48 protein-coding genes, 1 tRNA gene and 1 pseudogene (1 of these 50 running past the window's edge) are annotated in these 56,234 nt (G+C 67.9%); 30 read left to right on the top strand and 20 right to left on the bottom strand.

What is annotated here, in order from left to right; genetic code table 11:
• A protein-coding gene (locus ACE3TL_RS03635) for a pentapeptide repeat-containing protein (RefSeq protein ID WP_374577362.1) crosses the window boundary here: on the top strand, positions 1-594 show its end. Its footprint begins 627 nt before the window's first position; 594 of the gene's 1,221 nt are visible here — the last part of the coding sequence; its start codon lies beyond the left edge, outside the window; it ends in the stop codon at positions 592-594.
• Here ACE3TL_RS03635 and ACE3TL_RS03630 read toward each other — a convergent pair.
• Positions 585-1,217 carry a COQ9 family protein gene (locus tag ACE3TL_RS03630; protein WP_374577361.1) on the bottom strand — a complete coding sequence of 211 codons (633 nt, stop codon included), beginning with the start codon at positions 1,215-1,217 and terminating at the stop codon, positions 585-587. The two genes, ACE3TL_RS03635 and ACE3TL_RS03630, sit on opposite strands and share 10 nt — an antisense overlap.
• Before the next feature lie 178 nt (positions 1,218-1,395).
• Here ACE3TL_RS03630 and rpsU point away from each other — a divergent pair, with 178 nt between their 5' ends.
• From rpsU to folP, 3 genes are all read left to right on the top strand, one after another.
• Positions 1,396-1,635: a 30S ribosomal protein S21 gene (rpsU, locus tag ACE3TL_RS03625; protein WP_374532822.1), complete on the top strand. Its 240-nt coding sequence runs from the start codon at positions 1,396-1,398 to the stop codon at positions 1,633-1,635.
• Between the two features lie 182 nt (positions 1,636-1,817).
• Positions 1,818-3,695 (top strand): ATP-dependent zinc metalloprotease FtsH, encoded by a 1,878-nt coding sequence (gene ftsH, locus ACE3TL_RS03620; RefSeq protein ID WP_374532812.1) that lies wholly within the window; start codon positions 1,818-1,820, stop codon positions 3,693-3,695.
• Between the two features lie 78 nt (positions 3,696-3,773).
• The gene (gene folP / locus ACE3TL_RS03615; RefSeq protein ID WP_374577360.1) at positions 3,774-4,577 is read left to right on the top strand and encodes a dihydropteroate synthase; all 804 of its coding nucleotides are present in this window, start codon (positions 3,774-3,776) and stop codon (positions 4,575-4,577) included.
• Here folP and ACE3TL_RS03610 read toward each other — a convergent pair.
• A complete protein-coding gene (locus ACE3TL_RS03610; protein ID WP_374577359.1) occupies positions 4,574-5,314 on the bottom strand; it encodes an SDR family oxidoreductase in 741 nt (246 codons plus the stop codon). The two genes, folP and ACE3TL_RS03610, sit on opposite strands and share 4 nt — an antisense overlap.
• An 88-nt stretch (positions 5,315-5,402) precedes the next feature.
• Here ACE3TL_RS03610 and thiD point away from each other — a divergent pair, with 88 nt between their 5' ends.
• Positions 5,403-6,206 (top strand): bifunctional hydroxymethylpyrimidine kinase/phosphomethylpyrimidine kinase, encoded by an 804-nt coding sequence (gene thiD, locus ACE3TL_RS03605; RefSeq protein WP_374577358.1) that lies wholly within the window; start codon positions 5,403-5,405, stop codon positions 6,204-6,206.
• Positions 6,203-6,778: a nucleotidyltransferase family protein gene (locus ACE3TL_RS03600; RefSeq protein ID WP_374577357.1), complete on the top strand. Its 576-nt coding sequence runs from the start codon at positions 6,203-6,205 to the stop codon at positions 6,776-6,778. Before thiD ends, ACE3TL_RS03600 begins: the two co-directional genes overlap by 4 nt.
• A 37-nt stretch (positions 6,779-6,815) precedes the next feature.
• Here the strand turns inward: ACE3TL_RS03600 and ACE3TL_RS03595 are convergent, their stop codons facing one another.
• Together ACE3TL_RS03595 and ACE3TL_RS03590 are read right to left on the bottom strand one after the other, a co-directional pair.
• The gene (locus tag ACE3TL_RS03595; RefSeq protein ID WP_374577356.1) at positions 6,816-7,178 is read right to left on the bottom strand and encodes a hypothetical protein; all 363 of its coding nucleotides are present in this window, start codon (positions 7,176-7,178) and stop codon (positions 6,816-6,818) included.
• 118 nt (positions 7,179-7,296) lie between these two features.
• Complete coding sequence (locus ACE3TL_RS03590) at positions 7,297-9,171, bottom strand: ATP-binding protein (protein ID WP_374577355.1); 1,875 nt, start codon at positions 9,169-9,171, stop codon at positions 7,297-7,299.
• A 216-nt stretch (positions 9,172-9,387) separates the two neighbouring features.
• Between ACE3TL_RS03590 and ACE3TL_RS03585 the strand changes: the two genes are divergently transcribed.
• The 10 genes from ACE3TL_RS03585 to ACE3TL_RS03540 all read left to right on the top strand — a co-directional run bounded on the left by ACE3TL_RS03585 (position 9,388) and on the right by ACE3TL_RS03540 (position 21,796).
• Positions 9,388-9,720: a hypothetical protein gene (locus ACE3TL_RS03585; protein WP_374577354.1), complete on the top strand. Its 333-nt coding sequence runs from the start codon at positions 9,388-9,390 to the stop codon at positions 9,718-9,720.
• Positions 9,721-9,786: 66 nt separating this feature from the next.
• Complete coding sequence (locus ACE3TL_RS03580) at positions 9,787-10,227, top strand: hypothetical protein (protein WP_374577353.1); 441 nt, start codon at positions 9,787-9,789, stop codon at positions 10,225-10,227.
• 131 nt (positions 10,228-10,358) lie between these two features.
• Complete coding sequence (locus tag ACE3TL_RS03575; protein WP_374577352.1) at positions 10,359-11,528, top strand: phosphoserine transaminase; 1,170 nt, start codon at positions 10,359-10,361, stop codon at positions 11,526-11,528.
• Between the two features lie 76 nt (positions 11,529-11,604).
• Positions 11,605-13,185: a phosphoglycerate dehydrogenase gene (serA, locus tag ACE3TL_RS03570; protein WP_374577369.1), complete on the top strand. Its 1,581-nt coding sequence runs from the start codon at positions 11,605-11,607 to the stop codon at positions 13,183-13,185.
• A 95-nt stretch (positions 13,186-13,280) separates the two neighbouring features.
• On the top strand, positions 13,281-13,664 hold the full coding sequence (locus ACE3TL_RS03565) for a hypothetical protein (protein WP_374577351.1): 384 nt from the start codon (positions 13,281-13,283) through the stop codon (positions 13,662-13,664).
• 105 nt (positions 13,665-13,769) lie between these two features.
• Positions 13,770-14,549, top strand: coding sequence for an ImuA family protein (locus tag ACE3TL_RS03560; protein ID WP_374577350.1), 780 nt, complete (start codon positions 13,770-13,772; stop codon positions 14,547-14,549).
• Positions 14,473-16,122 (top strand): DNA polymerase Y family protein, encoded by a 1,650-nt coding sequence (locus ACE3TL_RS03555; protein ID WP_374577349.1) that lies wholly within the window; start codon positions 14,473-14,475, stop codon positions 16,120-16,122. Before ACE3TL_RS03560 ends, ACE3TL_RS03555 begins: the two co-directional genes overlap by 77 nt.
• On the top strand, positions 16,119-19,328 hold the full coding sequence (locus tag ACE3TL_RS03550; RefSeq protein ID WP_374577348.1) for an error-prone DNA polymerase: 3,210 nt from the start codon (positions 16,119-16,121) through the stop codon (positions 19,326-19,328). The genes ACE3TL_RS03555 and ACE3TL_RS03550 overlap by 4 nt, the downstream gene beginning before the upstream one ends.
• Before the next feature lie 59 nt (positions 19,329-19,387).
• A complete protein-coding gene (locus tag ACE3TL_RS03545; RefSeq protein WP_374577347.1) occupies positions 19,388-20,887 on the top strand; it encodes a carboxylesterase/lipase family protein in 1,500 nt (499 codons plus the stop codon).
• A 51-nt stretch (positions 20,888-20,938) separates the two neighbouring features.
• On the top strand, positions 20,939-21,796 hold the full coding sequence (locus tag ACE3TL_RS03540; protein ID WP_374577346.1) for a Ku protein: 858 nt from the start codon (positions 20,939-20,941) through the stop codon (positions 21,794-21,796).
• A 6-nt stretch (positions 21,797-21,802) separates the two neighbouring features.
• On the opposite strand, the gene ACE3TL_RS03535 is transcribed toward ACE3TL_RS03540, so the two are convergent.
• From ACE3TL_RS03535 to otsB, 4 genes and pseudogenes are all read right to left on the bottom strand, one after another.
• Positions 21,803-22,210, bottom strand: a complete 408-nt coding sequence (locus tag ACE3TL_RS03535) for an RcnB family protein (RefSeq protein ID WP_374577345.1) — start codon at positions 22,208-22,210, stop codon at positions 21,803-21,805.
• A gap of 113 nt (positions 22,211-22,323) precedes the next feature.
• Positions 22,324-24,897: a DNA ligase D gene (gene ligD / locus ACE3TL_RS03530; protein ID WP_374577344.1), complete on the bottom strand. Its 2,574-nt coding sequence runs from the start codon at positions 24,895-24,897 to the stop codon at positions 22,324-22,326.
• 58 nt (positions 24,898-24,955) lie between these two features.
• Positions 24,956-26,308: pseudogene (locus ACE3TL_RS03525) on the bottom strand (trehalose-6-phosphate synthase); the annotation flags it as partial.
• Positions 26,305-27,057, bottom strand: coding sequence for a trehalose-phosphatase (gene otsB / locus ACE3TL_RS03520; RefSeq protein WP_374577343.1), 753 nt, complete (start codon positions 27,055-27,057; stop codon positions 26,305-26,307). The pseudogene ACE3TL_RS03525 and the gene otsB, both read right to left, overlap by 4 nt.
• A 145-nt stretch (positions 27,058-27,202) precedes the next feature.
• Here otsB and zwf point away from each other — a divergent pair, with 145 nt between their 5' ends.
• The gene (gene zwf / locus ACE3TL_RS03515; protein WP_374577342.1) at positions 27,203-28,672 is read left to right on the top strand and encodes a glucose-6-phosphate dehydrogenase; all 1,470 of its coding nucleotides are present in this window, start codon (positions 27,203-27,205) and stop codon (positions 28,670-28,672) included.
• 3 nt (positions 28,673-28,675) lie between these two features.
• Here the strand turns inward: zwf and ACE3TL_RS03510 are convergent, their stop codons facing one another.
• Positions 28,676-28,867: a DUF5961 family protein gene (locus tag ACE3TL_RS03510; RefSeq protein WP_374577341.1), complete on the bottom strand. Its 192-nt coding sequence runs from the start codon at positions 28,865-28,867 to the stop codon at positions 28,676-28,678.
• Between the two features lie 80 nt (positions 28,868-28,947).
• Complete coding sequence (locus ACE3TL_RS03505; protein WP_374577340.1) at positions 28,948-30,744, bottom strand: glycoside hydrolase family 15 protein; 1,797 nt, start codon at positions 30,742-30,744, stop codon at positions 28,948-28,950.
• Between the two features lie 148 nt (positions 30,745-30,892).
• Here ACE3TL_RS03505 and pyk point away from each other — a divergent pair, with 148 nt between their 5' ends.
• Positions 30,893-32,311 carry a pyruvate kinase gene (pyk, locus tag ACE3TL_RS03500; RefSeq protein ID WP_374577339.1) on the top strand — a complete coding sequence of 473 codons (1,419 nt, stop codon included), beginning with the start codon at positions 30,893-30,895 and terminating at the stop codon, positions 32,309-32,311.
• Positions 32,312-32,317: 6 nt separating this feature from the next.
• Here pyk and ACE3TL_RS03495 read toward each other — a convergent pair whose 3' ends face one another.
• Positions 32,318-34,465: a glycogen debranching N-terminal domain-containing protein gene (locus ACE3TL_RS03495; RefSeq protein ID WP_374577338.1), complete on the bottom strand. Its 2,148-nt coding sequence runs from the start codon at positions 34,463-34,465 to the stop codon at positions 32,318-32,320.
• A gap of 10 nt (positions 34,466-34,475) precedes the next feature.
• A complete protein-coding gene (locus ACE3TL_RS03490; protein WP_374577336.1) occupies positions 34,476-35,543 on the bottom strand; it encodes a glycosyltransferase family 4 protein in 1,068 nt (355 codons plus the stop codon).
• Between the two features lie 171 nt (positions 35,544-35,714).
• On the opposite strand from ACE3TL_RS03490, the gene pgl reads away from it, so the two are divergent.
• The 4 genes from pgl to eda are packed head-to-tail and all read left to right on the top strand — an operon-like array spanning position 35,715 to position 39,812.
• Entirely contained in the window at positions 35,715-36,392 is a 678-nt protein-coding gene (pgl, locus tag ACE3TL_RS03485; protein WP_374577335.1) for a 6-phosphogluconolactonase, read from the top strand.
• Positions 36,393-36,412: 20 nt separating this feature from the next.
• The gene (gene edd, locus ACE3TL_RS03480) at positions 36,413-38,227 is read left to right on the top strand and encodes a phosphogluconate dehydratase (RefSeq protein WP_374577368.1); all 1,815 of its coding nucleotides are present in this window, start codon (positions 36,413-36,415) and stop codon (positions 38,225-38,227) included.
• Positions 38,224-39,201 (top strand): glucokinase, encoded by a 978-nt coding sequence (gene glk, locus ACE3TL_RS03475; protein ID WP_374577334.1) that lies wholly within the window; start codon positions 38,224-38,226, stop codon positions 39,199-39,201. Before edd ends, glk begins: the two co-directional genes overlap by 4 nt.
• Positions 39,198-39,812 (top strand): bifunctional 4-hydroxy-2-oxoglutarate aldolase/2-dehydro-3-deoxy-phosphogluconate aldolase, encoded by a 615-nt coding sequence (eda, locus tag ACE3TL_RS03470; RefSeq protein WP_374577333.1) that lies wholly within the window; start codon positions 39,198-39,200, stop codon positions 39,810-39,812. Before glk ends, eda begins: the two co-directional genes overlap by 4 nt.
• 51 nt (positions 39,813-39,863) lie before the next feature.
• Here eda and ACE3TL_RS03465 read toward each other — a convergent pair whose 3' ends face one another.
• On the bottom strand, positions 39,864-40,646 hold the full coding sequence (locus ACE3TL_RS03465; RefSeq protein WP_374577331.1) for an enoyl-CoA hydratase/isomerase family protein: 783 nt from the start codon (positions 40,644-40,646) through the stop codon (positions 39,864-39,866).
• Positions 40,643-41,809: an acyl-CoA dehydrogenase family protein gene (locus ACE3TL_RS03460; RefSeq protein WP_374577330.1), complete on the bottom strand. Its 1,167-nt coding sequence runs from the start codon at positions 41,807-41,809 to the stop codon at positions 40,643-40,645. Before ACE3TL_RS03460 ends, ACE3TL_RS03465 begins: the two co-directional genes overlap by 4 nt.
• Before the next feature lie 58 nt (positions 41,810-41,867).
• Here ACE3TL_RS03460 and ACE3TL_RS03455 point away from each other — a divergent pair, with 58 nt between their 5' ends.
• Complete coding sequence (locus ACE3TL_RS03455) at positions 41,868-43,085, top strand: CaiB/BaiF CoA transferase family protein (RefSeq protein ID WP_374577329.1); 1,218 nt, start codon at positions 41,868-41,870, stop codon at positions 43,083-43,085.
• Positions 43,085-43,627 (top strand): hypothetical protein, encoded by a 543-nt coding sequence (locus ACE3TL_RS03450; protein ID WP_374577328.1) that lies wholly within the window; start codon positions 43,085-43,087, stop codon positions 43,625-43,627. The genes ACE3TL_RS03455 and ACE3TL_RS03450 overlap by 1 nt, the downstream gene beginning before the upstream one ends.
• 22 nt (positions 43,628-43,649) lie before the next feature.
• On the opposite strand, the gene ACE3TL_RS03445 is transcribed toward ACE3TL_RS03450, so the two are convergent.
• From ACE3TL_RS03445 to ACE3TL_RS03435, 3 genes are all read right to left on the bottom strand, one after another.
• Positions 43,650-44,060, bottom strand: coding sequence for a Zn-ribbon domain-containing OB-fold protein (locus tag ACE3TL_RS03445; RefSeq protein WP_374577326.1), 411 nt, complete (start codon positions 44,058-44,060; stop codon positions 43,650-43,652).
• A 3-nt stretch (positions 44,061-44,063) separates the two neighbouring features.
• The gene (locus ACE3TL_RS03440) at positions 44,064-45,248 is read right to left on the bottom strand and encodes a thiolase domain-containing protein (protein WP_374535167.1); all 1,185 of its coding nucleotides are present in this window, start codon (positions 45,246-45,248) and stop codon (positions 44,064-44,066) included.
• Between the two features lie 207 nt (positions 45,249-45,455).
• On the bottom strand, positions 45,456-46,931 hold the full coding sequence (locus ACE3TL_RS03435; protein ID WP_374577325.1) for an AMP-binding protein: 1,476 nt from the start codon (positions 46,929-46,931) through the stop codon (positions 45,456-45,458).
• A 184-nt stretch (positions 46,932-47,115) separates the two neighbouring features.
• Between ACE3TL_RS03435 and ACE3TL_RS03430 the strand changes: the two genes are divergently transcribed.
• The 5 genes from ACE3TL_RS03430 to ACE3TL_RS03410 all read left to right on the top strand — a co-directional run bounded on the left by ACE3TL_RS03430 (position 47,116) and on the right by ACE3TL_RS03410 (position 51,303).
• Entirely contained in the window at positions 47,116-48,663 is a 1,548-nt protein-coding gene (locus ACE3TL_RS03430) for a class I adenylate-forming enzyme family protein (protein ID WP_374577323.1), read from the top strand.
• Positions 48,660-49,142 (top strand): ribonuclease E activity regulator RraA, encoded by a 483-nt coding sequence (gene rraA, locus ACE3TL_RS03425; protein WP_374577322.1) that lies wholly within the window; start codon positions 48,660-48,662, stop codon positions 49,140-49,142. Before ACE3TL_RS03430 ends, rraA begins: the two co-directional genes overlap by 4 nt.
• 14 nt (positions 49,143-49,156) lie before the next feature.
• Positions 49,157-49,597, top strand: a complete 441-nt coding sequence (locus tag ACE3TL_RS03420) for a PaaI family thioesterase (RefSeq protein ID WP_374577320.1) — start codon at positions 49,157-49,159, stop codon at positions 49,595-49,597.
• Between the two features lie 100 nt (positions 49,598-49,697).
• Positions 49,698-49,787, top strand: a tRNA-Ser gene (locus ACE3TL_RS03415).
• A 91-nt stretch (positions 49,788-49,878) separates the two neighbouring features.
• On the top strand, positions 49,879-51,303 hold the full coding sequence (locus ACE3TL_RS03410) for a DUF6538 domain-containing protein (RefSeq protein WP_374577319.1): 1,425 nt from the start codon (positions 49,879-49,881) through the stop codon (positions 51,301-51,303).
• Here ACE3TL_RS03410 and ACE3TL_RS03405 read toward each other — a convergent pair.
• The 3 genes from ACE3TL_RS03405 to ACE3TL_RS03395 form a co-directional block, all read right to left on the bottom strand.
• Positions 51,300-52,112 (bottom strand): hypothetical protein, encoded by an 813-nt coding sequence (locus tag ACE3TL_RS03405; protein WP_374577318.1) that lies wholly within the window; start codon positions 52,110-52,112, stop codon positions 51,300-51,302. The genes ACE3TL_RS03410 and ACE3TL_RS03405 overlap by 4 nt on opposite strands.
• Before the next feature lie 537 nt (positions 52,113-52,649).
• On the bottom strand, positions 52,650-53,174 hold the full coding sequence (locus ACE3TL_RS03400; RefSeq protein ID WP_374577316.1) for a hypothetical protein: 525 nt from the start codon (positions 53,172-53,174) through the stop codon (positions 52,650-52,652).
• Positions 53,175-54,514: 1,340 nt separating this feature from the next.
• Positions 54,515-55,093, bottom strand: coding sequence for a recombinase family protein (locus ACE3TL_RS03395; RefSeq protein ID WP_374577315.1), 579 nt, complete (start codon positions 55,091-55,093; stop codon positions 54,515-54,517).
• 305 nt (positions 55,094-55,398) lie between these two features.
• Between ACE3TL_RS03395 and ACE3TL_RS03390 the strand changes: the two genes are divergently transcribed.
• Positions 55,399-56,103, top strand: coding sequence for a DUF5343 domain-containing protein (locus ACE3TL_RS03390; RefSeq protein WP_374577312.1), 705 nt, complete (start codon positions 55,399-55,401; stop codon positions 56,101-56,103).
• The last annotated feature ends 131 nt before the right edge of the window (positions 56,104-56,234 follow it).

The following is a 56,234-nucleotide window of genomic DNA, read 5'->3' as shown; positions in this document are numbered from 1 at the left end:
CGGCGTGCGATCCTGATCTCCGTCGACCTGAGCTTCGCCACCGTCGAGGGCGCGGACATGGCCGACGTACTCGGCGCGCCGCCCGCGGTCGTCTATGTCGACGACCAGCCCCTGGCCGAGGTGTTGGCCGCCCACGAGGCGTTCTGCGACACCCATGGCCGCCGCGGGACGCCGGCGCGGCTGTCGGCTATCGATTTCCGCCCAATGGGGACGCTCAAGCGGCGGCGGCTCAGCGGGCTGGTCGCGCCGGGCTCGGTGTTCTTCGGCCTCAATCTCGAAGGCGTGGAGCTGCAGGGAGCCGACCTGTCGCGCTGCGATCTGCGGGGGGTCAATCTGCGCATGGCCGACCTGCGCGGGGCGCGCCTGGTCGAGGCCCAACTCGCCCGCGCCGATCTACGTGGCGCGCAACTGGGGCCGCTCGACATGGGCGAGGGGCGCATCGTCCGCGCCGACCTCTCGGGCGCCAACCTGCGCCGGGCCGACCTGCGCAAGGCCTACGCCCTGCGCGGGCGATTCGTGGGCGCCGATCTTTCGGATGCGCGGCTGGAGGCCTGCCTCCTCACCGACGCCGAGTTCGAGCCGCCTCAGCTGTAGCGGATGCGTCCGAGCGCGGCGGCCACGTCGGCCAGCAGTTGCGCGGGCTTCAGGCCCGCCTTCCACTTCTCGAAGGCCATGACGTTTTCGATACGCGCATCGACGAAGGCGGCGGCCGCGTCGCGCCCGGAGGACAGGCGGATGGCCAGGGCGCTGGCGAGGATTCCCGACAGGATCGCGCGCTTGGAATAGTGGTTCTCGTCGGTGGCCGTGTCCCCGGCCCAGCGCCACAGCTTGTCGGCGCTGTCCCACAAGAGGCGCAGCGCAAGCGGCAGGTGCATCGGCAGGGCGAGGAAACCTGCCCATCGCCGCACCGCCCCCTCGTCCTGGGCCGCCAGGTCGATCCGGGTCATCACCGCCAGGCGGATGCGCTCGCGGATCTTCAGGGGCGCCGGATCGGGCAGGGCGGCCAGGGTCTGGGCGTCGTGCCGCCTGGCCAGCAAGGCGGCGAGGTCGCGCGGGCCGTGCGGCAGCAACAGCTCGACATCGGCCTCGGGCAGCCCCGCCGCCGCGCCCGCGGCCTTCACCGTCGGCCAGGTCCAGCCGCGATCGGCGGCTATATGGAGGGCCGCGTCCAGAACCTGCCGCTCGGCGTCCTGCGCCCAATCGTCTGCATTCGACATGGGCGGCATCTTAGCGGACGTTTTTCCGCCTGTCCGCCGTGGACATCGCCGCCCTCATCTGCTAATCCGCCGCGCTCAAACCCGAAGGCTCCTCGCCAGCGGGTGCAAGGCTTTTGTCCGTTCGCCGCCGCCTGATGTCAGGAGGGCCGAGCGGGAACGGGTGATAGGAGAGAGACCTCTGGTTCAGATTTTCGTCCGCGACAACAACGTCGATCAGGCCCTCAAGGCGCTGAAGAAGAAGATGCAGCGCGAGGGCTCGTTCCGCGAAATGAAGCGGCACGTCCATTATGAGAAGCCGAGCGAGAAGCGTGCTCGCCAGAAGGCCGAAGCCGTGCGCCGCGCGCGCAAGCTGGCCCGCAAGCGCGCCCAGCGCGAAGGCCTGATCGCCGCGCCGAAGCCGAAGAAGCCCGGCCGTTAAGTATCAAGGCCTCGAGCCTTATGTCGGGGGGCCGCGCAGCCATGCTGCGCGGCCCTTTGCATGTGCGGCTCAGCTTGCTCACCGAACCGCGATATTCGGTCGCGCGGCACGAGGCTTGCTAGTTCTTAAGGGCGGTCCCACCTAAATGGGACTCTGAGACACACTTTTCACGAAGGCGCGTCATGAACCTGCGTAATCTCGCCATCTGGGGCGTCATCGTCGTCGTACTCATCGGGCTGTACAGCATGATGACCGGCGGCAGCCAGGCGGCGGGCGCCTCGGGCCAGATCTCCTACTCGCAACTGCTCGGCAAGGTGAACGCCGGCGAGGTGAAGTCGGCGACCTTCCGCGGCGCCGCCATCGAGGTGAAGGACACCAGCGGTAAGTCGTACACCGCCCTGACCCCGAACAATCAGGACGACCTGATCAAGCGCCTGGAATCGCAAGGCGCCGACATCAATGTGAAGTCGGCTGGCGGCGGGCTGCTGGGCCTGTTCCTGAACAGCCTGCCGATCCTGCTGCTGATCGGCGTCTGGATCTTCTTCATGCGTCAGATGCAGGGCGGCGCGCGCGGCGCCATGGGCTTTGGCAAGTCCAAAGCCAAGATGCTGACCGAGAACAAGAACCGCATCACCTTCGACGATGTCGCCGGCGTCGACGAGGCCAAGGAAGAGCTGTTCGAGATCGTCGACTTCCTGAAGGACCCGCAGAAGTTCCAGCGCCTGGGCGGCAAGATCCCGAAGGGCGCCCTGATGGTCGGCCCGCCCGGCACCGGTAAGACCCTGCTCGGCCGCGCGGTCGCGGGCGAGGCGGGCGTGCCGTTCTTCTACATCTCCGGTTCGGACTTCGTGGAAATGTTCGTCGGCGTCGGCGCCAGCCGCGTGCGCGACATGTTCGAGCAGGCCAAGAAGAACAGCCCCTGCATCATCTTCATCGACGAAATCGACGCCGTCGGCCGCCACCGCGGCGCCGGCCTGGGCGGCGGCAACGACGAGCGCGAGCAGACCCTCAACCAGCTTCTGGTCGAGATGGACGGCTTCGACCCGTCCGAAGCGATCATCGTCATCGCCTCGACCAACCGCCCGGACGTGCTGGACCCGGCCCTGCTGCGCCCCGGTCGTTTCGACCGCCAGGTCGTGGTGCCCAATCCGGACATCACCGGCCGCGAGCGCATCCTGCGCGTCCACATGAAGAACGTGCCCCTGGCCGCCGACGTCGACGTGAAGACCATCGCCCGCGGCACCCCCGGCTTCTCGGGCGCGGACCTGGCCAACCTGGTCAACGAAGCGGCCCTGATGGCGGCGCGCAAGAACCGCCGCATGGTCACCCAGCGCGACTTCGAGGACGCCAAGGACAAGGTCATGATGGGCGCCGAGCGCAAGTCCATGGCCATGACCGAGGATGAAAAGCGCCTGACCGCCTATCACGAGGGCGGCCACGCCCTGGTGGCGCTGAACGTCCCGGCGACCGACCCGGTGCACAAGGCGACCATCATCCCGCGCGGCCGCGCCCTGGGGATGGTCATGCAATTGCCGGAACGCGACCAGCTCAGCATGTCCTACGAGCAGATGACCTCGCGCCTGGCCATCCTGATGGGCGGCCGGATGGCCGAGGAGATCATCTTCGGCAAGGACAAGATCACCTCGGGCGCCTCGTCGGACATCGACCAGGCGACCAAGCTGGCCCGCGCCATGGTCACCAAGTGGGGCTTCTCCGACAAGCTCGGCGTGGTGTCCTATGGCGAGAACCAGGACGAGGTGTTCCTGGGCCATTCGGTGTCGCGTACCCAGAGCGTCTCGGAAGAGACCGCCAAGATGATCGACGAGGAGGTCAAGCGCCTGGTCCAGGGCGGCTTCGACGAGGCCCGCCGCATCCTGACCGAGAAGCTCGACGACCTGCACACCCTGGCCAAGGCCCTGCTCGAATACGAGACCCTGACCGGCGAGGAGATCATGGGCGCGCTGAAAGGCGTGCCGCCGGTGCGCGACGACGCCGACGCCCGCAGGCCCTCGGGCCCCTCGGTCGCCGTACCGATCTCGCCGCGTCCCGAACCGGCCTGAGGCTTCGGCCCCTACCGAACTTGACGCCCTCCCGGCCCCGCGCCAGGAGGGCGTCTTGCTCCAAGGGAAAGGCGTGCCATGGTGAAGGTCATGGGGATCGTCAATGTGACGCCCGACAGCTTCTCCGACGGCGGCCGCTATCTCGATCCGGAGGCGGGGCTGGCTCACGCCCGCCGGCTGATCGCCGCAGGGGCCGACATCCTCGACATCGGGGCGGAGTCCACGCGGCCCGGCGCCGAGCCGGTCGGCGAGGATGAGGAGATCGCCCGCGCGGTTCCGCTGATCGCCGCGATCCGCGCCGAGAGCGATGTCGCCATCTCCATCGACACCATGAAGCCGCAGGTGGCCAGGGCGGCGGTGGCGGCCGGGGCGAACCTCTGGAACGACGTCGCGGCCCTGCGTTTTTCGCCCGACGCGCCGGCGGTCGCCGCCGAACTCGGCTGCGAGGTGGTGCTGATGCACATGCAGGGCGAGCCGCGCACCATGCAGGTCGATCCGCAGTACGGCGACGTCGTGGCCGAGGTTCGCGCCTTCCTGGCCGAGCGGGCCCAGGCGGTGATGGCGGACGGGGTGGCGCGCGACAAGATCTGGCTGGACCCCGGGATCGGCTTCGGCAAGCGGCTGGAGCACAACCTCGCCCTGCTGGCGCACCTTGAGGAGATCGCGGGTCTCGGCTTTCCGGTGCTGCTGGGCGTCAGCCGCAAGCGGTTCATCGCCGCGCTCGATCCGGCGGCGGGGGAGGCGCCTGACGCGCGGCTGGCCGGATCGCTGGCGGCGGCGCTGGCCGGCGTCCAGGCGGGCGCCGCGGCGTTGCGGGTCCATGACGTGGCCGAGACCGTGCAGGCGCTGAAGGTGTGGAGCGCGATCGCCGCGGTGCGCTAACCCCGGCCGATGAACGGCATCTTGGTCGCCATGACGGTCATGAACTGGACATTGGCGTCCAGCGGCAGGCCGGCCATGAAGAGGACGGCGTCGGCGACCGCCTTCAAGTCCATCAGCGGCTCGGGCGCGAACGAGCCGTCCGCCTGAGGCACGCCGCGGGCCATGGCGGCGGTCATCTCGGTGGCGGCGTTGCCGATGTCGATCTGGCCGCAGGCGATGTCGTAGGCGCGGCCCTCGAGCGAGGTCGAGCGGGTCAGGCCGGTGATCGCGTGCTTGGTGGCGGTGTAGGCGACCGAGAACGGGCGCGGCGCGTGGGCCGAGATCGAGCCGTTGTTGATGATCCGCCCGCCCCGCGGCGCCTGGGCCTTCATCAGCCGGAACGCACCGCGAGTGCAGAGGAAGGCGCCGGCGAGGTTCACGTCGACCACCCGCCGCCAGGCGTCGAGGCTGAGGTCTTCCAGCCGTCCGCCGGCGCCGGTTCCGGCGTTGTTGAACAACAGGTCGAGGCGGCCGAATTCGCTTTCGATCCTGGCGAACAGCGCCTCCACCTGGGCCTCGTCGGCGATGTCGGTCGGGACGGCCAGGGCCGCGTTCGGCGCGTGGGCGGCCGTGGCCTCCAGTTCGGCGGCGCGGCGGCCCGCCAGGACGACGGTCCAGCCGGCGTCCATGAGTGCGGTGGCGCAGGCGCGGCCGATGCCGGAGCCCGCCCCGGTGACGAGGGCGATCTTGCGGGTCATGGCGCGAGCTTAGCAGGAAGCGCGCGCGATGGTGGATAGGCCGGCGATTTGCGATGCATTCGAAGCCGCGCCGCGCTACCTCGAAGTCATGAGCGAGACCAAGGGACGGGTGCTGATCATCGCCGGCTCGGATTCCGGGGGCGGGGCGGGAATCCAGGCCGACATCAAGACCGTGACCATGCTGGGCGGCTATGCGGCGACCGCGATCACCGCAGTGACGGTGCAGAACACCCTGGGCGTTTCCGGGGTGCATCCGATCCCGCTGGAGGTGATCGAAGCCCAGGCCCGCGCCGTGCTGGACGACATCGGCGCCGATGCGATCAAGACCGGCATGCTGGGCGATACCGGTACGGTGGAGACCGTGGCCCGCATCCTCGATTCGACCTCGGCCCCGGCGGTGGTCGATCCGGTGATGGTGGCCAAGGGCGGGGCGAACCTGCTGGCCGCGCAAGCGGTGGAGGCGGTCCGCAGCCTCATGATCCCTCGCGCAGGTCTGCTGACGCCCAATGCGCCGGAGGCCCAGGCCTTGACCGGCCTTCCGGTGGAGACTCTGGACGATCAGCGGCGAGCAGGCGAGGCGCTGCTGAAGCTCGGCGCCCGGGCCGTGCTGATGAAGGGCGGCCATGTACCAGGCGATACGGTGGTCGACGTGCTGATGACCGCGGACGGCGAGACGACGTTCGAAGGCGAGCGGCTGGACACCCGCCACACCCACGGCACCGGCTGCACTCTGGCCTCGGCCTGCGCGGCGGGGCTGGCCCAAGGGGCGCCGCTGGCCGAGGCGGTCGCCCAGGCCTGGGCCTATGTTCACGAGGCGATGCGGCAGGCGCCGGGATTAGGCGCCGGTCACGGGCCGCTGGCGCACAACTGGCCGCTGGTAGGGCGGCGATGAGCGGCGATCTGGAAAGACGGCTGGAGGCGATCGTCCGGGCGACGCCGAACCTGATGCACGTGCTGACGACGGTGCGGGCGCTCGATCCGCCCGACTGGCTGATCTTCTCGGGCGCGGTCTACCAGCCGGTGCTGAACCACCTGACCGGCCGTCCGGCGGACTATGGGATCAAGGACTACGACCTCGGCTATTTCGACGCCTCCGATACCTCCTACGAGGCCGAGGATATGGTGATCCGCCAGGTCGCCGCCGCCTTCGAGCCGCCGTTCCGGGAGATGGTGGAGGTGCGCAACCAGGCTCGCGTGCACCTGTGGTTCGAGCAGCGGTTCGGCGAACCCTATGCGCCGCTGAAATCGAGCGCGGAAGCCCTGAGCCGCTTCACCTCGACGGTCTTCGCCGTGGGGGTGCGGCTGGAGCCCGACGACCGCCTGACCATCTGCGCGCCGTTCGGCCTGGAAGACCTCTTCTCCATGCGGCTGCGGCCCACCCCGGGGCGCGGGGGCGGCGGCTTCCAGCGGACCGCCGAGGCGGCGCAGCGGCGCTGGCCCGAACTGGTCATCGAGGGACCCTAGAAAAAAGGGGCGGCTTTCGCCGCCCCTTCGTCAGAACCTAGCGCCGCGGGCCGTAGCCCCAGCTATAGCGGTCGTTGTCGTGGCGATCCCAGCGGATGCGCGCCGAGAGGGTGTCGAACCGGCGGTCGAGGTCGGCGCGTTCCCAGCGGGTCAGGCCGTTGGCGCTGTAGCGGCGCTCGAGGTTCACCAGCGAGCGAAACTCGCCGCGCAAGCGGACGGCTTCGTTACGGGTGATCTGGCCGGTCCGAACGCCCTGGTCGATACGACGGTCGAGATTGTTTAGGCGGTGATCGATGCTGGTCCAGCGATCGTTGCGGGCACCATAGGGCTGGGCCATGGCGGGCGCGGCGGTGGCGGCGAGGGCGGCCGCTGCGGTGATGGCGAGAACGATCTTGTTCATAACGGTCTCCTTGAACCTGGCCGTCGCTGTCGAGCGACGATGACCCAAGAAAACCACGGCCGATCTGAAACGGACCTGAGGCCGTTGTTGTGCAGTGTTCAGCTTTGGAAAGAGGCCGTCAGGCCGCCGCGGAGGCCGAGCCGACGGTCGCCGCCTCGGTGAGGGCGCGGCTGATCGCATCGTAGAGCTTGGCGATCTCGATCGGCTTGGCGACGTGGCCGTCCATGCCGGCGGCCAGATACTCTTCGACCTGGTGCGAGAGGGCGTTGGCGGTCAAGGCCACGATCGGGGTGCGCGGGCGGCCCGCTTCCCGTTCGGCCGCGCGGATGGCGCGGGCCGAGGCGATGCCGTCCCAGACCGGCATCTGGATATCCATCAGGATCAGGTCGTAGGCGCCGTCGCGCCAGGCCTCGAAGGCCAGCTTGCCGTTGGCGACGATGTCGATCTCGATGCCCAGAGAGCCCATGACCGCGGCGAGCACCTGCTGGTTGGTCGGGTTGTCCTCGGCGGCGAGCAGGCGCAGGGTGCCTTCTTCGCCTTCGTCGGCGACAGGGGCGGGGGCCGAGGCCCGGACGGCGATCTCGCCGCGCTCGAGGGGGAGTTCGATCGTGAAGACCGATCCTTCGCCTTCGCGGCTTTCGACGCTGATCACCCCGCCCATCATCTGGGTCAGCTCGCGGCAGATGGCCAGGCCAAGGCCGGTGCCGCCGAACCGGCGGGTGGCCGAGTTGTCGGCCTGGGTGAACTTCTCGAACAGGCCCGCCTGCTTCTCGACGGCGATGCCGACGCCGGTGTCGCGGACGACCAGCCGCAGGGCGCCGCTCTCGGGGACCACGTCGAAGCGGGCCGAGACCTCGCCCTGCAGGGTGAACTTGACGGCGTTGGACAGCAGGTTGCCGACGATCTGGCGGATGCGGTCGGCGTCGCCGCGCCAGGCGCCGCGGGCGCTGTCGGCCACCTCGACGCCGAAGCCGAGCCCCTTGGCCTGAGCGATGACCTGGAAGGAGTCACGGGTGGAGGCGATGGCTGCCTCCAGGTCGAAGTCGTCGACCAGCAGGGTCAGCTTGCCGGCCTCGATCTTCGAGAGGTCGAGGACGTCGTTGAGGACGGCCAGCAGCAGGCCGCCCGATTGCCGGATCACGTCGAGCCGCTGGCGCTGGACCTCGGTCAGGTCGCCCATGGACATGACCTCGGCCATGGCCAGGACCCCGTTCAGCGGGGTGCGGATCTCGTGGCTCATATTGGCGAGGAACTGGGACTTCAGCACGTTGGCGGCGTTGGCGGCGTCGCGCGCCTCCACCAGCTCGCGCAGGGTGCGCTGAAGGTCCTGCTCGCGCTCGTCCAATTTCGCCAATAGGTGGTTGAAACTGTCGGTCAGGCTGCGGAACAGGGCGTCGTCGGCTTCAACCTCGACGGGCGCGAAACTGCCGCTGGCGGCCACGTCATGCATGGCTTCGGACAGTTTGAGCACCGGCGCGATCACCCGAGAGGCGAGTCCGCGCGCCAGGAACAGCGCCACCCCGACGCCGCCGAAGAACAGGGCGCCGGTGAGGGCGATGAATTGCGGCAGCAGGGCGGTGAGGGCCGGCGTCTCGAAGGTCATCACCAACTCGCCGGTGGCGACCGGCGTGCGGATCGTGTCCAGTTCGGTGGTCGCGGCCTTCGGCCGGACATAGGCGGCCAGCGGTTTGCCGTCGGCGCCGCTCAGCACCGCCCGGGTCACGCTGGTGTCGTTCGCCAGGGTGGCGATGGCGCTCTTCGCCTGGGCCGGGTCCTGGTCCGCCAAGGCGTTGGCGGCCGCGGCGGCGGTGATTTCCGACAGCGCGCGATGGGCGTGGAGATTCTGCTCGCGGGCCACGGCCCACTGCTGGAGCATGAAGGTCAGGCAGGCGGCGACCAGGACGACGACCGTGGTGATCAGAGCCACGCCCGCCACGCGCGCGTGGAAGGTGATCTGTGGCCGCGGTCCGGTCGTGCGAGGCAGGTCTGTCATCGGGCTCGAACTTCTGTCGAGGGGCCGGTCTAGGCCAATTCCCCTAACGGTTCGCTTCCGACAGCTTCGCTTGAGGGGCGAACTGTGGCCGATTCGACACGATTTCAACCATCGAGCGACAAAAACGTGGTTAACGGGATATGAATCCTCTAGGTAGAATTTAACCTCCGGTTTATCTTAACGCCGTTAGGGTTAATTTCCTCGGAGGGGTTCCCCATGGAAAAGGTGTTTGTGGCGCAACGCGTTGCGACCAAGTTGTTTTCGACGGAAGCGGCTGTCGACCAGGCCATGGTCGAAGCTACCGAACTGCTCGCGGACCTGCTGAAGGCCCGCGCGGAGGTTAACGCCTCGCTCGTCTTCGCCGACGACGTTCAGGTGAAGATGGTCGAAGCCATCAAGGCGCTGGGAGAAGCCCGCTCCGCGATGGTCGGCGTGCACAACGAGCTGGCGGAAGCCCAGCTTCGTCTCGGCATCCGCACCAAGCTGGCCTACCACGACAAGCCCGTCATGGTGCGCAAGCAAGCTGCTGAGATGCGCCAGGTCGGCTGAACGCCGCTCGGGTTGCAATAGTTTAACTGGTTCTGCGTCCCTATTCAGCGATAGGGGCGCAGGATCATGCCGACTTCACCGATCGCCATTGCATTGACGGTCCTCACATTGGGGATTTGTCTGTTCGCCCTGTGGAAGGGCGGGCAAGCCGAACGGTTGGGCGGTGGTCTGATCCTGGCCAACGCCCTGCTGGGCAATCTTGGCGACTTCTTCTTCCCCCATGCGGACCTCGCGGTCGTCTGGCTGGTCGGCGACGGCGTGACGGCGGTCGGCCTGCTGGTGGTGGCTGTGGTCTATGCCAGCTTCTGGCTGGGCGGGGTGATGATCCTCTATGCGATCCTCTTCACCCTGCATTCGTTCTATTTCGTCACTCAGCGCGAGGTGGACCTGTTCCATGCGCGGGTGAACAATCTCGACTTCCTGGCGATCAGCGTCTGTCTGGCGATCGGCACGGTGATCGCCTGGCGCAAGCGTGCGAAGGCGCGGCGCGCGGCCAAGCCGGGCTGAGCGATCCGCCGATCCCCTGACGGAATTTCCGAAACTTTCGCTTGCGCTGCGGCGCGAGCCGGTGTTTCTCCGCCGCGGGCCACGCCCCCCCAACGGGGCGCAGCTCATCTGTAAGGATGGGAGACATCGCCATGACGACCCTCGCCAAGCCGGCCATGCGCCCGGCTCGCCCCGAGTTTTCTTCCGGCCCGTGCGCCAAGCGCCCCGGCTGGACCCCCGAAAATCTCCAGAACGCCGTCCTCGGCCGCTCGCACCGCTCCAAGCTGGGCAAGGCGCGCCTGCAGGAAGCGATCGACCGCACCCGCCAGGTGCTGGAGGTTCCGGACGACTACCTCATCGGCATCGTGCCTGGATCGGACACCGGCGCCGTGGAAATGGCGATGTGGTCGATGCTGGGGCCGCGGCCCGTGCAGCTTCTGGCCTTCGAGAGCTTCGGCAAGGACTGGGTCACCGACGTGACCAAGCAGCTCAAGCTGCCGGCCGAGGTGCTGGACGCGCCCTATGGCCAGCTTCCCGACCTGACCAAGGTGCGCAAGGATGCCGACCTGGTCTTCACCTGGAACGGCACCACCTCGGGCGTCCGCGTTCCGAACGCCGACTTCATCGCCGCCGACCGTGAGGGGATCACGATCTGCGATGCGACCAGCGCGGCCTTCGCCCAGGACCTCGACTGGGCCAAGCTCGATGTCGTCACCTTCTCCTGGCAGAAGGCGCTGGGCGGCGAGGGCGCGCACGGCGTCCTGATCCTGTCGCCGCGCGCGGTCGAACGGCTGGAGAGCTACACGCCGGCCTGGCCGATGCCCAAGCTGTTCCGCATGACCAAGGCCGGCAAGCTGGCCAAGGACATCTTCGAAGGCGCGACCATCAACACCCCGTCCATGCTCTGCGTGGAGGACGCCATCGACGCCCTGAAGTGGGGCGCGCAGATCGGCGGCCTGGCCGAGATGCAGCGCCGCGCCGACGCCAACCTGGCGGCCCTGGCCGCCTGGGTGGAGAAGACCGCCTGGGTCGACTTCCTGGCGGCCGATCCGGCGGCTCGTTCGAACACCTCGGTCTGCCTGAAGGTGGTCGATCCGCGCGTCGCCGCCCTGGCCGACGACGCCCAGGCCGACTTCGCCAAGAAGCTGGCCGGCGTGCTCGAAAAGGAAGGCGCCGCCCTCGACATCGGCGGCTATCGCGATGCTCCGGCAGGCTTGCGCATCTGGTGCGGGGCCACGGTCGAGACCTCGGACATCGAGGCCCTGACCCCCTGGCTCGACTGGGCGTTCGCCACGACCCTCGAGCAACTGCAAGCCGCCTGAAGCTTCTCAAGCGTCCCCACGACACCACGCCCGCCGTGCGCGTGGCTGGGGACGCCTATCCCTTATCCGCAAGGAAATACCCATGCCCCGCGTACTCATCGCCGACAAGCTGAGCCCCGCCGCCATCGACATCTTCAAGCAACGCGGCGTCGAAGCCGACGTGAAGACGGGCCTCTCCAAGGAAGAGCTGCTGAAGATCATCGGCGACTATGACGGCCTGGCCGTCCGCTCGGCCACCAAGGCCGACAAGGACGTGCTCGCCGCCGGCGTCAACCTGAAGGTCATCGGCCGCGCCGGCATCGGCGTGGACAATGTCGACATCCCCGCCGCCACGGCCAAGGGGATCGTGGTCATGAACACCCCGTTCGGCAACTCGATCACCACCGCCGAGCACGCCATCGCCATGATGTTCGCCCTGGCCCGCCAACTGCCGGCCGCCGACGTCTCCACCCAGGCCGGCAAGTGGGAGAAGAACCGCTTCATGGGGGTCGAGCTCTACGCCAAGACCCTCGGCCTGATCGGCGCCGGCAATATCGGCGGCATCGTCGCCGACCGCGCCAACGGCCTGAAGATGAAGGTCGTGGCCTACGATCCCTTCCTGACCGCCGAGCGCGCCGTCGAGATCGGCGTCGAGAAGGTCGAGCTGGAGGAGTTGCTGGCCCGCGCCGACGTCATCACCCTGCATACGCCGCTGACCGACAAGACCCGCAACATCCTGTCGGCCGAGAACCTGGCCAAGACCAGGAAGGGCGTGCTGATCGTCAACTGCGCCCGCGGCGGGCTGGTCGACGAGGCGGCCCTGCGCAAGGGGCTGGACGACGGCCACATCGGCGGCGCGGCCTTCGACGTGTTCGTCGAGGAGCCGGCCAAGGAGAACGTGCTGTTCGGGGCCAAAAACTTCATCGCCACCCCGCATCTGGGCGCCTCGACCCTGGAAGCCCAGGAGAACGTCGCCCTGCAGGTCGCAGAGCAGATGAGCGACTACCTGCTGACCGGCGCGGTCACCAACGCCCTCAACAGCCCCTCGGTCACCGCCGAGGAAGCCCCGAAGCTGAAGCCGTTCGTGGCCCTGGCCGAGAAGCTGGGCGCTTTCGCCGGCCAGATGGTCGATGTCGAGGTCAAGGCCATCGACATCGCCTACGAAGGCGAGGTCGCCCTGCTGAACACCCGCCCGCTGACCGCCGCGGCCCTGGCCGGCGCCATGCGCCCGATGCTGGCCGAGGTGAACATGGTCTCGGCCCCGGCCGTGGCCAAGGACCGCGGCATCACGGTTTCGGAAAGCAAGCAGGACGACAGCCCGGTCTATGACAGCCTGGTGCGGATCACCGTCACCACCGCGCTCGGCAAACGCTCGTTCGCCGGCGCCGTGATGGCTGGCGCGCCGCGCGTGGTCGAGGTCAAGGGCATGGACCTCGACGCCCCGTTCGCGCCGGTCATGTTGTACGTCAACAACCTCGACAAGCCGGGCTTCATCGGCGCGCTGGGCGCGATCCTGGCCGAGGCCCAGATCAACATCGCGACCTTCAACCTGGGCCGCGTCTCGGCCGGCGAAGACGCCATCGCCCTGGTCGGGGTCGACCAGGACGGGGGCGAAGCCCTGATCGAGAAGATCCGCGCCCTGCCGCACGTCAAGGAAGCGCGCACCCTGCGCTTCTGATCCTTCGCGCTCCCTCGCCGGCTGGGCCGGCGAGGGAGACGCCCTTGCTCGCGGCCGCGCCCGCGCGCACCCTCGCCTCCGTCAGGAGGCGCGCCATGACACCTCATCAGCAGGCCGAACTCGAACTGACGGCTTATGGCCTGACGCTGCCCGGCGCCGAGGCGTCCCGCGGCTGGGACCCGACCCGCGCGCTCGACGTCAACAGGAAGACCTTCGTCATCTTCGGCGCCAAGGCCGAGCCGCTCGACGAGCTGACCATCACGGTGAAACTGCCGATCTCGGCGGAGATGGTCTCAGGCCTCTATTACGTCCGCGAAAGCCGTGGCTGGTACAAGCAACACGACTGGGTGATCTCCCATTTCGGCCCCGACGACGACGTGCTGGCCGAACTCGAGCCCCTGAAGGCTTGGCTGCGGCAGAGCTATGTCGCCATTGCGCCGAAACGCCTCAGCAAGCTGCTTGACGTTTCAACCGGCTGACAGCCTCCCGAAGGTCGCCGCGCCTGTATGACGCCGTCGACCGGCGCTTGACTCCTGCACCGTCAAAACTAGAACAAAAGAAGAACTTTTGGAGCGGGAGAAACCATGTCCGGTTTTCGCGACGGGCGTCTTGCGGCCCTGAAGGCGAGGATCGCGGCGATCGAGATCGGCGGGCGGTCGGGGTTTGGCTCGCTGCCGTTCGGCGCGCCCGACATCGACGCCTGTCTGCCGGGCGGCGGCCTGCCGCTCGGCCAGTGGCACGAATTCGCCGGCGTTGGAATGGAGGTGGAGACGGGCGCCTGCACGGCCGCCTTCGCCGCCCTGGCCGCCACCCCCCTGGCCCGTCGGGGAGAGGCGGTGTGGGTCTTGCGCCGCGACGATCTGTTCGCGCCGGGCCTCGTGGGGCTGGGCTTTCCGTCCGAGCGGCTGATCCAGGTCTGCGCCCGCGACGAGGCCGAGGCCCTGGCGGCAGCCGAGGACGCCCTGGCGACGCCGGGGGTCAGCGCCGTGTTCGCCGAGGTCGAGGCGGTAGACCTGACCGCGGGGCGGCGACTGCAACTGGCCTGCGAAAAGCAGGGTGCGACCGGCTTCGTGATCCACCGCCGTCCCTATGGCGGGACGGGCGGCGGCCAGACCGGCTCGGCCGCCGCCACCCGTTGGAAGATCGCCCCTGCGCCCAGCCAGCCGGGGGTGGAGGAATTCGGCCTCGGCCCGCCGCGTTGGCGGGTGGAGTTGGAGCGCTGCCGCGGCGGGCGGACGGGCGCCTGGCTGCTGGAGGCCGTGGACGCATATACCTGGGAGGCCGAGAATGGCTCGCATCCTTTGCGCCTGGTCGCCGAACTGGGCGATCGCCAACTGGCGCCGCCGCAACGCCTCGCAAGCTGAAGCGCTGCTTTCTGATCCTCCCCCTCTGGGGGAGGCGGCCCGAAGGGCCGGAGGAGGTCTGCCGACTCGGCAATCCCCCTCGGTCAGCTTTGCTGACAGTCCCCCCAGCGGGGGAGCATCCATCGCCGGGGCAGGCCCCCTCGTCCTCATCGAAACCGTCAAGGGCGCGCGGCGGCTGGCGGCGGTGGACAAGGCGGGGCAAGCGCTGGGCCTGTTCGCGGGGCAAAAGGCGACGGACGCCCTGGCCCTGGTCCCGAACCTGCGCATGGCCGACGCCGAGCCGGAAGCCGATGCTGCGGCGCTGACCGCCCTGGTCGACTGGTCGGTGCGATTTTCGCCTGCCGTGGCCGCCGATCCGCCGGACGGGCTTTTCCTCGACATCAGCGGGGTCGCGCATCTGTGGGGCGGGGAGGCCGAACTGATCGCCGACTATCGGGCGCGCCTGGCTCGGAGCGGAATCTTCGTGCGCTGCGCCGTCGCCGATACGCCTGGCGCAGCCTGGGCCCTGGCCCATTACGGCAAGGCGGCGGAGATCATCGCCCCGCCGAACGGCCAGGCGGCCTTGCTCGCGGCGCTGCCGCCGGCCGCCCTGCGGCTGGAGCCGGAGGCTGCCGCCCAGATGGAGCGGCTGGGCCTGCGCCTGCTCTCCCAGGTTCTCGGCCTGCCGCGCGCGCCGCTGGCCCGCCGCTTCGGTCAGCAGACCCTGACGCGGATCGACCAGGCCATGGGCCGGGCCGAGGAGGCCCTGGCCTTTCGCCGGCCGCCGCATCCCTGGTTCGCGCGCCTGGCCTTCTTCGAGCCGATCAGCGTGCTGGAGGACTTGCAGCGGGTGACCTTCGACGTGGCGGCCAGGCTGTGCGAGCGTCTGGAGCGTGAAGGCCAGGGCGCGCGGCGGTTCCGCATCGCCTTCCATCGCCTGGATGGCCGCGCCCTGCCGTTGGAGGTGGGGTTGGCGCTCGCCGCTCGCGATCCGGCCCGGATCGCCGCCCTGTTCAAGCCCAAGCTGGAAACCATCGACCCGGGCTTCGGGATCGAGGTGGTCACGCTGGAGGCCGAGGAAGTCGAGCGCGTCTGCGACCGCCAGGTCCGACTGGACGCCGAGGCCGAGGCGGCCGAGGGGCTGGCGCCGTTGGTCGACCGCCTGACCAACCGGCTGGGCGAAGGGCGGGTGTGGAAGGCCGAGCCGGTCGAAAGCCATGTGCCCGAGCTGTCGGTCAGGCCGGCCGCGCCCTTGGCGGCGGGCGCAGCCCGAGCCTGGAACCCCGAGGCGCCGCGGCCCCTGCGCCTGTTCCGCAAGCCCGAGCCGCTGGACCTGGTCACGGCCCAGACCCCCGACGATCCGCCGCGCCAGTTCCAGTGGCGCCGGCGCCTGCACCGGATCGCCCGCGCCGAAGGCCCCGAACGCATCGCCGAGGAATGGTGGCGCGGCGAGATCGACGCGACCAGTCCCGCCCATATCCGCGACTATTACCGGGTCGAGGACCAGGACGGCGCCCGCTTCTGGGTGTTTCGCGAGGGGCTTTATCAGGAGGGCGGCGAGGTCCGCTGGTGGCTGCATGGGGTGTTCGGATGACCCGCTATGCCGAGCTGCAGGCGACCACCAATTTCTCGTTCCTGCGCGGCGCCTCGCACCCGGACGAACTGGTCAGCGCCGCCGCCGTGCTGGGGATGGAGGCGATCGGCGTCTGCGACCGCAACTCCCTGGCCGGGGTGGTGCGGGCCTGGTCGCAGATGAAGAAGATGCGGAAGGCAGGCTTTGCGATCCGCGTCCTGACCGGCTGCCGGCTCGACTTCGCCGACGGAACGCCGTCGCTGCTCTGCTATCCGACCGACCGGGAGGCCTATGGCCGCCTGACCCGCCTGCTGACGGTCGGCCAGCTTCGCTCGGAGAAGGGCAAGTGCGAACTGCACTGGGCCGACTTCGCCGACCATAGCGAGGGCCAGTTGCTGCTGGTCGCGCCGCCTCCGCGTCTCGACGCCGATTTCGAGCGCAGGCTGACCCGGATCGCCGGCGACCTGCGCGGGAACGTCTGGCTGGCGGCCTCGCGCGCCTATGGGCCGCGCGACCTGCACCGGCTCTCGAAGCTGGCGGGCTTGGCGCAGGGCGCCGGCGCGCCCTTGGTCGCGACCAACGACGTTCTCTACCACGTTCCCGAGCGACGGAACCTGCAGGACGTGCTGACCTGCATCCGCGAGACCTGCACCATCCAGGAGGCGGGCCTGCGGCTGGAGGCCAACGCCGAACGGCACATGAAAGCGCCGGCAGAGATGGCGCGGTTGTTCGCGCGTTTCCCCGGCGCGGTCGAGCGCAGCGTCGAGATCGCCGAGCGGATCGACTTCGATCTGTCGCAGCTCAAATACGAGTATCCCGACGAGCCGGTCCCGCGAGGCAAGACGGCGATCCAGCATCTGCGCGACTTGACCTGGGAAGGCGCGCAATCGCGCTTCCATCGAGGTATGGGCGAGACCGAGCGCAAGACCCTCGAGCATGAACTCGACCTGATCGAGGAACTCGGCTTCGCCAACTACTTCCTGACCGTCCACGACATCGTCCACTGGGCTCGGGGCCAGGGCATCCTCTGCCAGGGGCGCGGATCGGCGGCCAATTCCTGCGTCTGCTTCTGCTTGGGAGTGACGGCCGTCGATCCGACCAAGAAGGACCAGGAATTGCTGTTCTCGCGCTTCATCTCCAAGCAGCGCGGCGAGCCGCCCGACATCGACGTCGATTTCGAACACGCCCGCCGCGAGGAGGTGATGCAGTACGTCTACAGGCGCTATGGCCGCGACCGCGCGGCCATCGTGGCGACGGTGATCCACTATCGCCCGCGCATGGCGATCCGCCAGGTGGGCAAGGCCCTGGGCCTGACCGAGGACGTCACCGCCGCGCTCGCCAATACCATCTGGGGAAGCTGGGGCGAGGATGTGCCCGACAGCCACATCGTCCAGGCCGGGCTCGATCCGGCCAATCGGCAGGTTCGCCGGGCGGTCAACCTGGCCACACAGTTGCTGAAGTTCCCGCGCCACCTGTCGCAGCACGTCGGCGGCTATGTGCTGACCCAGCGGCGGCTGGACGAGACCGTGCCCATCGGCAATGCGGCCATGAAGGACCGCACCTTCATCGAGTGGGACAAGGACGACATCGACGAGATCGGCCTGATGAAGGTCGACGTGCTGGCGCTCGGCATGCTGACGGCGCTGAAAAAGAGCTTCGACATGATTCCGGAAGAGGCGATCGGCCGGAAGATCGCCGAGGTCGCCGACATCCCGCAGGAGGACGCGGCGGTCTACGAAATGCTGTCGGAGGCCGACTCCATCGGGGTCTTCCAGGTGGAAAGCCGGGCGCAGATGTCGATGCTGCCGCGGCTCCGGCCCAAGACGTTCTACGACCTGGTCGTGGAGGTGGCGATCGTGCGCCCGGGTCCGATCCAGGGCGACATGGTCCATCCCTATCTGAAGCGGCGCAACCGTCTTGAGCCGATCGACTATCCGCGGCCAGGGCCCGGTTATCCGCAGGACGAGCTCGAAAACATCCTGCGCAAGACCTATGGGGTGCCGCTGTTCCAGGAGCAGGCGATGCGTATCGCCATCGAGGCGGCCAAGTTCTCCGAAGACGACGCCGACGGCCTGCGCCGTTCCATGGCCACCTTCCGCCACCACGGCAATGTCGGGGAGTACGAGAAACAGTTCATCGAGGGGATGACGGCGCGCGGCTACGATCCCGAGTTCGTCCAGCGCTGCTTCAAGCAGATCGAGGGCTTCGGCTCCTACGGCTTTCCGGAAAGCCATGCGATCAGCTTCGCCCTGCTGGTCTACGCCTCGGCCTGGGTGAAATGTCACTGGCCGGACGCCTTCCTGGCCTCGCTGCTGAACAGCCAGCCGATGGGCTTCTACCAGCCGGCCCAACTGGTCCGCGACGCGCGCGAGCATGGGGTGGAGGTGCGCGGGCCCGACGTGTTGGCCAGCGACTGGGACTGCACCCTGGAGCCGGCGAGCAAGCCGGGAGATCTGCGCGCCGTTCGTCTGGGCCTGCGGCAGATCAAGGGCTTCAACAAGGATGAAGCCGGGCGGCTGATGGAGGCGCGTGGTGAAGGCGTGCGCAGCATCGAGGACTTTGCGGTAAGGGCGGAGCTGTCGCGCCGTTCGCTGGAACTGCTGGCCGAGGCCGACGCCTTCGCCTCGCTGGGATTGCCGCGCCGCCAGGCCCTGTGGGCGGTGAAAGGGCTGTCGGACGAGACCGGCAGTTTGAAGGACGCGCCGCTGCTGGCGGCCATGGGGGTGAAGGAACGGCCGGTCGACCTGCCCCTGATGACCACGCCGCATGAGGTTCAGGAGGATTATCGCACCACCAGCCTGTCGCTGCGGGCCCATCCAGTCAGCTTTTTCCGCAGCAGTCTCGACAGCCTGGGCGCGGTGAAGGCCAGGGAGCTGACGGATATGCGCGACCGGCGGCTGGTCACGGTGGGCGGGCTGGTGCTGGTGCGCCAGCGGCCGGGCACCGCCAAGGGCGTCACCTTCATGACCTTGGAGGACGAGACGGGCGTGGCCAATATCGTCATCTGGCAGGACGCCTTCACCGCCAATCGCCGCCTGGTGATGACTGCGTCCTTCCTGGTGGTGCATGGCCAGGTTCAGAGCGAGAGCAACGTCGTGCACGTGGTCGCCCGCCGTTTCACCGACCTTTCGCATCGCCTGGCCGAGATGAAGGCCGAGGAGGGCCAGGCCCCACGCATCCACAACCGCGTGACCGGCGGCCTGATCCGCAGCCGCGATTTCCACTGAGGCTTGACCGACTGGGGGATCGCGCCGAATCCTCGCTGCGCCAAAACGGGGGAAACGCCATGCTGCACTGGAGCGCCGTCGTCCTGGGAGTTCTGGCGCTGGCCGGCGCGGCGCAGGGCGCCGAGACGCCCAAGGCCAGGGTCGAGAGCGGCGTGCTGGCCGGAACCCAGACCGAACGCGCCCGCATCTTCCGCAACATTCCCTATGCCGCTCCCCCGGTCGGCGACCTGCGCTGGGCGCCGCCGAAGCGGCCGGCGGCCTGGAGCGGCGAGCGCGACGCCAACGCCAACGGACCATCCTGCCCGCAGAAGATGAACCCGGACGGTTCGCCCAACGAAGGCAGCGCCAACGGACCGACCAGCGAAGACTGCCTGCAGCTCAACATCTTCGCCCCGCTGGAGGCCAAGAAGGCGCCGGTGATGGTCTGGCTGCACGGCGGCGGGCACAAGACCGGGGCCGGCTGGATCTATGACGGCCAGAACTTCGCGCGCGACGGCGTGGTGCTGGTGGCGATCAACTACCGCCTGGGGCCGCTCGGCTATTTCGCCCATCCGGCGCTGGGTAAGGGCCAGGGCGGCAATTACGGCCTGATGGATCAGGTCGCCGCCCTGCAATGGGTCCGGCGCAATATCGCGGCCTTCGGCGGCGATCCCGCCAACGTCACGGTCTTCGGCGAGAGCGCGGGCGGGAGCAGCACGCTCGCCCTGCTGGCCACGCCGGCGGCGCGCGGCCTTTTCCAGAAGGCGGCCGTGCAGTCGGGCGGCGGCTGGAGCCCGCCTTCGGGCCTGGCCGACGAGGAAAAGACGGGCGCGGCCCTGGCCGCACGACTGGGCCTTTCCGCCCCCACGGCCGCCGACCTGCGCGCCCTGCCAGCCGACAAGCTCGCCGAGGTGGGAGCGGAGGCGGACTATGGCCCCTTCGTCGACGGGCGCCTGCTGAAGGAGACGCCGGCCCAGGCCTTCGCTGCCGGCCGGGCCACGGACGTCCCGCTGATCATCGGCGCCAATTCCGGCGAGGATTCGCTGCTGGGCCGCAGCCTGCCGAACGCCGCGGCGCTGGCCGCCAAGATCCCCGCGCAGGTGAAGGCGCTCTACGCCGAGGAGGCGGCCAAGAGCGACGAGGCCCTGGTGCGCAGTGCCTTCGGCGACCGCTACATGCTTGCGCCCGCGCGCTGGATCGCGGCCCAGGCGGCGGGCGGCCAGCCGGCCTATCTCTACCATTTCTCCTATGTCGGCTCGCGCTTCCGGCCGATGGGCGTGACCCGCGCCGCTCACGCCGCCGAGATCCAGTACGTCTTCGAATACTGGGGCCGGCGCACGCCGCTCAGCATCGTGGCCGAGGACGACAAGGCCATGGCGGGCTTGATGCACGGCTGCTGGGTCGCCTTCGCCAAGACCGGCGCGCCCCGGTGCGGGATCGCCTGGCCCGCCTATGATCCGAAGCGGGACGAGCTGGTCGAGTTCGGCGCGCAGAGCGGCCTGCGCGCGCAGTTCCGCGAGGGTCGCTTGAACGCCCAGGAGGCCCTGGCGATCCCGAGCCTTGGCCTGCCGCAGAACTGAATCGCCGCGCTTTGCGTTCCCTGACTCTGGTCATCGGGGAGTCGGAGCAAAATGGCCGCGCGTCCCACCTGGCAGGGCTATCTGCGCCTGTCGCTCGTGAGCTGTCCCGTCGCGCTCTACACCGCCACGTCGCGCAGCGCGGACGTGTCGTTCAACATGCTGCACAAGGCGACGCACAATCGCATCCGCATGATCCCGACAGACCCGGAGACCGGGCCGGTGGAGCGCGCCGACATCGTCAAGGGCTACGAGATCGAGAAGGGCCGCTATGTCGTCGTGACGGACGAGGAGATTCGCAATGTGCGGCTGGAGACCACCCGCACCATCGACATCGAGCGGTTCGTCGACGCCAGCGAGATCGACCGCCTCTACTGGAACGATCCCTATTTCCTGACCCCGGACGGCGAGATGGCGTTCGAGGCGTTCGGGGTGATCCGCGAGGCCATGGACGGCGCGGGGAAGATCGCGCTGGCGCGGCTGGTCATGCACCAGCGCGAGCGCCTGCTGGCGCTGGAGCCGCGAGAGCGCGGTCTGCTCGCCTACACCCTGCGCAACAATGACGAGGTGCGCGATCCGGCCGAATTCTTCGACCGCATTCCCCGCACGGAGGCCGATCCGAAGATGGTGGCGATCGCCGAGAAGATCATCGACCAGCTCGAAGGACCGTTCGATCCGGGTGAGTTCAACGACCGTTACGAGGACGCCCTGCGCAAGCTGATCGCCGAGAAGGAGGCCCATCACGGCGTCGTCTCGACGGTCGAGGAGCCGAAGGAGGCCGAGGTGATCGACCTGATGGAGGCTCTCCGCCGGAGCCTGGGTGAAGGTGTCGCCCCGCGCCGCAGGGCCCAGGCGCGCAGCGGCAAGGCGCCGGCCGCGCGAAAGACGCCCGCTCGGAAGCGGGCGTCCTGACGCATCCTACTGGAACAGGCCGACGATGACCGAGGCGATCAGGCCGGTGGCCGCGGCGGTCAGCACCACGTCGTTATCGACGCGGGTGTAGTAGTAGCCGCGGGGCGGCGGGGGCAGGCGATAGGCCGAGTAGTTGTTGATCCGATAGCGCTCGGCCCGATAGGCCGGGGGCAGGCGGTCGCCGCGGTTCCAATGGCGGTACGCATAGCCCGGCGGGCGGTGATAGGCGGCGGCACGATAGTGATGTTCGGCCTTGCGGACGTTCCGATCGTACTTGCGTTCGGCCTTGCGCACGTCGCGGTCGTAGCGCTGCTCGGCCTTGGCGCGGTGGTGATCGCTGTGGGGCTGGGCGACCGCGGCGCCGGCGCTGGCGGCGATGGTCAGGGCCATGGCGGCGGTGAGGAACTTCTTCATGGCGGGGTCTCCGTTCGAATACCGCGCCACCTTGCCCGGCCGCAGTTGAGCGCAGCCTGAACCGTCCTGTTCGGGTCGGGTTCATCGGCCGGTCCGATTAAGGCCGCATTGTTTCAGCCGAGACGCTTGATCGCCGTCTCCAGTGGACGCTCGGCCTTGGCGTAGTCGGCCCAGGCGCTGGTCCTGGCCAGCAGGCCCGGCGCGGTGCGGATCGTATAGCGGCGCGGGTCGAGGCCGGCGCGGACCTGGGTCCAGTTGAGCGGGAAGGAGACGGTGGCGCCGTCCCGCGCCCGCGGCGACAGCGGCGCCACCGCCGTCGAGAGGCGGTCGTTGCGCAGATAGTCCAGGAAGATGCGCCCGCCCCGCAGCTTCTTGGACATGTTGGCCACGTAGAGGTCGGGAGCCTGCGCCGCCATCCGTTCGCACAGGCGTTTTGCGAAGCCCTTCGCGGTCGGCCAATCCAGGCCGCCCTTCGCCGGGGCCAGGGGCGTGACAACATGGAGGCCCTTGCCGCCGGTGGTCTTGCAGAAGGCGACGAGGCCCAGGTCCTCCAGCCGGTCGCGGACATCGCGCGCGGCCGTCACCACCTCGGCGAAATCGACGTCGGGCCCAGGATCGAGGTCGAAGATCAACCGGCCGGGAGTGTCGGGAGCATGCGGACGGCAGTTCCAGGGGTGGTATTCCGCCGCCCCGATCTGGGCCAGGGCGGCCAGGGCCTCGGGACGGTCGATCTGGATATAGGGGGCGTGGTCGCCGGAGACCTCGACCTGAGCGATCAGCTCCGAAGCGCCCTTGCCGGCGTGGCGCTGGAAGAACTGTTCGCCGCCGATTCCGTCGGGAATGCGGATGATCGAGCACGGCCGCCCCTCGATGTGCGGCATCATCCAGTCGGCGACGGCTTCCAGATATTCGGCCAGCTCCAGCTTGGTGACCGGCGCGTCGCGGTCGGCGGAGTTCGGCCAAAGGGGCTTGTCCGGATTGCTGATCGTCACGCCCATGACGGAGGCTGGGCCTTTGCGCGGCCTAGCCCTGGCTTGCGGAACGGGCTCGCTCAACTGCGCCTCCTGCACGGGCGTGGCGTCCGCAGCCTGGACCTCGGCGGCGGGCTTGTCTTCCCTCAAGCCCTTGAAGGCGCCTTGCCGGACGTTTCCGTCCTCGGTGAAGCCGGCGAACTCGATCTCGGCCACCAGTTCGGGCCGGGCCCAGTTGATGTCGCCCTCCTTGGCCGGCGCATTGGGGCCGTGGAACGGGTTTTTGCCGGAGGCCGCCGCCTCCAGCTTGGGCAGCAGGCGCCGCACCGTCTCGCCGCTGAAGCCGGTCCCGACCCGGCCGACATAGATCAGCCGATCGCCGCGATTGACGCCGACCAGCAGGGAGCGAAGGCGGCCTTTCGCGCCGGTCCAGCCGCCGATCACCACCTCTTCGCCGGCGCGGCACTTGGCCTTGATCCAGGCGTCGCCGCGGCCGGACCGATAGGGTGCGTCGAGCCGCTTGGAGATGATCCCTTCCAGGTCCATTCGGCAGGCCGAGCGCCAGACCGCTTCGCCCGAGGTCTCGAAATGCTCGACATAGCGAAGATGCGGATCGCGTTTGGCGAGCAGCGCCTGCAAAGCCGCCTTCCGCTCGCGCAGCGGCAGGCCGCGCAGGTCGCGGCCCTGCGCGAACAACAGGTCGAAGCCGTAGTAGATCAGGTCATCGCCGCGTCCCTCGGATAGCGCCGCCTGCAAGGCGCCGAAGTTCGGTTCGCCCTTGTCGTCCAGGGCCACGGCCTCACCGTCGAGGATGCAGTCGGGAAGCTGGGCGGCGGCTCTTGCAATGGCGCCGAACCGCTCGGTCCAGTCCAGCCCCTTGCGGGTGCGGATGACGGCGGCGCCGTCTTCGACGCGAATCTGCAGGCGATAGCCGTCGAACTTGACCTCGTGTCCCCAGCCCTCGGCCGACGGCGGCCGGGCGGCCGATTTGCAGAGCTGGGGCTCGACGAAATTCGGCATCGTCGCGGCCTTTGCATCAGAAGGTCCGGCTTCGCCTCGCGGCCGGCTTTGCCAGACGCCGTCCGCCTTGCCCTTGCGCGCGGTCATGAAGGGCGTCGGCGCTGCGCCCGTTCCGGCCGCGATGGCGTCCATTCCCCGACCCGAGGCGACGGAGGCGTCGTTGTCGCGCAGCAGGGCGTCATCATCGCCATCGTGAGCGAACTCGTCGCGATGCTTGATGAGCAGCCAGTTGTTGCGGTCGCCGCCGCCGCGGTCCTTCTTCATCCGTACAAGGACGAAGCCGCCGTGCAGCCGTTCGCCTTCGAGCACGATCTTCAGGTCGCCGTTTCGCAGGGCTTCGTGCGGGTCGGTCCCCGGCTCGGGCGCCCAGTAGCCGCGATCCCACAGCATGACCGTCCCGCCGCCGTACTGGCCCTTGGGGATCACGCCTTCGAAGTCGCCGTAGTCGAGGGGATGATCCTCGACCTCGACCGCTAGCCTACGCTCGTGGGGGTCGAGGGACGGTCCCTTGGTCACGGCCCATGACTTGAAGACCCCGTCCAGTTCCAGGCGGAAGTCGTAGTGCAGACGGCTCGCCGCATGCTTCTGGATCACGTAACGCAGGTGTTGCGCCGGCTTCACCTTGGCCCGCCCCGACGGCTCCGAGGTCTGGGTGAAGTCGCGCTTGGACTGATAGCGGGCGAGCTTGTTCGCCATAGAAGGGTCCCTCGGCGGTCCGCGCCTGATTGTCCCCGCGGGTGGCGGCCAACGCCTCGACGAAGGCGTCGCGCCAGGCGGCGACATTCTCGCGCCGGACGTTCTCGAAGAGAGCGCGCCAGCGCTCGATTCGCTCCGCCAGGTCCATCGACAAGGCCCGATGCAGCGCCTCGGCGACCTCCTCGGGGCTGTTGGGATTGACCAGCAGCGCGGCCTGCAGCTGCCCGGCGGCGCCGGCGAACCGGGACAGCACCAGGACGCCGGGATCGCGCGGGTCCTGGGCGGCGACGAACTCCTTGGCGACCAGGTTCATGCCGTCGCGCAGCGGCGTGACCAGCCCGACCTTGGCGGCGCGATAGACCCCGGCCAATTCGTCGCGGCGGTAGTTGCGGTTGACGTAGCGGACCGGATTCCAGTCGATGTCGGCGTATTCGCCGTTGATGCGGCCGGAGAGGGCGTCGAGCCGGGCGCGGATCTCCTGATAGGCTTCGACACCCTCGCGGCTGAGCGGGGCGATCTGCAGGAACAGCACCTCGCGCCGCAGCTCCGGGTGGTCGGCCAGCAGCCGCTCGAAGCCCAGGAAGCGTTCCTCCATCCCCTTGGAGTAGTCGAGGCGGTCGACCCCGACGATCATCTTGCGGAAGGCGGTGTGTGCGGCCATCACGTCATGGGTGCGCCGGGCCGCGGCGCCGCCTGCCATCTCGGCGAACTCTTCGGCGTCGATACCGATGGGGAAGGCGCCGGCCTGGAGGCTGCGTCCGAAGGCGCGCAGGCAACCATCGGCCGTGGCGACGCCGCCGGCTTCGTTCAGCACGTATTCCTCGAAGGCGTGGCGGTATTCCGGGGTCTGGAAGCCCACCAGGTCGTAGGCGAACAGCGCTTCGACCAAGTCTCGGTGGTTCGGCAGGGTGATCAGCAACTGATGGGCCGGCCACGGGATGTGCAGGAAGAAGCCGATCCGGTTGGTCACCCCCAGCCGGCGCAGTTCGCGGCCGAGCGGGATCAGATGATAGTCGTGGATCCAGATCAGGTCGTCGTCTTCGATCAGCGGCCGCAAGGTTTCGGCGAAGCGCCGGTTCACCCGCTGATAGCCTTCGTCGAACGAGCGGTCGTAGGCGGTCAGGTCCTGGCGATAGTGGAACAGCGGCCACAGCGTCTTGTTGGCGTAGCCGTTGTAGTATTCGGAGACGTCGGCCTCGGGCAGGTCGACCGTGGCCACGGTGACGCCGTCTACCCGCTGAAGGTTCAGGTGGCCGTTGAACTCGGGCGTGGTGCGGCCGCTCCAGCCGAACCACAGGCCGGAGAATTCCCGTAGGGCAGCGGCCAGCGCCATGGCCAGGCCGCCGACGCTTTCGCCGCCGCGCCCGGTGGGCGGGCTGACCCGGTTGGAGACGACGATCAGGCGGCTCATCGGCTCTGCTCCAGCCAGGCGAGCGTCGCCGCCACGTTCTCCATCCGGTAGCTGGCGGCGGTGCGCCGCGGCGGGCCGACCAGCACACCATAGCCGCCAAGCTGCCGGGCGGCGAAGAAGCCGTGCTCGTCGGTCATGTCGTCGCCCAGGAAGATCGGCCGCGCGCCCTGGAAGGGCGGCTCGCGCATGAAGGCGCGCAGGGCGTCGCCCTTGCTGGCGCCGGGCGTGCGCAACTCCATCACCATGTCGCCCGGCTGGAGCGCCAGGCCGGTGACGGTCGCCAGCCGCTCGGCCAGGTCGATCGCCTCCTGGGCGCGGTCCGGGGCCAGGCGATAGTGCAGGGTCAGGCTGAGGGCCTTGTCCTCCATCAGCAGGCGTGAGTCGGCGGCGACGAAATCCGCTATGGCCGCCCGCGCGGCGATCAGACCGGGATGCGGCGGAGCCTCGCCCACCACGCCGCGCGCGTCTCGCCGGACCAGGCCGTGGATGGCCGCGACACAGGTCACCCGGCCCTCCAGAATGCGGTCGACGTCGTCCAGGGCGCGCCCGCTGACCACGGCGAGACGGCCGTTCATACGCCTCGCAAGATCGGCCAACAGGCCGTTGCGCCGCGCGTCGGGCCGCACGGCCTCGGGCCGCTCGGCGATGGGAGCCAAGGTTCCGTCGAGGTCGAGGAACAGCGCCGTCCCCTCGAGGGCCAGCTTTGCAGGGGGCTTCTCAAGCCCGGTTGTCAGGTCTTCGATACTCATACGTAGGTTTCGCCCCGTCAGCGCGAGAGGAACGCTCAAACGAGGGGTTCGATCCGGAGATTGTCAGGTGCGTAGGGCTTGACGTTGCACGCCGGAACGCCGCTATGCGCGCAGGAAGATACGTTCTCGCGAAAAGGTGACCCCGATGGCAGAGCAGCCTCTCGCCGATGTGATCGTACTGTTCGGCGGTACGGGCGATCTCGCCCAGAAGATGCTGTTCCCCTCGCTCTATTTCCTCGACGCCGACGGCTTCCTGGCCGAGGGATTTGGCGTCGTGGCGACCGCGCGGGCGGAGATGACCCGCGAGGCCTTCGTGGAACAGACGCGCGCGACCATCGCCGCGCGGGCCGGCGAGGCCGGGCTCGATCCCAAGGCCTGGGCCCGCTTCGAGAAGCGGCTCAGCTATGTGGGGGCCGACGGCACCACGCAGGCCGGCGCCGAGCAATTGAAGGCCGCGATCGGCGGGGCCAAGGCGCCGATGTATTTCCTGGCCGTCTCGCCCAGCATCTATGGCCGCGTCTGCGCCGCGCTGGACGCGGCCGGCATGACCGGGCCGGGCGCGCGCATCGTGCTGGAAAAGCCGGTCGGCCGGGACCTGGAAAGCTCCAAGGCGATCAATGCGGAGGTCGCCAAGGCCTTCCCCGAAGAGAGCATCTTCCGGATCGACCACTATCTCGGCAAGGAGACGGTGCAGAACCTGCTGGCGTTGCGTTTCGCCAACACCCTGTTCGAGCCGCTCTGGAACAACCTCACCATCGACCACGTGCAGATCACCGTGGCCGAGACCGAAGGCGTCGGCGAGCGCTGGCCCTATTACGACGAGTACGGCGCTCTGCGGGACATGGTGCAGAACCACATGCTGCAACTGCTCTGCCTGGTGGCGATGGAGCCGCCGTCGGACATGGAGCCCGACAGCGTCCGTAACGAGAAGGTCAAGGTGCTGCGCTCGCTGCGTCCGGTGACCCGCGCCGATGTCCAGACCGTCAGCGTTCGTGGCCAATACACGCCAGGCGTGGTCGCCGGGAAGGCGGCCGACGGCTATGAGGCCGAGCGCGGCCAGGCGACCAATACCGAGACCTTCGTCGCCCTGCGCGCCGACATCGACAACTGGCGCTGGGCGGGCGTGCCGTTCTTCCTGCGCACCGGCAAGCGGCTGCCGGAGCGCCGGACGCAGATCGCCATCCAGTTCAAGCCGGTGCCGCATTCGATCTTCGAAGGCGCGGCGGAGGCTGACCTGGTGGCCAATCGGCTGGTCATCGACCTGCAGCCGGACGAGGACATCGAACTGCTGCTGATGAACAAGGCGCCGGGGCTTTCGGAGCGCGGCATGCGCCTCCAGTCGCTGCCGCTGTCCCTCTCGCTGGCCAAGGCCTATTCAGGGCCGAATTCGCGGCGTCGCATCGCCTATGAGCGCCTGATCCTCGACGTGATCCAGAACAACAGCACCCTGTTCGTCCGCCGAGACGAGGTGGAGCGGGCCTGGGAGTGGATCGACGGCGTCGCCGACGCCTGGCGTGAATCCGGCATGGCGCCCAAGCCCTATGCGGCGGGAAGCTGGGGGCCGGCCGGCGCCTTCGCCCTCATCGAGCGGTCCGGGCGGGCCTGGTACGACTAGTTCTTAGACAACGTCCAGCCTGAAGCAGCGGCGCTCGCCGGTCTCGCAGTCGGTCAGTTCGACCTGGCCCTGGTGGACCAAGTCGGCGAAGGCCAGGACGGCGTCTTCGAAACTGGCGCCGAGAATGGCGAAAACGGCGTCTTCGGCCGTGCGCGCCTCGTAGCGGTGCAGGGGCGTCTGAGCAGCATGGAACATGCGATGATCCTTTCCAGGGCGATCATCGGTTGATTCGCATGTCCAGCTTAGTCTTTCGATTCAACAGCTTGGCTGTAGAATCAGCGCACCGAGGCCCAGGGCTTGGACAGCATGGTCGCGCAGTTGATCAGCCCGACCAGCGAATAGGTCTGGGGGTAGTTGCCCCAAAGCTCGGCGCCGTCGAAGGCGATGTCTTCGGAGAGCAGACCCGCCGCCGTGCGCCGCGCCAGCATCTCCTCGAACAGCCGTCGCGCCTCTTCGGAGCGGCCGGAAAGGTGCAGGGCCTCGATGAGCCAGAAGGTGCAGATATTGAAGGCGGTCTTCGGTTCGCCGAAGTCGTCGGGGATCGCATAGCGCAGCATGTAGGGGCCGCGCCGCAGGCCCTGTTCGACCGCGGCGATGGTGGCGGCCATGCGCGGATCGTCAGGCGCGACGAAGCGCACGTCGACCAGTTGCAGCAGGCTGGCGTCCAGTTCGTCGCCCCCGAAGGTGGCGGCGAACCGGCCGAGCTTCGGATTCCAGGCGCGCGCCTCGATGGTCGCGCGCACCTGGGCGGCGCGGGTGTTCCAGTGGTCGGCCCGATCCTGCAGGCCGAGCTTGGCCGCTGCATTGCCCAAGCGGTCGCAGGCCGCCCAGCACATCACCGCCGAATAGGTGTGCACGTTCTCGCGGCCGCGGAACTCCCACAGACTGGCGTCGGGCTGGTCGTGCAGTTCGAAGGCGCGCTCTCCGACCAGTTCGAGGGCGCGGAAATCCTCGATGGTCGCCGGCCGGAAGAGGCGCTCGTCGAAGAAGGCCTGGACGCTCGACAGAATGATTTGTCCGTACACGTCATGTTGCAGGTGCTCGTGCGCCTGGTTGCCGACCCGCACCGGCCCCATGCCTCGATAGCCGGGCAGGTGGGAGGCGAAATGTTCAGTGAGGGACGGCTCCATGCCGACGCCATACAGCGGCTGGATATGCCCGCCTCGCGTGCGATCCACGAGGTTGCGCAGATAGACCAGGTAGTTTTCCAGCAGGTCGGCGGCCCCGAGCCGGTTGAGCGCCTGGACCACATAATAGGCGTCGCGGAGCCAGCAGTAGCGATAGTCCCAGTTGCGGCCGCTGCCCGCATGCTCGGGAATCGAGGTGGTCAGGGCCGCGACGATGGCGCCGGTCTCTTCGTGGGCGCAGAGCTTCAGGGTGATCGCCGCGCGGATCACCGCCTCCTGCCATTCCAGCGGCACAGACAGGGTGCGCACCCAGCCGCGCCAATAGGCGGTGGTCTCCTTCAGCATCCGCTCGCAGGTGGCCGAGAGGTCGGCGTCGAAGCCTTCGTCGGGGCCGAGGAACATCGCCACCGTCTCTTCGAGCCGGAAGCTCCGTTCGCCGGTGAGGTGCGAAACCGGGGCGTCGGTGGTCAGGCGCAGGGTGGTCTCGCCGCCGACATAGCGGATGTGGTTGGAGCCGGTGGTGCGGTCGGCGGGGCGCTCGCCCCAGTTCACGGTGGGGCGCAGGCGGATCCTCACCCGCGCCACGCCGCTGACCGGCCGGATCAGGCGGATGAAGGCCAGCGGCCGATAGACCCGGCCGAACTGCCGGTAGCGAGGACAGAAGTCGATGACCTGGATGGCGGCGCCCGTGCGGTCGGCGATCTCGGTCACCAGGATCGGGGTGTTGCGCAGATAGGTCTGGGTGACCTGCGCCTGATCCTCGACCTCTATACCCCAGAAACCCTGGGCGTCGGGCTCGGCGTCGGGGTCGAGGCCGAGCAGGTTGGAGAACATCGGATCGCCGTCCACGCGCGGGGCGCAGGCCCAGACGAAGCGGCCGGCGCGGTCGATCAGGGCGCTGGCTGCGCAGTTGCCGATCGGGAAGAGGTCGAGGGACTGGGGCATTCGTCAGGAATTCGCAACTTGGACGCAGGTTCGCGCCGATAAGGCTCGGGCGCCAGCGTGGCGCAAGCTGGGCCGGACGGAAACTCTCGTCACCGAAGTCCGATGGGGCATAGTGCGGGGACGACCCGGGATCGACCAAGGAGCTCAGATGATCCGCGCCCGCCGCGCTCGAATCGTTGCGACCCTCGGCCCGGCCAGCCGCGAGGCGGGGAAGGTCGTGCAACTGGCGAGCGCCGGCGCCGACGTCTTCCGCGTGAACTTCAGCCATGGCCTGCACGAGGATCACGCCCGGACCATCGCCAATGTCCGGGCCGCCGAAGCGGCGGTCGGCCGGCCGCTGGCGGTGCTGGCCGACCTGCAGGGTCCGAAGATCCGGCTGGGCGCGTTCGCCGATCGGACCGTCCGGCTCAAGGTCGGCCAGGACTTCCGGCTCGACACCTCCGAGGAGCCGGGCGACGCCAGCCGCGTGGGCGTGCCCCTGGCCGAGGTGTTCAGCGTGCTGCGGCCGGGCTCGGACATCCTGCTGGACGACGGCAAGGTGCGGCTGCGCGTGCGGCGCAGCGGCCCCGGCTATGCCGAAACCGAAGTGCTGGCCGGAGAACAGCTCTCCGATCACAAGGGGCTGAACCTGCCCGGCCACGCCATCCCGATTCCGGCCCTGACCGCCAAGGACCGCGGCGATCTGGCCTTCGCCCTCTCGCAGAACGTCGACTGGGTGGCGCTGTCCTTCGTGCAGCGGGCGTCGGACATGGCCGACCTGCGCCAGATCGTGCAGGGCCGCGCCGCGGTGCTGGCCAAGATCGAAAAGCCCGCGGCGCTCGAGGCGCTCGATGAGATCCTCGATCTTTGCGACGGGGTGATGGTCGCCCGCGGCGACCTGGGGGTGGAGCTGAACCCCGAGGACGTGCCGGTGGTGCAGAAGTCGCTGGTTCGCGCCGCGCGCAGCCGTGGCATTCCGGTGATCGTCGCCACCCAGATGCTGGAATCGATGATCCATGCCCCGACTCCGACCCGGGCGGAGGCCTCCGATGTGGCCGGGGCGGTCTATGAGGGCGCCGATGCGGTGATGCTGTCGGCCGAGACGGCGGCGGGGGAATATCCCCTGGAGGCGGTGACCATGATGAACCGCATCCTGACCCGGGTGGAGCAGGACCCGCGCTGGCCCGAGCTGATGCGCGCCGAATACCCGGTCGAGGACGCCGACGCGGACGCCCTGGTCGCCGCCGCCAGCCGCGCGGCCGAGGCGGCGTCCACCGCCTGCATCGCCGCCTTCACCACGACCGGCAGGACCTCGCTGCGGCTGGCGCGGGAGCGGCCGCTGCAGCCGACCCTGGCGCTCACCCCGAACATCAAGGCCGCGCGCAAGTTGTGCCTGGTCTGGGGCGTGGAGCCGCGCGTCGTCGCCCAGCCCAGCGATCCGGAGGAACTAGCGCGGGTGGCGGTGGAGGAGGCCGTGGGCGCGGGTCTGGCTGCGCCCAACCGGCGAGTGATCATCCTGGCCGGGCTGCCGATGGGCTCGCCGGGAGCGGCGAACATCCTGCGCATCGCCCACGCGCCTCGGCGATAGCGACGCCTATCGCACCTTCAGCGGAACGCCGCCGCCGCGCGCCTCGACCCGAACCCGCCGTCCGGCCCGCTCGAAGGTGAGGTCCACCTTGTCGCCGCCGATCCGCAGGCCGTCGACCGCCAGCCAGTCGATGCCGATCGGCAGGCGCGGATCGGTGACGTGCACCTCATGGTTCCAGCCATCGACCGTCAGCCCCAGGCAGGCCTGCAGCATCATGAAGATCGAACCGGCGGCCCAGGCCTGGGGCAGGCAGGCGACGGGATAGGCGACCGGCGGCTCCCCCGCCATCCGCGGAAAGCCGCAGAACAGCTCGGGCAACCGCATCTCGAAGGTGTTGGCGGTCTCGAAGAGGTTGGCGGTCATGTTCACCACCCCGTCGCGCTCGCCATAGCGCGACAGGCCCATGGCGCAGATGGCGGTGTCGTGCGGCCAGATTGAGCCGTTGTGGTAGCTCATCGGATTGAAACGAGCCTCGCCGGTGGCCAGGGTGCGCAGCCCCCAGCCGCTGTCGAAGGCTGTCGACATCAGCCGCTCGGTCACCTTGCGCGCCCGATCCGGCGCGGGCAGGCCGGAGAACAGCAGATGGCCGGGATTGCTGGTCATCACCCGGCAGAGCTTTCCCTCCCCGTCGATCGCGATGCCGTAGAAATCCTTGTCCGGCATCCAGAAGCGGCTTTCGACCGCAGCGCGGATCTGCTCGGCGCGGGCGGCCCAGCGGGCGGCGTTGTCCTGGTCCCCCCGTTGGTGGGCCAGGCGCGCCATGGAGCGATAGGCGGCGAAGGCGTAGCCCTGCACCTCGACCAGGGCGATGGGGCCGTTTGGAAAGCGGCCGTCGGCGTGGAAGACGCTGTCCTCGCTATCCTTCCAGCCCTGGTTGGCCAGCCCCGAGTCCTTGCCGCGCTTGTAGTCGATCAAGCCGTCGCCGTCGGAATCCCCGTACTTGTCGATCCAGTGGACGGCGCGGGTCAGGGCCGGCCACAGATCGTCGATCAGCGCCATGTCGCGGGTCCGCTCCGCATAGGCGCCGGCCAGGGCCACGAACAGCGGCGTGGTGTCGACCCCGCCGTAGTAGCGGCCGAACGGAACCTCGCCCATGGCCGGCATCTCGCCCTTGCGGGTCTCGTGCATGATCTTGCCCGGCGCGCTGTCGCGGAAGGCCGAGACCTCCTCGGCCTGGTGTGCGGCCAGGTAGGTCAGCACGCCGCGAGCCAGCGAGGGCTCGAACCAGAGGATCTGCCAGGCGGTGATGATGGCGTCGCGCCCGAAGGCGGTCGAGAACCAGGGAATGCCGGCATAGGGATAGGGGCCGGTCTCCATCCGCGTGGTCAGAAGGGCCAGGTCCGAGCGCGACTTCTCAAGCCATTCGTTGAAGAGGCGGCCGGAGCTCTTCAACCGCGCGCCGTGGCGGCGACGGGCGCGCATGTCCCAGCGGGCGCGGGCGGCGGCGTCGCGGAACCGCTCGCGGCTGGGCACGACGCCGTCATGTTCGCCAACCTCGATATAGAGCTCCAGCCGTCCTTCCGGCTGCAGCGAATACATGTAGTCGGCGCGGTGGCCGTTCAGCCGCCCCGGCGGGTCGGAGAAGGTGATGACGCTGGTCCGGTCCACTCCGTCCAGCCCTTCGTAGACGAAGCGAACGCACCGTTCGCCGAGCTGAGGTGGAAGCTCGCGCCCCCTCACCTTGCGGCGCAGGCCGCGGACCTCGAACATGTCGCGGAAATCGGCCCCGAACTCCACCGACAGCGGGATCAGCACGACGTCGCGGCTGTAGTTCACGCAGCAGATGCGCTCATAGAGCCGTTCTTCCCACAGGAAGCGCTTGCGCTCGACGTGCAGCACGCCGGGCGGCCCGACCGGCCCGCCGGGATAGGGCAGGGCCTGGTTCGCGCCATGCGAGGTGAAGAACACGTTGTCCTGGCCGATGGCGGCCGAGAGCAGCGATGGAGGCCGCCCACCCAGGAATATGCGGAAGTGCGACAGGATGCGGGTGTCGTTGTGGAACAGGCCGTCGCCCGCGCCGCGGATGTCTCCGAAGGCGTCGGCGACGATGAAGGTGTCCTTGTCCTTAAGTGCGAACAGCCGGTAGGGAACCCGCGGTTCGCCCGTCTCACCCGTCTCGACGGGGGCGTCGGGTGCGGGGGCCATATCGTCCATAGCGGTCGCCTCAGGCGTTGGCGGCCAGGGCGACGCCAGGGGCCGCGCGAGCCGCGCCCAGTCCCGCATAGAGGTCGAGATAGCGGCGCGCCATGGCGGTGGCCGAGAAGCGCTCCTCGAAGCGCCGCCGGATGGCGCGGCGGTCCAGCCGGTCCAGCCGCGAGACCGCGGCGGCCGCTTCGTCCTCGTCCTGCACGATGAAGCCGGTCAGGCCCTCTTCGACGATCTCCGGAACCGATCCGCAGCCATAGGCGATCACCGGGGCGCCGCAGGCCATGGCCTCGATCATCACCAGGCCGAACGGCTCGGGCCAGTCGATGGGGAACAGCAGGGCCGAGGCGCCGCCCAGGAATTCCGACTTCTGATCGTCGCTGATCTCGCCGATGTACTCGACCAGCTTCTGACCGAGGAGCAAGGGCTCGATCTGTTCCTGGTAGTAGCGGGTGTCGGCCGGATCGACCTTGGCCGCGATCTTCAACGGCACGCCCAGCCGCTTGGCGATGGCGATGGCGCGGTCGGGCCGCTTCTCCGGCGAGATACGGCCCAGGAAGGCGAGGTAGCCGCCGGGCTCGAAGTTTGGCGCATAGAGGTCGGCCTTCATGCCGTGATGCACGGTGCCGTTCCAGTTGGCGAAGGCCAGCGGACGGCGCTGGGAGTCGGAGATCGACACCAGCGGAAACTGGTTCCAACGCCAGTAGACGCCGGGCAGGTCCTTCAGGTCCAGCCGGCCGTGCAGCGTCGTCAAGGTGCGTTCCGGCATGTCCTCGAAGAACGGGAAGTGGATCATGTCGGTGTGGAAATGGATCACGTCGAATTCGCGGGCGCGGCGGCGAACGTCGCACAGCATCGACATGTGGGCGGCCAGGTCCGACTTCAGCGGCGCGGGGTCCAGGCGGATCGCCTGGTCGCGCACCTTGACCAGTTCGGCGCGGGTGCGCGCCTCGGCGCTGGCGAACAGGGTGACCTCGTGGCCGAGATCGACGAGCGCATCGGTGAGATGCGAGACCACCCGCTCGGTTCCTCCATAGAAGCGGGGGGGCACGGCTTCATAGAGCGGGGGAACCTGGGCGATCCTCATAATGCTGTCTCCGGGGTGGAAGTCGGCGGGCTGGCCTGGGGAGAGGCCCGCCGGAGCGGCCGTTGAGGAAGTTCGCGACAGCCCGTTCGGGTTCCGCGCCCGGTCGTCTTTTCAGGCCAGGTTTCAGGAATCGGGCGCGCCTTCGCCGCCCGCTTGAGCTATGGGCGAGGCATGATCGAGACCTACGCCGATCCCGAACATCTGGCGCGGGCCGCAGCCGAGGCGACGGCCGAGGCGCTCGCGGCCGCCATCTCCCAGCGTGGACACGCCAGCCTGGTGGGAACGGGCGGCCGCTCTCCGGCGCCGGTCTACGACCTGCTGGCCGCGAACGATGCGATCGCCTGGGACAAGGTCGCCGTGACCCTTTCGGACGATCGCTTCGTGCCGCCCGACTCGCCGGACTCCAATGAGCGGCTTGTGCGCGAACGCCTGCTGGTCGGGGCCGCGGCGCGGGCCGCCTTCACCCCGATCAGCGCGCCGGCGGTCAGCGTCGAGGCGGCGGCCCAGGCGGTGGAGGTTGGGGTTCGCGCGCTGGCGCCTTATGACGTCATGCTGCTGGGCATGGGCGAAGACGGTCACGTCGCCTCGCTCATTCCCGGCAGCCCGGTTCTGGATCAGGGCATGGATTCGGCCGGGACTCGCTTTTGCCTCGGGATACCCGCGGGCGTCGGTTCGCCGCCGCTCGCCCGGGTGACGATGACCATGCCGGCCCTTCTGCAAGCGCGGCTGATCCTGGTCCTCATCGCGGGAGAAGTGAAGAAACACGTCGTCGAGGGGCGGAGCGGCCTGCCCGTGCATGCGTTGCTGGATCAGGCCCAGGCCCCCGTGAGGATTCTCTGGACCCCGTAAGTCGGAGTTGGAACATGTCGCTGCATCCCGTCACCGCCGCCGTCACCGCGCGCATCGTCGAGCGCAGCCGCGACAGCCGCGCGGACTATCTGGCCAGGATGGAGGCGGCGCAGCATGACGGCCCGGGGCGGGCCAAGCTGTCCTGCGCCAACTGGGCGCACGCCTTCGCCGCCGAGTCCGACGGGGTGAAGCAGCGGATGCGCAATCCGAGCGCGCCGAACGTAGCCATCGTCTCGGCCTATAACGACATGCTCTCGGCCCATCAGCCGCTGGAGCGATTTCCCGCGATCATCAAGGCTGCGGCCGAAGAGGTCGGCGGCACCGCCCAGTACGCCGGCGGCGTGCCGGCCATGTGCGACGGCGTCACCCAGGGACGGCCGGGCATGGAGCTGTCGCTGTTTTCCCGCGATGTGATCGCCATGGCCACGGCGGTCGCGCTGACCCATGACGCCTTCGACAGCGCGTTGATGCTGGGCATCTGCGACAAGATCGTGCCGGGCCTGACGATCGGGGCCCTGGCCTTCGGCCATCTGCCGGTGATCTTCGTGCCGGGCGGGCCGATGACCTCGGGCATCTCCAACGCCGAAAAGGCCCATGTCCGGGCGCTGTTCGCCGAGGGCAAGGCGACGCGCGATCAACTGCTCGACAGTGAGATGAAGTCCTATCACGGACCGGGCACCTGCACCTTCTATGGCACCGCCAACTCCAACCAGATGATGATGGAGATGATGGGCCTGCACCTGCCGGGTTCGGCCTTCGTGCATCCCAACACGCCGCTGCGCGACGCCCTGGTGGCGGCCGCGCCCAAGCGGGCCATCGAGATCGGCCACCAGACCAACGCCTATACGCCCATGGCCAGGGTGGTGGACGAGAAGGCCATCGTGAACGCCATCGCCGGCCTGTTGGCCACCGGCGGGTCGACCAACCACACCCTGCACCTGGTCGCCATGGCGCGCGCGGCGGGGATCGTCATCGACTGGCAGGACTTCGACGAGCTGTCCAAGGTCACGCCGCTATTGGCGCGGGTCTATCCGAACGGGTCGGAGGACGTGAACGCCTTTCATGCGGCCGGCGGCATGGCCTTCGTGGTGCGCCAGTTGCTGGACGCGGGCCTGGCGCACGAGGACGTGACCACGGTCGCCGGAAGCGGCCTGCGGCTCTATCAGCAGGAGCCGTTCCTGGAGGACGGCAGGCTGGTCTGGCGCGAAGGGCCGACGCAGTCGCTGAACCGTGACATCCTGCGTCCCGCCGACGATCCCTTCCAGCCGGAGGGCGGCATCCGCCTGTTGACCGGGGGCCTGGGACGGGCGGTGATCAAGACCTCCGCGGTCAAGGACGAGAACCTGGTCGTGGAGGCGCCGGCCCTGGTGTTCCAGGACCAGGACGAGTTGCTGGAGGCGCACAAGCGCGGCGAGCTCAACCGCGACTTCATCGCCGTCGTCCGTTTCCAGGGGCCGACCGCCAATGGCATGCCCGAACTGCACAGCCTGACCCCGGTGCTGGGCGTGCTGCAGGACAAGGGCTTCAAGGTGGCGCTGGTCACCGACGGGCGGATGTCCGGCGCTTCGGGCAAGGTGCCGGCGGCGATCCACGTCTCCCCGGAAGCCGCGCACGGCGGGCCGCTGTCGCAGGTGCGCGACGGCGACATGATCCGGCTGGACGCTCACGCCGGTTCGCTGCAAATCCTCGCCGACGCCGCGGAGTTCGCGGGACGGGAGAAGGTGCGGGTCGTCCAGCCCGGCTTCGGCTATGGCCGCGAGCTGTTCGGCTGGATGCGCCGGGCCGCGGCGCCGGCCGAGCTTGGCGGCGGAGCCCTATTCGGAGATGCTGCGTGAAGACGGTCTATACCGGCCTGGTGGGCGATGTCGGGGGCACGAACGCCCGCCTGGCGGTGGTGGATTCGACCGGCCGCATCCGCAATCCCAAGACCTATCCGGCCCAGGAATTCGGCTCACTGACTGAGGTTATCGCCGAATATCTCGAAGTCACGGTCGGCCGCCAGCGGCTGCTGTCGGCGGCGATCGCCGTGGCCGGCCCCGTGGTGGACGGCGAGATCGAGTTCACCAACCTGGACTGGCGGGTTTCCGAGGCCGAACTGATCGGGGCGTTCGAGTTCCACAGCGCGCGGCTGATCAACGACTTCGCCGCCCAGGCCCTGGCCGCTCCGGTGCTGGACGCCGACGACCTGCGGGTGATCGGGCCGCAGATTCGCGGGGCGCAGGGCGCGCCGCTGCTGGTGCTGGGCGCCGGGACCGGGTTCGGGGTTTCGATGGTGATCCGCACGGATCGGGGCGACATCACCGTGCCCAGCGAGGGCGGCCACGCCAGCTTTGCGCCCTATGACGGGGTGGAGGCGGCGATCTGGGCCTCGCTGCGCCGAACCCATGGGCGAGTCTCCATCGAGCGGCTGCTTTCCGGTCCGGGCCTTTATGCGCTCTATCGCGGCCTGGCCGACGTGCGCGGCGTGGCGGCGGATCTGAAGGACGAAAAGGAAGTGCTCGCCGCCGGCCAGCGGGGAGAGGACGCCCTGGCCGACGAAACCCTGGACCGGTTCTGCGAAATCCTCGGCTCGGTCGCCGGCGACATCGCCCTGACCTGCGGGGCGCGCGGCGGGGTCTATGTGTCGGGCGGCATCGCTCCGCGCATGGCCGACCGCCTGGCGTCCGGCGGGTTCCGCCGCCGGTTCGAGGAGAAGGGCCGGCTGTCCGACTTCACGCGCGAGATCCCGACCTATCTGATCGTGCATCCCTACGCCGCCCTGGTCGGCGCGGCGCGGGTGCTGGAGCAAATGGAAGGAAGCCTGCTGTGACCCTCGCCGAGATTCTCAAGCTCGCGCCGGTCGTCCCGGTCCTGATCATCGAGGACGAAGCGCAGGCCGTGCCGCTGGCCAGGGCGCTGGTGGCTGGCGGGCTCCTTGCGCTGGAAGTGACCTTGCGCACGCCCGCCGCGCTGGACTGCATCCGCCGCATCGCCGGCGAGGTCGAGGGCGCGGTGGTCGGGGCCGGCACCGTCACCACCGCCTCGGCGCGCCAAGCGGTGGCTGACGCGGGCGCCCGGTTCGCGGTCAGCCCGGGCCTGATCGACGGTGAGGGCGTGGACGGCCCCACGCCGCTGCTGCCGGGGATCGCCACGGCCACCGAACTGATGCGCGGCCTGCGCGCCGGCTTCACCCATTTCAAGCTGTTCCCGGCCAATGTGGTCGGCGGGCCTGCGGCCTTGAAGGCCTTCGCCAGCCCCTTCCCGCAGGCGACCTTCTGCCCGACGGGCGGGGTCGATGCGAAGAACGCCGGCGATTATCTGGCCCTGCCGAACGTGATCTGCGTGGGCGGAAGCTGGGTCGCCCCCGCCGACGCCGTCCGCGCCGGCGATTGGGCCCGGATCACCGACCTGGCGCGGGCGGCGTCGGGGTTGGGGAAGTAGGCGCTGAACAGGATTCTCCCCGGAGGGGGGGAATCTATCGGCTTTCGCTTCCTATCGTCCCTTGAACACCCCGGGCCGGCGTTCCTGCACCGCGCGGACGCCCTCGGCGAAGTCCTCTGTGGCGCGCAGGATGGTCTGCTCCTCGTGCTCGTGATTGGTCTGGGCGCGGACGGCGGCGGCCAGGTCGCCGCGCAAGGTCTTGCGGGTGGCGACCACGGCGAGCGGCGCGTTTCCGGCGATCTCGGCAGCCAGGGCCTGGGCGGCCGGCAGCACCTGGTCGAGCGGTACGAGTTCGTCGGCCAGGCCCCAGGCCAGGGCCTCCTCGCCTTTGATGCGCCGGCCGGTCAAGAACATCAGATTGGCGCGCTGCTGGCCGATCAGCCGCGGCAGGGTGTGGGTCAGGCCAAAGCCCGGATGGAAGCCCAGCTTGACGAAGTTGGCGCTGAACCGCGCCTCGGGCGCGACCACGCGGAAGTCGGCGACCAGGGCCAGGCCGAGGCCCGCTCCCACCGCCGCGCCCTGCACGGCTGCGACGATCGGCGTCTCGATGGAGAACAGCCGCACCGCCTGGTCGTAGAGACTGTCGATGCCGCTCATGCCCGTGCCGCCGATGCCGGTGGGCGAGACAAGGTCGGCCCCGGCGCAGAACGCCTTGCCGGCCGCGGCCAGCACCACGGCGCGGACGGCGTTGTCGCGGTCCATCGCCTCGAGCGCATCGGCCAGGTCGCGCATCAGGTCGACCGAGACGTGGTTGTTCGGGGGGCGGTCGATGACCACCGTCGCCACGTGGCCCTCGGTGGTTACGGTCAGGTGGTCGCCATAGGCCGTCTTCATCGTCTCGATCCCATCAGGTTGCGGGCCACCACCCATTTGTGGACTTCGGTGGGGCCGTCATAGATTCGCATGGTGCGCAGGCGGCTGGCCATGAGCTGCAGCGGCAGTTCCTTGGTCATGCCCATCGCGCCGAAGGTCTGCATGGCGCGGTCGACGACCTCCCAGGCCATTTCGGTGGCGTAGGCCTTGATCATCGAGATCTCGACCCGCACGTCGCGCCCCTGGTCCAGTTTCCAGGCGCAGTCATAGGTCATCAGCCGCGCGGCGTGGATGCGGGTCGCCGCATCGGCCACCCACCACTGGATGGCCTGGCGCTCGCTGAGCGGCAGGCCGAAGGTCTTCCGCTGGGGGGCGTACTCGCAGATCATGTCCAGCGCACGCTGGGCCATGCCGATGGACCAGGAGGCCATCTCGATCCGCCGCGTGCCCAGCCGCAGTTGCATGAGGCCGAAGCCGTTCCCTTCCTGGCCCAGCAGCTTCCAGCCCTCGACCCGGCAATCCTCCAGCGCCACCTCGTAGGTCGCCTGGCCGCCGATCATCGGAATGCGCCGCAGCACGTTGAAGCCGGGCGTTCCCTTGTCGACCAGGAAGGCCGAGATGCCCCCGCGCGAGCCCTTTTCCCGGTCGGTCACCGCCATCAGGATGGTGAAATCGGCGTCTTCGGCCCGGCTGATCCAGATCTTGCGGCCGTTGATGACCCAGTCCTCGCCGTCGCGTTCGGCGCGGGTGATCATGCCGGCGGGGTCGGCGCCGGCGCCCGGTTCGGAGATGCCGATGGCGCTGACCGTCTCGCCGCGCACATAGGGCGCCAGGTAGGCCTCGCGCTGGCGCTCGTTCACCGTGGCGGCCAGCATCCGCAGGTTCGGCGAGTCCGGAGGCAGGGTGTAGGGCGTGATGGTCTTGCCCAGCTCCTCGTTGACCCCGACCATGGCGACATTGGGCAGGTCGATCCCGCCGACATCCTCGGGCGCGTCCAGGCCCCAAAGGCCGAGGGACTTGGACACCTCGTCCAGGCGGGCGCTTTCCTTCGCACCGATGGAGAGGCCGCCGCCGGCCGCCTCGCGAGCCAGGACCCCGGCCTCCAGCGGCGCCAGTTCGTCCCGGACGAAGCGAGCCACCAAGTCTTTCAGCATCCTGTGTTCGTCGGAAAGCGCGAAGTCCACTAGCCCTCCCCCGCGTCAATGCGCGATCTTCGGTTCGATCATAGTGGGGAGGTCTGACGTGGCGGAAGTAAAGCAACTGGCCGAGGAAGCCACCGGACCGCTGAAGGGCGTGCGTATCCTCGACCTGACCAGCGTCGTCTTCGGGGCCTACGCCGTCCAGATGCTGGCCGACCAGGGCGCGGACGTGATCAAGATCGAGGACCCGGGCTCGGGCCGCGGCGCCGGCGGCGACATCATGCGCTGGCCTGGCCACACGCCGGAGGGCTGGCCGCGCGATCTCGGGCCGATCTTCCTGGCGATCAACCGCAACAAGCGATCGGTCGTCCTCGACATGAAGGAGCCCAAGGCGCGCAAGGTGCTGGAGGCGCTGATCAAGGAGAGCGACGTCTTCGCCACCTCGATCCGCTATGACGGGCTGAAGCGTCTGGGCCTGGCCTATGAGGACGTGAAGGCGCTGAAGCCCGACATCGTCTATGTCCACGCCGCCGGCTACGGCTCAGAGGGGCCTTATGCGGGCGAGCCGGCCTATGACGACCTGATTCAGTCCGCCTCGGGCCTGGCCGACGTCCTGCCGAGAACCGACGGTAATCCCGTCCCGCGCATCCTGCCCAGCCTGGTCGCCGACAAGGTCTCGGGCCTCTTCATGAGCCAGGCGATCACCGCGGGCCTGCTCAGCCGCGAGCGGACGGGGGAGGGCCAGTTCATCGAGGTGCCGATGCTGGAATGCGTGACCAGCTTCAATCTGGTCGAACATCTCTACGACCACACCTTCGATCCGCCGACTGGCCAGTGGGGCTATCAGCGGGTGGTCAATCCGCACCGCAAGCCGTTCCCGACCAAGGACGGCTATATCGGCCTGCTGCCCTATACCGACAAGCAATGGGACGTCTTCTTCGAGGTGGCCGGCTGGGGCGAGAGCTTCGGCAAGGATCCCCGGTTCCAGGGCCTGGAGCGCGGCAAGCACATTCACGAGCTCTACGCCCTGGTCGAGACCGTCACCGTGACCAAGACCACGGACGAATGGATCGACCTGCTCAAGCCGTTGTCGATCCCGGTCACGCGGACCAACCGGCTGGACGACCTGCCCGAGGACCCGCACCTGAAGGCGGTGGAGTTCTTCCAGCGCTACGAGCATCTGCAGGCGGGAACCTATGTGGCGATGAAGCCGCCGGTGAAGTTCACCGGCACGCCGTCGAACATCCGCCGCCATCCGCCTCGCCTGGGCGAACACACCGCCGAGGTTCTGGACGAGCTGGGGCTGTCGCAGGACGCCTGATGCGCATCGCCGTGGTCGGTAGTTCGGGGTCGGGAAAATCGACGCTGGCAGGGCGGCTGGCGGCGCAACTCGGCCTGTCGCATATCGAGCTGGACGCCATCAACTGGCAGGCCGGTTGGAAGGACCTGAACACGCATGACCCGGACGAATTCGTCCGGCGGGTGGCGACGGCGGTCGGGCAGGACGCCTGGGTCAGCGACGGCAATTACGGCCGGGTGCGCGACCTGGTCTGGAGCCGGGCCACCCATCTCGTCTGGCTGGACTACGAGCGCAGCGTGATCATGCCCCGGGTCATCCGCCGCTCCATCGCGCGGGCGTTCGACCGCACCGAGCTCTGGCCCGGCACCGGCAACCGCGAGGACTGGCGCATGTGGCTTTCCAAGGAGCACCCGATCCGCTGGGCCTGGGACACCTGGGCGCGGCGGCGGGCGGAATATGCGGGCCGCATCGCCGACCCGCGCTTTTCGCATCTGCAGGTCCACCGCCTGCGCCACCCGCGCGAGGCGGAGGGGCTGGTCGAAAGTGTCATCAAGCCAAGCTGACTTGATGACACCTTGATCGTCGCTAGACCGGCGCGAACACCGGGACCGGAGGGCCGCCTTCGGTGGGCTGGAAGCGCACCTTGACCCGCTGGCCGATGGAAAGGGCCTCGGGCGCGACGCCGAGGAAGTTGGTGAACACCGCCGGGCCTTCGTCGAGGGTGACGTAGCCGATGCCGTAGGGGCCGGTCGGCGAGCGGCGCATGACGCTGTAGCTGTAGATCACGCCTTCGCCGGGGCTCTCTTCCCAGACGGTCTTGTCCGAGAAGCAGAACGGGCACAGCGCGCGCGGATACCAGTGCGCCTCGCCGCAATCGGTGCAGCGCTTGATGAGGAACTTGCCCTCGGCGGCCGCATCCCAGAACGGCTTGGTTTCGACGGTGACGGCCGGGACGGGAATGTCGCGGACCATGACTTCGGCTTGAACGTCGGTCATGATTTAAGCCTCCCGTTCCATGATGAGGGTCGCCGCGCCGTGGCGGGTGCCCAGCGAGCCGCCGGTGCCGTGGGCGAGCGCGATGTCGCAGTTGGCCACCTGGACCTTCGGATGCGCTTCGCCGCGAAGCTGGCGCACCGCTTCGATCACCTTGGTGATGCCGCCGCGGTTGGTGGGGTGGTTGTTGCAGAGCCCGCCGCCATCGGTGTTGAACGGCAGCTTGCCGACGCCCGAGATCAGGTTGCCGTCGGCGACGAACTTGCCGCCCTGGCCCTTCTCGCAGAAGCCGAGGTCCTCGAGCTGCATCAGCACGGTGATGGTGAAGCTGTCATAGATCGAGGCGTACTTGATGTCGGACGGCTTCACGCCGGCTTCCTCGAACGCGACCGGGCCGGACCAGACCGCGCCCGAATGGGTGAGGTCGAGGCCGCGGCCGCCCATCGGGCCCTTGGGCGACTCGCCGGCGCCCATCACCTTGACCTTCGGACGGTTCAGCGACCTGGCGATCTCCGGAGACGTGACGATCAGCGCGCCGCCGCCATCGGTGACCACGCAGCAGTCCAGCAGGTGCAGCGGGTCGGCGATCATCTTGGAGTTCACCACCTGCTCGACGGTCACCACGTCCTTCAGGAAGGCGTTGGGGTTGTACTGGGCGTGGTGGCTGGCGGCGACCTTGATCCAAGCGAGCTGTTCGCTGGTGGTGCCGTACTCGTACATGTGGCGCATGGCGCACATGCCGTAGGTGTTGTGCGTGGTGCCGCCGTAGATGTTCTCGAAGCCGGCTTCCGGCGGGCCGTCGCTGAGCTGGCCCGGACGGGCTCCCCCGCCGCCGAAGAACTTGTTCTGGCGCGGACGGCCGGCCAGGGTGACGAGCGCGATCTTGCACTTGCCCTCGGCGATCGCCTGGGCCGCGTGGCCGACGTGCAGCAGATAGGACGAGCCGCCGGTCTCGGTGGAGTCCATGTGGCGGACGTTCTTCAGGCCCATGTAGTCGATCATCGACATGCCGCCGAAGCCGGGGGCGTCGCCGGCGCAGAAGTAGCCGTCGATGTCGTCCTTGGAGAGGCCGGCGTCTTCCAGGGCGCCCTTGGCGCATTCGGCGTGGAGCTGGGCGGTCGTCTTGTCGGGCGCGTCGCGGAGCGGATGCTCGTACGCCCCCATGATGTAGGCCTTGCCTTTTATACTCATGCGTTCCCCCGGAAATTGTCTTTGAAGAATGGCCTTGGATTATCGCGGTGCAGCATGCGCGGCAACCATTGCCATATCAAGTTCCTCCCCCGCTGGGAGAGGTGGATCGCTGCACAGCAGCGAGACGGAGGGGCTTGTTGAAGCCGTCAAAGTCCCCTCAGTCCGCTTCGCGGAAAGCTCCCCCAGCGGGGGAGCCTCTCGACACCCCTAGGCCGGCTGCTTCATCGCGGCGATGCGTTCGTCGCGCAGGGCGGTGCGGCGGACCTTGCCGGCGTCGTCGCGCAGGGGCTCGTCCACGAACTCGTAGGAGCGCGGCTGCTTGTAGGTGACGAGCTTGCCGGCCAGGTGCTCGCGCAGCGAGGCTTCGTCCCGCGCGCCCTTGGTCTGGACGATGGCGTGGATGCGATTGCCCAGGTCGTCGTCGGGAATGCCGATAACCGCGCAGGACTGCACGTCCGGGTGTTCCTCCAGCGCCGCCTCGATCTCGGCCGGATAGACGTTGGAGCCGCCGACCAGGATCATGTCGGTGCGGCGGTCGGCCAGGTAGAGATAGCCGTCCTCGTCGAACCAGCCGATGTCGCCCAGGCTCTCCCAGCCGCCGGGCAGGGTCTTGGCCGTGGCCCCGAGGTACTTGTAGGAAGGCGGCGCGCCCTCCGGCCGGCGCATGTAGATTTCGCCGACCTCGCGCGGGGGGAGGAAGGCGCCGTCCTCGCCGACCGCGACCATTTCGCCTACCGTCACCTTGCCGACCGAGCCGCGATGCTCCAGCCATTCGGCGCCGGAGATGGTGGTGACCGCCTGGGCCTCGGTGCCCGCGTAGAGCTCCATCACCGTCTCGGGCCCGACCCAGTGGATGAAGGCCTCCTTCAGCCAGGCGGGGCAGGGCGCGGCCAGGTGCCAGAGGGTTTCCAGCGACGACAGGTCGTACTTGGCCCGCACCTCCTCGGGCAGATGCCAGATGCGGTTCATCATGGTCGGGACCAGATAGACCCAGGTCGCCTTGTTGCGCTCGATTTCCGCCAGGGTCGCCTCGGCGTCGAACCGCGGCATCAGCACCATATGGCAGCCGACGCTGAAGGCCGACATCATCATGCCGAAGCCGGCGTTGTGATAGAGCGGGGCCGGCAGCAGGGCGATGGAGCTGGGCTTCAGCCGCCAGCCGCCGACCTCGGGCGTCGCCTTCGCCGTTTCGCCCGGCTGGCCGGACAGGATCAGCTTCGGACGGCCGGTCGAGCCGCCGCTGGTCGGCGCCTTGGAGACCGGCGCGGTGACGTCGGGCAGGTCGCTGTCGTCGTCCGACAGGGCGATCAGGTCGGGAACCGAGAGCAGCGGCCGGTCGATCTGATGGTCGAACTGAGCGATCACTACCGGCGTCTTGGCCAGCTCCATGATCGCCTCCAGCTCGCCCTTGGGCAGGCGGAAGGACACCGGCTGGGGCGTGGCGCCGAGTTTCCAGATCGCCCAGCAGGCCACGGCGAAGTCGGTCGAGTTGGGCAGGCCCAGGGTGACGAGATCGCCGAACTTCACGCCCTTGGCCGCCAGGCCGCGGGCGGCGCGGTTCGAGAGGCGATGGAACTGCTCGTAGGTGAGGGTCGTCTCGCCGCAGGTCACGGCAGGCGCGTTCGGCTTTTCCTGCGCGAGCTGCTTCAGTTTCGCACCGAGCGAGATCATCTCATCGGACATGTGTTTTCCGTCCCTGGAAATGGCGTGGGCTCTGACGGCCCCTGATGAATGGACGCCGCGCCGAAATGCGGATGGCGGACCCCGCCAGTTTCCCTTTGGGAAGGCGTGGATGGCAAGCGGCGATTGCGGCGCGGGCGGTTTCAGGCTTTAGGGTTCCCAACACGTGTTTGAGAGGGAGGCGGCCATGTCCGCGGAACAACTGCTCACTCAGGAATTCGGAACCCTCGCCGACGTGATCCGCGAGCAGGCCCGCGACCTGAAGGACAAGCCGGCCCTGATCGACGCCCGGCGGACGATCACCTACGCCGAACTGGATGAGCTGATGGACCGCATCGCCGCGGCCCTGCAGCGCGACGGGGTGGGCAAGGCCCAGGTCGCCGCCGTCTGCGCCACCACCAGCGTCGAATACGGGGCGACCTTCTTCGGCATCCTGCGGGCCGGGGCGATCGTCGCGCCGCTGGCGCCGTCCTCGACGCCGGAAAGCCTGGTGATGATGCTCAATGACTCCGGCGCGAAGGTCTTCTTCCTCGACGCCGGCGTGTCGAAGCAACTCGAAGGCGTGGCCTCGCAGATCGCCGCCAAGCGCGTCTCGCTGGACGGCTCGGACGCCGGCGTTCCGTTCGAGCAATGGCTGGCGCCGAAGGGCGCCAAGCCCGAGCCGGTCGAGGTCGAACCCGACCAGGGTTTCAACATCATCTATTCTTCGGGCACGACGGGCGCGCCGAAGGGCATCGTCCAGCCGCACCGCATGCGCTGGGGCCAGATCCGCCGCGGGGTCTATCCTGCCGACGCGGTGACGATGATCTCCACCCCGCTCTACTCGAACACCACCCTGGTTTCCTACCTGCCGACCATCTCGAACGGCGGGACGGTGGTGATGATGCCGAAGTTCGACGCCGAGCAGTTCCTGAAGCTGTCGGAGAAGCACCGCGTCACCCACGCCATGCTGGTGCCGGTGCAGTACCGCCGGATCATGGAGCGGGCCGATTTCGACAGCTACGACCTCTCCAGCTTCAAGATGAAGTTCTCGACCAGCGCGCCGTTCTCGCCGGAGATCAAGGCCGACGTGCTGAAGCGCTGGCCGGGCGGCCTGATCGAATATTACGGCATGACCGAGGGCGGCGGCTCCTGCGGTCTGGTCGCCCACGAATATCCCGACAAGCTGCATACGGTGGGCAAGCCGTTGCCGGGCCACGACATCCGGCTGATCGGCGAGGACGGGGTGGAAGTGCCGCAGGGCGAGATCGGCGAGGTGGTCGGCCGCTCGGGCGCGATGATGGTCGGCTACCACAACCAGCCGGGCAAGACGTCCGAGGCCGAGTGGTACAGCCCCGAGGGCCTGCGCTACATCCGCACCGGCGACGTCGGCCGTTTCGACGAGGATGGCTTCCTGACGCTCATGGACCGCAAGAAGGACATGATCATCTCGGGCGGCTTCAACATCTATCCGTCCGACCTGGAGGCCGAGATCGTCACCCATCCGGCCGTGCTGGAGGCCGCCGTGGTCGGCGTGCCGTCCGACAGGTGGGGCGAGACGCCGGTCGGCTTCGTGGCGCTGAAGCCCGGCCAGGGCATAGAGGCCGAGGCCCTGCGCGAAGCGGTCAACGCCAAGCTCGGCAAGACCCAGCGGTTGGCCGATCTGATCCTGGTCGAGCACCTGCCGCGCAGCCACATCGGCAAGGTGCTGAAGCGCGACCTGCGCGATGGCTACAAGGGGAAGGCGACCGCATGAGCGAGATTTCGGTCGCCGACCTCTGCGACGAACACGAGGGGACCATCGAAGTCTGCGAGACCCAGTTCCGCGACCTCGGCGGCAAGACGGCCTTCTCCGGCCCGATCCGCACCGTGCGCTGTCACGAGGACAACTCGCTGGTGAAGGCGACCCTGGCCGAGCCGGGCGAAGGCTGCGTGCTGGTGGTCGATGGCGGCGGCTCGCTGCACCGCGCCTTGGTCGGCGACATGCTGGCCGCCGATGCGGTGAAGAACGGCTGGGTCGGGATCGTGGTGTTCGGCGCGGTGCGCGACGCCGTGGTGCTGGGAACCCTGGAGATCGGGATCAAGGCGCTGGGGACCAATCCCATGCGCAGCGTCAAGCGCGGCGAAGGCGTGGTCGACACGCCGGTGGCGTTCGGCGGCGTGGTCTTCGTGCCCGGCGACCTGCTCTACGCCGACGAGGACGGGATCGCCGTCCTGGCCGCCGAGGACGCGTAGGGGAGCCGCCGCCGATGGCCGACGCCTTCTCCGAGCTGGAAACGATCACGCCCGACGGCCTGAACGCCATGCAGCGGGACTTCCTGCCCGGGGAACTTGGCCTGGAGGTGCTGGAGGCGCGGGAGGGTTATCTGCGCAGCCGAGTGACCGTCTCGCAAAAGCACATGGCGCCCAACGGCTTCCTGCACGCGGCCAGCCTCATCGCCCTCCTGGACACGGCCGCCGGCTACGGCTGCCGGATCTCGCTGCCGCAGGACGCCGCCGGCTTCACGACCATCGAGCTGAAGAGCAATTTCCTCGGCACGGCCAAGGTCGGCGAGAGCGTGCTGTGCGAGGCCAGGCTCGTCCACGGCGGGCGCATGACCCAGGTCTGGGACGCCACGGCGACCCATGCGGCCAGCGGAAAGGCCATCGCCCTGTTCCGCTGCACCCAGATGATCCTCTATCCACGATGAAAGATCGCAAAACCGCCGCTTGATCTAACGTGGCCGGATGAGTAGGTTCCGCGCCTCGCGCTCAGCGGGCTCCGTCGCCGGAGGCCCGAAAGACGTCTCCGGAGAGGTGGCTGAGTGGTCGAAAGCACCGCACTCGAAATGCGGCGTACCTTTACGGGTACCGTGGGTTCGAATCCCACCCTCTCCGCCATTACATTTCCAGCCCTTATGGGGTAAGGAAACCCAAGGAAAATAAGGCTTTGTCTCGGCCGGTTGTTACAAAAGTAACAGGTGAACCGCCGATGCCTTCCCGTCTCCCCAAGCGTGGATCGACGTACTATTTCCGCCGGGTCGTTCCCGAGGCGCTACGCCCCTATTTTCTGACCGCCAGCGGCAAGCCGCGCACTGAGTTCATGGAGAGCCTGGGGACCAAGGATTTCGCCAGGGCGAAGGAACTGGACCGCCTCAGGGGCGTGGAGGTCGATCAGCTATTCCGCGAGGCTAGGGCAAAGCTGCGGCAGGGCGCGAAGCCTGACGGGGTTCCCGTGATCCTGGGGCCTACCGGACCCGCCGAAGCCTTCGCGACCTTTGAGGACGAAGAAGCCCATGAGGCCGCGTCTCGCTGGATCGCAGAGCATGAGCATGAAGAGGCGAACGACCCGGTTAAGCAGCGCGTCGCTGATGCCGTAGCCGCTGCGCTCGCTCACAAGGAAGCCCAGGACCAAGCCTTTCTCGACATGGTGCGGGAGGATCGGAAGGTCAGCAGCGCGCCGCTCATGGAGTTGTTCGACGCCTACGTTGCGATGCGCAAGCCTGCCCCGGCTACAGTGAAGCGGTGGCGTCCGGTCATGGAGCACATCAAGGGCTTCCTCGGGCATGACGACGCCGCCCGGATCACCCGCAAAAATGTCATCGCCTGGAGGGATGCGCTCCTGGCCGAGAAGGATGACAAGGGCGAACCTGTGCGCAGCGCCCGCACAGTCAGAGAGACTTACCTAGCCTCCCTCATCGTGGTCCTCGGCTACGCGAGTGAGGGCGACAAGATCAAGTCCAACGTCGCCGCTGACGTGGTTATCCGTGTGCCGAAGAAGGTGCGCCTACGCGATCCTGACTTCACCAAGGAAGAGGCGAGGACGATCCTAAAGGCTAGCCTTGAGCCCCAGCCTGACAGCCTCTCGCCTGAGCATCGCTTGGCCCGACGCTGGGTGCCCTGGCTGTGCGCCTATACGGGCGCTCGGGTGAATGAGATGACGCAGCTTCGGGCCGAAGATGTGCGGGAGGTCGAGGGGATTTGGACGCTGCGTATTACCCCCGAGGCTGGTGGCGTTAAGACCGGCAAAGCCAGGGTCGTCCCTATCCACGAACACCTGATCGCCCAGGGCTTCCTTGATGTCGTGAAGGCTCAGAGCAAAGGCCCTCTGTTCTACAATCCCGACCGTGGTCGGGGTGGCTCCGAGGGCAACCCGCACTTCAAGAAGATGGGCGAGCGCCTAGCGGCCTGGGTGCGTAAGCTGGGTGTCGATGACCCCGATGTGCAGCCGAACCATGCTTGGCGTCACCTGTTCAAGACGACGGCTCGCAGCGTCCGCATGGACCCCGAGGCCCGCGATACGATCCAAGGGCACGCGATGAAAACAGAGGGCCAGAAGTACGGTGTGTACCCTCTGGCCCTGCTGTCTGAGGAACTGGCGAAGCTCCCTCGGTTCGAGACGGAGAAGCCCGCCTAGATCGTCTCGGCTTTGACGGTCGGGCCAGCGTTCGCGTAGTCCGCCCTGATCTCAGCCTTGGACTTGAACACGGGGGCGGGCGTGGCGTGCAGGCCGTTACTGCCCAAGCGGTGCCCTTGCAGCAGCGTCCGCGACGTACCGCCACCGATGTTCGGCACGGCGTCCCAGCGAGCTTGGTTCGCCACCCTGCCGCCAGCGGCATACGGGGATGTCTGCTTGTCCGTGCTCTTGGCCTGCGCCGGGGCGCTCTGAGAGCCGAAGCCGGGGAAGGTCTGGCGCTGCGCCTGCGGTACTGAAAGCTGGCTGGAATACGCATCCTCAGGGCGGGCCTGGGGAGCCTCAGGGCTGGCGTTCTGCTGCGCCGCAGGGGTAGCCGCCTGCGTCACCACATCGTCCGCCATGGCGAAGCCTATGGCCGCCTCAATGGCCTCCCCGGTCAGGGCTCCCTCGGGAAGCTCCCGGTTCTTCACGGCCAGGGCCACGCTGTCCTGAGCGATCATCGGACCAAGGGCCACTAGGGCGCTGTCGTCCCCGGTGCTGATGAACTCCGACAGGGCCACGTCGTACTTCGCCACGGTCGCCACGTCGCTCGCCTCAACAAGGCGGGTGATCTTGCCCAGGCTGACGCCAAGGTCCGGTTGTCCAGCGGCGAACTCATTGAGCGCCATCTGATAGGCGCGGGCGGGTGAGTGCCCCATGCCTTCATAGTCCTTAGCCCAGGTGACGACGGTCTGTGCGTCATAGCCCTGAGCGTAGATCATGCTGAGTGCAGCGTTCACTTTCACGCGCTGCTTGATGCTAAGTCCCATGCGAGACGATCCTTTCGATTTGAGATTGGTGCGGTCCAAGCGCCTCGCTGGCGGCTTGCCGATCACGTTGGTTGCGCAGGCAGGACAAGAGCGACTGCTGCGTGGTTTTGAGGTCGAGCTTAGGGGAGCCCGCCGCCTCCCATTCCCCGATGAGGTTGAGGGCTAGGCTTTGGATGCTGTCCCTCTGATCGGTTGGCATGGTCGCCAGGAGCGAGCGCCAGGAGTGCCGATCAGGGCGCGGATAGTTGAGCGCGGCCAGGACGTGAGAGCGATACAGACGGATTGCGTCTAGGGCTCCCTCGGGCTTGTTGGTCTGCCACATGAGCCAGCCAGTGACGGCGGTCAGCCGGGCTTCTTCGACAGCCCCATCCCCGTGCTCATCCCCGAAGTAAGCGCGCAGTTCATCTAGGGTCTGAGCCCATAGCTCCTGGCGCACATAGCCGTCTGAAAAGTACTGCCGAAACGGCGCAGGGGTCAGGGCGCGGTCCCGACGATCTCTCGCCGGGGTTCGACGCCGCAGGCGTGCAAGGCCGGACATTAGGCCGCGTCAGCATCCGCTACGGGGGCGCTCAGCCAGCCGCGCTTCATGCCCGTGAAGTACGTATTGAAGGCTTCCCAGGGATCAGCCGTAGGGCTGAGCGACAGGATCGACAGCGGGATTTGATCCTGGCGAGCGTTCAGCAGGTAGCCCCAAGCCTCATCAGGCAGGGAGCCGAAGCCAATGCAGGTATGCGTAACCGGGGCGCTCTCCCACCCGTTCCACTGAGTGCGGACGTAGGTGATTTCGAAGATGCGATGCAGCAAGCCTTCGCCGGTGTTCCTCTCGGTCACTGTGATGTCCTTGAAGTCCGAATAGGTGGCCTCCCGGCGCTCCTGCACTTCGGCGGCCATAGCTTCCGCTAGAGCCTCCTGCGCAGCCTCCAGTTCGACAGCGAGGCGCTTGGTTTCGGCCTTGGCCTTAGTGATGCGCTCCAGCAGAGCGACGTCTTCCTGAGCCTGGACAAGAGCGGAGGTCAGGTCTTCGACGCGCTCCAGCAGGGACGCGGTGTTGGCGTTGGTCATGTTCGTTCCTTCCAAAGGGGTGTTCTCCCGCGCATGAGCACGGGTCGGAGTTTCGGTTGTTGGTCGTGGAGTGCCCTGGTCACGCCCTTAGGCGGATCGGGACTTGGCCTTGGCGACGGCCTCGGGAGAGGCGTTCGGCTTACGAGGGGCGAGGGTGTAGTTCCGGGGCTTCCCGTGATCCGCTTGGTACGCGGCGGCTACCGCCTTCGCAGGCGGACGACCCGGCGGCTTACGCTTGGCGTAGTCAGGGACCGGAAGGCCCAGCATTTCGATTGCGGCTCGGAAGCCTACGCGCACCCTATGGTCGGCACGGTCGAAGTAAGCCTGAGCGGCGGGGCTATTGATAATGGCGTCATTGACGGTAAGGGCGGCCATTGCGAACCTCCTGTGCTTAGAGATGAAATGATGTTGGTGAGTGCAGGGAAAATCATTCCCGCGAATACATAGAGATGTGGCTCGGATACACGCCCCTAACGCTAAGGGCGGAAATACATCCGTGGCAAAATCAACACATGCTCTTAGGCTCAACGAGGGTCACTTCCCCGTTGCTAAAAGAACACATGGACTTGAGGTCTAAGGTCCACCGTCCCCGGAAATCAGCGCAGCCCCAAGCGTATGAAGCCATCAAGCATCTGATTGTTTGAAGTTCGTTTTGCTGCGCTGATCCCGGAAGGGAACGGTGTACCAAGGGTTTCCCCTTGGATGATCAGCGCACACATAGTCGCCGGACTAGGTTCCTGGCCAAGCAGGAGCTTACCTCACACTACCGCCAAGTAGGACATGAGGTTGGTGCGCTGATCATCGAAGGGGATTGTATTATACGTATGTCTATCGGGAGGGTGTTCCATAGTAGGTTCCCTTGGGTTCCTTCCATGGCTGTCCTTCTATCTATCTTCCTGTCATCTGATCCTAGATTTCAGGAGGGAGGATAGCTTCGGGTTCCCTCTCGTCTGTATTCCGCTACTAATAGATGCGGCTTAGATGCTGCATCCTTAGGGGTAGACGATAGGTAGCCCGGCTTCTGATCCTGAGTTTCACTCGGTCGGATGAGCCACGGGTTCGACCTCACCAGCTAGGCTGGCCCTCTCGGAGGTCATCATGTTTAGCGTCCTGCCGGACGGCGAAGTTTCCTTCTGCGTGTCGGTATCAAAACTCGGGAGGGAATGTCCCCTCTGCGTAGTGGTATCAAATCAACGGACTGATTTACCTAGGGATTTTATAGCCAGGTCTGCGCCCATCAGGGAGCCCCGCTCAGGCCGTCGAGTGCCCGGCGCACCCTACCTAGCGGAGCCCAGGCCAACGCCCGCCACGGCCCCGCTCTGCCCCGGCAATCCAGCCCCTCAGGCCGCCCGCTTCTCAACGCGCTGGATGGCGGCGCGAGACACCCCGTACTCCTTCGCCAGGACGCCCAGGGAGACGCCCTCAGAGCGCCGCTGACGGATCACCCCCTGGTCCTCAGGGGAGAGAGCGGCGGGCCTGCCCAGGGCCTTCCCCTCGGCCTTGGCGCGGGTGAGCCCGGCCTGCGTGCGCTCGATCAGCAAGTCCCGTTCGAACTCCGCCACGGCATTGAGCACGCCCATGGTCATCTTCCCGGCTGCGCTGGTGAGGTCCACCCCGCCGAGGGCGAGGCAATGCACCCGCACACCTGAGGCGGCTAAGCTCTCGACCGTAGCCCGAACGTCCATGGCGTTACGGCCCAGGCGATCCAGCTTGGTGACGACAAGCACGTCCCCGTCTTCCATCCTGTCCAGAAGGCGGGCGAACCCCTTGCGCTCAGATGCAGCGACGGACCCGGAGACGGTTTCAGCGACAACGCGCTTGCCGTCCACCTTGAAGCCTGCGGCCTCGATCTCGTGGACTTGGTTGTCCGTGGTCTGGTCCGCCGTGCTGACCCGGCAGTAAGCGAATGTGCGAGCCATGGCTTGCCCCTGTGTATCGAATACGTGGCTCGCTATGTCTCACGTATCGGAATGGGCGTCAAGCTAGGTTTCGATACAAGCTGGTGAGCCGTATCGGAAACGGTCGTATTCGATACAGGGCCTTTGCCTTTTGCGATCCGCGAGGGGGTGTACGGGGACGCATGGCCTGCTGAGGATCAGAGGGACCGCTTCGCGACAGCATACCGTTTTTTGGTCGCTGACTTTTGGGGGCGAGCGGTTGGCTGCTGCCTCAAGTTGCTAAATCGCCAACACACAGCCAAGCTAGCTGCACGGAGGAACTGGCGATGGCGAAAGACAATGCTGCGGCTGCGGCTGCTCCGGGCGAGCCTGAGGCGGCGAGCGCCGCGAAGCGCAAGATACCGGGAAACCTTCCGTATCTGACGTCTCATGGCACTATGAAGACTGTTCTAGAGCGGATCGTTGATCCCCAGATACCGCCGAAGTTCAACTCGGATTTCCTTGAGAACGTGCTTGGCCTGAAGGGCGGGTCGGCGCGGGCAACCATCCCGATAATGAAGAAGATGGGGTTCGTCACAAGCGACGGTGTGCCGACGGAGCTTTATGGAAAGTTCAGGACGACAGGCGGTCGCGGTGCGGCGGCTCTCCTCGGTTTACAAACAGCGTTTGCGGAGATTTTCCGGCGAAGCACCTACGCACACACAGTTCCTGACGCGAAGCTGAAGGACCTCGTTGTAGAGGTTACGGGACTATCCGCATCCGATCCTGTGGCTACGGCGATCCGGGGCACGTTCAATGCCATAAAGTCCTTCGTACCAGCGGACGTGAGCCTTGAGCCCGCCAAGGGGGACGTGAGGCCTGCGGAGGAAAGCGAGGTCAGGGAGCGTAATGGATTTGGCAACGGTTCGGGTGACGAGGACGCGAAAGGTATTCGCTTGGCGTACAACATCAACATTGTGCTCCCGGAGACTTCCGACCTCACCGTGTTGAACGCCATCTTCAAAAGTATCAAAGAGAACCTGATGCGATGAACGCAGAGGAACAGGTCGAGCTATTCATCCTCAAGTGCGCCTCTCTGAAGTTGGCGGTGACGAAGCATCAGCCTGCGTCTAGTGTGATGGTGTCTGAAGACATCAAGAACGAAGCTGTCGTAAAGAGCTTT

Source organism: Phenylobacterium sp. (assembly GCF_041920015.1).
In the GTDB taxonomy this organism is placed as follows: Bacteria; Pseudomonadota; Alphaproteobacteria; order Caulobacterales; family Caulobacteraceae; genus Phenylobacterium.
Note: the sequence above shows the minus strand (reverse complement) of the source record. Positions and strands in the feature narration are given on the sequence as shown.

Bases quoted from the DNA above. Each gene is read 5' to 3' on its own strand.
- ACE3TL_RS03630 (WP_374577361.1), bottom strand. From the start codon at position 1,217: ATGTCGAATGCAGACGATTGGGCGCAGGACGCCGAGCGGCAGGTTCTG.
- ftsH (WP_374532812.1), top strand. From the start codon at position 1,818: ATGAACCTGCGTAATCTCGCCATCTGGGGCGTCATCGTCGTCGTACTC.
- folP (WP_374577360.1), top strand. From the start codon at position 3,774: ATGGTGAAGGTCATGGGGATCGTCAATGTGACGCCCGACAGCTTCTCC.
- ACE3TL_RS03610 (WP_374577359.1), bottom strand. From the start codon at position 5,314: ATGACCCGCAAGATCGCCCTCGTCACCGGGGCGGGCTCCGGCATCGGC.
- thiD (WP_374577358.1), top strand. From the start codon at position 5,403: ATGAGCGAGACCAAGGGACGGGTGCTGATCATCGCCGGCTCGGATTCC.
- ACE3TL_RS03600 (WP_374577357.1), top strand. From the start codon at position 6,203: ATGAGCGGCGATCTGGAAAGACGGCTGGAGGCGATCGTCCGGGCGACG.
- ACE3TL_RS03595 (WP_374577356.1), bottom strand. From the start codon at position 7,178: ATGAACAAGATCGTTCTCGCCATCACCGCAGCGGCCGCCCTCGCCGCC.
- ACE3TL_RS03590 (WP_374577355.1), bottom strand. From the start codon at position 9,171: ATGACAGACCTGCCTCGCACGACCGGACCGCGGCCACAGATCACCTTC.
- ACE3TL_RS03585 (WP_374577354.1), top strand. From the start codon at position 9,388: ATGGAAAAGGTGTTTGTGGCGCAACGCGTTGCGACCAAGTTGTTTTCG.
- ACE3TL_RS03580 (WP_374577353.1), top strand. From the start codon at position 9,787: ATGCCGACTTCACCGATCGCCATTGCATTGACGGTCCTCACATTGGGG.
- ACE3TL_RS03575 (WP_374577352.1), top strand. From the start codon at position 10,359: ATGACGACCCTCGCCAAGCCGGCCATGCGCCCGGCTCGCCCCGAGTTT.
- ACE3TL_RS03565 (WP_374577351.1), top strand. From the start codon at position 13,281: ATGACACCTCATCAGCAGGCCGAACTCGAACTGACGGCTTATGGCCTG.
- ACE3TL_RS03560 (WP_374577350.1), top strand. From the start codon at position 13,770: ATGTCCGGTTTTCGCGACGGGCGTCTTGCGGCCCTGAAGGCGAGGATC.
- ACE3TL_RS03555 (WP_374577349.1), top strand. From the start codon at position 14,473: ATGGCTCGCATCCTTTGCGCCTGGTCGCCGAACTGGGCGATCGCCAAC.
- ACE3TL_RS03550 (WP_374577348.1), top strand. From the start codon at position 16,119: ATGACCCGCTATGCCGAGCTGCAGGCGACCACCAATTTCTCGTTCCTG.
- ACE3TL_RS03545 (WP_374577347.1), top strand. From the start codon at position 19,388: ATGCTGCACTGGAGCGCCGTCGTCCTGGGAGTTCTGGCGCTGGCCGGC.
- ACE3TL_RS03540 (WP_374577346.1), top strand. From the start codon at position 20,939: ATGGCCGCGCGTCCCACCTGGCAGGGCTATCTGCGCCTGTCGCTCGTG.
- ACE3TL_RS03535 (WP_374577345.1), bottom strand. From the start codon at position 22,210: ATGAAGAAGTTCCTCACCGCCGCCATGGCCCTGACCATCGCCGCCAGC.
- ligD (WP_374577344.1), bottom strand. From the start codon at position 24,897: ATGGCGAACAAGCTCGCCCGCTATCAGTCCAAGCGCGACTTCACCCAG.
- otsB (WP_374577343.1), bottom strand. From the start codon at position 27,057: ATGAGTATCGAAGACCTGACAACCGGGCTTGAGAAGCCCCCTGCAAAG.
- zwf (WP_374577342.1), top strand. From the start codon at position 27,203: ATGGCAGAGCAGCCTCTCGCCGATGTGATCGTACTGTTCGGCGGTACG.
- ACE3TL_RS03510 (WP_374577341.1), bottom strand. From the start codon at position 28,867: ATGTTCCATGCTGCTCAGACGCCCCTGCACCGCTACGAGGCGCGCACG.
- ACE3TL_RS03505 (WP_374577340.1), bottom strand. From the start codon at position 30,744: ATGCCCCAGTCCCTCGACCTCTTCCCGATCGGCAACTGCGCAGCCAGC.
- pyk (WP_374577339.1), top strand. From the start codon at position 30,893: ATGATCCGCGCCCGCCGCGCTCGAATCGTTGCGACCCTCGGCCCGGCC.
- ACE3TL_RS03495 (WP_374577338.1), bottom strand. From the start codon at position 34,465: ATGGACGATATGGCCCCCGCACCCGACGCCCCCGTCGAGACGGGTGAG.
- ACE3TL_RS03490 (WP_374577336.1), bottom strand. From the start codon at position 35,543: ATGAGGATCGCCCAGGTTCCCCCGCTCTATGAAGCCGTGCCCCCCCGC.
- pgl (WP_374577335.1), top strand. From the start codon at position 35,715: ATGATCGAGACCTACGCCGATCCCGAACATCTGGCGCGGGCCGCAGCC.
- ACE3TL_RS03465 (WP_374577331.1), bottom strand. From the start codon at position 40,646: ATGAAGACGGCCTATGGCGACCACCTGACCGTAACCACCGAGGGCCAC.
- ACE3TL_RS03450 (WP_374577328.1), top strand. From the start codon at position 43,085: ATGCGCATCGCCGTGGTCGGTAGTTCGGGGTCGGGAAAATCGACGCTG.
- ACE3TL_RS03445 (WP_374577326.1), bottom strand. From the start codon at position 44,060: ATGACCGACGTTCAAGCCGAAGTCATGGTCCGCGACATTCCCGTCCCG.
- ACE3TL_RS03440 (WP_374535167.1), bottom strand. From the start codon at position 45,248: ATGAGTATAAAAGGCAAGGCCTACATCATGGGGGCGTACGAGCATCCG.
- ACE3TL_RS03435 (WP_374577325.1), bottom strand. From the start codon at position 46,931: ATGTCCGATGAGATGATCTCGCTCGGTGCGAAACTGAAGCAGCTCGCG.
- ACE3TL_RS03430 (WP_374577323.1), top strand. From the start codon at position 47,116: ATGTCCGCGGAACAACTGCTCACTCAGGAATTCGGAACCCTCGCCGAC.
- rraA (WP_374577322.1), top strand. From the start codon at position 48,660: ATGAGCGAGATTTCGGTCGCCGACCTCTGCGACGAACACGAGGGGACC.
- ACE3TL_RS03420 (WP_374577320.1), top strand. From the start codon at position 49,157: ATGGCCGACGCCTTCTCCGAGCTGGAAACGATCACGCCCGACGGCCTG.
- ACE3TL_RS03410 (WP_374577319.1), top strand. From the start codon at position 49,879: ATGCCTTCCCGTCTCCCCAAGCGTGGATCGACGTACTATTTCCGCCGG.
- ACE3TL_RS03405 (WP_374577318.1), bottom strand. From the start codon at position 52,112: ATGGGACTTAGCATCAAGCAGCGCGTGAAAGTGAACGCTGCACTCAGC.
- ACE3TL_RS03400 (WP_374577316.1), bottom strand. From the start codon at position 53,174: ATGACCAACGCCAACACCGCGTCCCTGCTGGAGCGCGTCGAAGACCTG.
- ACE3TL_RS03395 (WP_374577315.1), bottom strand. From the start codon at position 55,093: ATGGCTCGCACATTCGCTTACTGCCGGGTCAGCACGGCGGACCAGACC.
- ACE3TL_RS03390 (WP_374577312.1), top strand. From the start codon at position 55,399: ATGGCGAAAGACAATGCTGCGGCTGCGGCTGCTCCGGGCGAGCCTGAG.